The 57,299-nt window shown below is 60.4% G+C and carries 53 protein-coding genes and 1 pseudogene (1 of these 54 running past the window's edge); 32 read left to right on the plus strand and 22 right to left on the minus strand.

The window, feature by feature from the left end; translation table 11 throughout:
- Positions 1-175 precede the first annotated feature (175 nt).
- Positions 176-961, minus strand: a complete 786-nt coding sequence (locus tag ACP7BX_RS29940; protein WP_177077146.1) for a sulfite exporter TauE/SafE family protein — start codon at positions 959-961, stop codon at positions 176-178.
- Between the two features lie 91 nt (positions 962-1,052).
- The gene (locus ACP7BX_RS29945; RefSeq protein WP_314532139.1) at positions 1,053-1,823 is read right to left on the minus strand and encodes a class I SAM-dependent methyltransferase; all 771 of its coding nucleotides are present in this window, start codon (positions 1,821-1,823) and stop codon (positions 1,053-1,055) included.
- A 138-nt stretch (positions 1,824-1,961) separates the two neighbouring features.
- Between ACP7BX_RS29945 and ACP7BX_RS29950 the strand changes: the two genes are divergently transcribed.
- From ACP7BX_RS29950 to ACP7BX_RS29960, 3 genes are read left to right on the plus strand one after another with little or no spacing between them, the layout of a single operon-like run.
- A complete protein-coding gene (locus tag ACP7BX_RS29950; RefSeq protein WP_426130259.1) occupies positions 1,962-2,483 on the plus strand; it encodes a DUF3455 domain-containing protein in 522 nt (173 codons plus the stop codon).
- Positions 2,484-2,534: 51 nt separating this feature from the next.
- A complete protein-coding gene (locus ACP7BX_RS29955) occupies positions 2,535-3,050 on the plus strand; it encodes a sigma-70 family RNA polymerase sigma factor (protein ID WP_314532137.1) in 516 nt (171 codons plus the stop codon).
- Entirely contained in the window at positions 3,047-3,715 is a 669-nt protein-coding gene (locus tag ACP7BX_RS29960) for an anti-sigma factor (RefSeq protein WP_426130257.1), read from the plus strand. The genes ACP7BX_RS29955 and ACP7BX_RS29960 overlap by 4 nt, the downstream gene beginning before the upstream one ends.
- On the opposite strand, the gene ACP7BX_RS29965 is transcribed toward ACP7BX_RS29960, so the two are convergent.
- Both ACP7BX_RS29965 and ACP7BX_RS29970 read right to left on the minus strand, forming a co-directional pair.
- The gene (locus ACP7BX_RS29965) at positions 3,716-5,017 is read right to left on the minus strand and encodes an ATP-binding protein (protein ID WP_426130255.1); all 1,302 of its coding nucleotides are present in this window, start codon (positions 5,015-5,017) and stop codon (positions 3,716-3,718) included.
- Positions 5,018-5,020: 3 nt separating this feature from the next.
- Positions 5,021-5,722, minus strand: a complete 702-nt coding sequence (locus tag ACP7BX_RS29970; RefSeq protein WP_010210801.1) for a response regulator transcription factor — start codon at positions 5,720-5,722, stop codon at positions 5,021-5,023.
- A 171-nt stretch (positions 5,723-5,893) separates the two neighbouring features.
- Here ACP7BX_RS29970 and ACP7BX_RS29975 point away from each other — a divergent pair, with 171 nt between their 5' ends.
- The 10 genes from ACP7BX_RS29975 (at position 5,894) to ACP7BX_RS30020 (ending at position 17,573) form a co-directional block, all read left to right on the plus strand.
- Entirely contained in the window at positions 5,894-7,036 is a 1,143-nt protein-coding gene (locus tag ACP7BX_RS29975) for an efflux RND transporter periplasmic adaptor subunit (protein ID WP_033901517.1), read from the plus strand.
- A gap of 6 nt (positions 7,037-7,042) precedes the next feature.
- Complete coding sequence (locus ACP7BX_RS29980) at positions 7,043-10,141, plus strand: multidrug efflux RND transporter permease subunit (protein WP_426130253.1); 3,099 nt, start codon at positions 7,043-7,045, stop codon at positions 10,139-10,141.
- Between the two features lie 38 nt (positions 10,142-10,179).
- A complete protein-coding gene (locus ACP7BX_RS29985) occupies positions 10,180-10,821 on the plus strand; it encodes a DUF1345 domain-containing protein (protein ID WP_426130251.1) in 642 nt (213 codons plus the stop codon).
- 73 nt (positions 10,822-10,894) lie between these two features.
- The gene (locus ACP7BX_RS29990) at positions 10,895-11,734 is read left to right on the plus strand and encodes an AraC family ligand binding domain-containing protein (RefSeq protein ID WP_426130249.1); all 840 of its coding nucleotides are present in this window, start codon (positions 10,895-10,897) and stop codon (positions 11,732-11,734) included.
- A gap of 53 nt (positions 11,735-11,787) precedes the next feature.
- Positions 11,788-12,375, plus strand: coding sequence for a LysE family translocator (locus ACP7BX_RS29995; protein ID WP_314532125.1), 588 nt, complete (start codon positions 11,788-11,790; stop codon positions 12,373-12,375).
- Between the two features lie 108 nt (positions 12,376-12,483).
- Positions 12,484-13,503, plus strand: a complete 1,020-nt coding sequence (locus ACP7BX_RS30000) for a LacI family DNA-binding transcriptional regulator (protein WP_426130246.1) — start codon at positions 12,484-12,486, stop codon at positions 13,501-13,503.
- A 41-nt stretch (positions 13,504-13,544) separates the two neighbouring features.
- A complete protein-coding gene (locus ACP7BX_RS30005; protein WP_426130244.1) occupies positions 13,545-14,327 on the plus strand; it encodes a sugar phosphate isomerase/epimerase family protein in 783 nt (260 codons plus the stop codon).
- The gene (locus ACP7BX_RS30010; protein WP_426130242.1) at positions 14,320-15,261 is read left to right on the plus strand and encodes a sugar kinase; all 942 of its coding nucleotides are present in this window, start codon (positions 14,320-14,322) and stop codon (positions 15,259-15,261) included. The genes ACP7BX_RS30005 and ACP7BX_RS30010 overlap by 8 nt, the downstream gene beginning before the upstream one ends.
- A 45-nt stretch (positions 15,262-15,306) precedes the next feature.
- Positions 15,307-16,599 carry an MFS transporter gene (locus ACP7BX_RS30015; protein WP_426130240.1) on the plus strand — a complete coding sequence of 431 codons (1,293 nt, stop codon included), beginning with the start codon at positions 15,307-15,309 and terminating at the stop codon, positions 16,597-16,599.
- Positions 16,596-17,573, plus strand: a complete 978-nt coding sequence (locus ACP7BX_RS30020) for a 2-hydroxyacid dehydrogenase (RefSeq protein ID WP_426130238.1) — start codon at positions 16,596-16,598, stop codon at positions 17,571-17,573. Before ACP7BX_RS30015 ends, ACP7BX_RS30020 begins: the two co-directional genes overlap by 4 nt.
- Before the next feature lie 73 nt (positions 17,574-17,646).
- Here ACP7BX_RS30020 and ACP7BX_RS30025 read toward each other — a convergent pair whose 3' ends face one another.
- On the minus strand, positions 17,647-19,272 hold the full coding sequence (locus tag ACP7BX_RS30025) for a methyl-accepting chemotaxis protein (protein WP_426130236.1): 1,626 nt from the start codon (positions 19,270-19,272) through the stop codon (positions 17,647-17,649).
- Between the two features lie 235 nt (positions 19,273-19,507).
- Between ACP7BX_RS30025 and ACP7BX_RS30030 the strand changes: the two genes are divergently transcribed.
- The 3 genes from ACP7BX_RS30030 to ACP7BX_RS30040 are packed head-to-tail and all read left to right on the plus strand — an operon-like array spanning position 19,508 to position 21,966.
- Entirely contained in the window at positions 19,508-20,935 is a 1,428-nt protein-coding gene (locus ACP7BX_RS30030; protein ID WP_426130234.1) for a nucleobase:cation symporter-2 family protein, read from the plus strand.
- Positions 20,936-20,947: 12 nt separating this feature from the next.
- The gene (locus ACP7BX_RS30035) at positions 20,948-21,409 is read left to right on the plus strand and encodes an LEA type 2 family protein (RefSeq protein WP_426130232.1); all 462 of its coding nucleotides are present in this window, start codon (positions 20,948-20,950) and stop codon (positions 21,407-21,409) included.
- Between the two features lie 5 nt (positions 21,410-21,414).
- Positions 21,415-21,966: a GNAT family N-acetyltransferase gene (locus ACP7BX_RS30040; protein ID WP_426130230.1), complete on the plus strand. Its 552-nt coding sequence runs from the start codon at positions 21,415-21,417 to the stop codon at positions 21,964-21,966.
- A gap of 126 nt (positions 21,967-22,092) precedes the next feature.
- On the opposite strand, the gene ACP7BX_RS30045 is transcribed toward ACP7BX_RS30040, so the two are convergent.
- Entirely contained in the window at positions 22,093-23,019 is a 927-nt protein-coding gene (locus ACP7BX_RS30045) for a carbon-nitrogen hydrolase family protein (protein WP_426130228.1), read from the minus strand.
- A gap of 81 nt (positions 23,020-23,100) precedes the next feature.
- Between ACP7BX_RS30045 and ACP7BX_RS30050 the strand changes: the two genes are divergently transcribed.
- Positions 23,101-23,994, plus strand: coding sequence for a LysR substrate-binding domain-containing protein (locus ACP7BX_RS30050; protein WP_426130226.1), 894 nt, complete (start codon positions 23,101-23,103; stop codon positions 23,992-23,994).
- Here the strand turns inward: ACP7BX_RS30050 and ACP7BX_RS30055 are convergent.
- Positions 23,987-24,241, minus strand: coding sequence for a hypothetical protein (locus ACP7BX_RS30055; RefSeq protein WP_426130224.1), 255 nt, complete (start codon positions 24,239-24,241; stop codon positions 23,987-23,989). The two genes, ACP7BX_RS30050 and ACP7BX_RS30055, sit on opposite strands and share 8 nt — an antisense overlap.
- Before the next feature lie 163 nt (positions 24,242-24,404).
- Between ACP7BX_RS30055 and ACP7BX_RS30060 the strand changes: the two genes are divergently transcribed.
- Positions 24,405-24,725, plus strand: coding sequence for a DUF883 family protein (locus ACP7BX_RS30060; RefSeq protein WP_269133925.1), 321 nt, complete (start codon positions 24,405-24,407; stop codon positions 24,723-24,725).
- A 34-nt stretch (positions 24,726-24,759) separates the two neighbouring features.
- On the opposite strand, the gene ACP7BX_RS30065 is transcribed toward ACP7BX_RS30060, so the two are convergent.
- On the minus strand, positions 24,760-25,797 hold the full coding sequence (locus ACP7BX_RS30065) for an Ldh family oxidoreductase (RefSeq protein ID WP_269133924.1): 1,038 nt from the start codon (positions 25,795-25,797) through the stop codon (positions 24,760-24,762).
- 440 nt (positions 25,798-26,237) lie between these two features.
- On the opposite strand from ACP7BX_RS30065, the gene ACP7BX_RS30070 reads away from it, so the two are divergent.
- On the plus strand, positions 26,238-31,175 hold the full coding sequence (locus ACP7BX_RS30070; RefSeq protein ID WP_426161322.1) for a dermonecrotic toxin domain-containing protein: 4,938 nt from the start codon (positions 26,238-26,240) through the stop codon (positions 31,173-31,175).
- A gap of 19 nt (positions 31,176-31,194) precedes the next feature.
- Here ACP7BX_RS30070 and ACP7BX_RS30075 read toward each other — a convergent pair whose 3' ends face one another.
- The gene (locus tag ACP7BX_RS30075; protein ID WP_033900369.1) at positions 31,195-31,464 is read right to left on the minus strand and encodes a PepSY domain-containing protein; all 270 of its coding nucleotides are present in this window, start codon (positions 31,462-31,464) and stop codon (positions 31,195-31,197) included.
- 142 nt (positions 31,465-31,606) lie between these two features.
- On the opposite strand from ACP7BX_RS30075, the gene ACP7BX_RS30080 reads away from it, so the two are divergent.
- The 7 genes from ACP7BX_RS30080 to ACP7BX_RS30110 all read left to right on the plus strand — a co-directional run bounded on the left by ACP7BX_RS30080 (position 31,607) and on the right by ACP7BX_RS30110 (position 37,628).
- Entirely contained in the window at positions 31,607-32,602 is a 996-nt protein-coding gene (locus tag ACP7BX_RS30080) for a FecR family protein (RefSeq protein WP_426130219.1), read from the plus strand.
- Between the two features lie 330 nt (positions 32,603-32,932).
- Entirely contained in the window at positions 32,933-33,391 is a 459-nt protein-coding gene (locus ACP7BX_RS30085) for a hypothetical protein (protein ID WP_426130217.1), read from the plus strand.
- Complete coding sequence (locus ACP7BX_RS30090; protein WP_426130215.1) at positions 33,388-33,939, plus strand: adhesin; 552 nt, start codon at positions 33,388-33,390, stop codon at positions 33,937-33,939. Before ACP7BX_RS30085 ends, ACP7BX_RS30090 begins: the two co-directional genes overlap by 4 nt.
- A 67-nt stretch (positions 33,940-34,006) precedes the next feature.
- Positions 34,007-34,747, plus strand: coding sequence for a hypothetical protein (locus tag ACP7BX_RS30095; protein ID WP_426130213.1), 741 nt, complete (start codon positions 34,007-34,009; stop codon positions 34,745-34,747).
- Between the two features lie 61 nt (positions 34,748-34,808).
- Positions 34,809-35,489 carry a C39 family peptidase gene (locus tag ACP7BX_RS30100; RefSeq protein WP_177114218.1) on the plus strand — a complete coding sequence of 227 codons (681 nt, stop codon included), beginning with the start codon at positions 34,809-34,811 and terminating at the stop codon, positions 35,487-35,489.
- Between the two features lie 38 nt (positions 35,490-35,527).
- The gene (locus tag ACP7BX_RS30105; protein WP_426130211.1) at positions 35,528-36,271 is read left to right on the plus strand and encodes a hypothetical protein; all 744 of its coding nucleotides are present in this window, start codon (positions 35,528-35,530) and stop codon (positions 36,269-36,271) included.
- Between the two features lie 49 nt (positions 36,272-36,320).
- Positions 36,321-37,628 (plus strand): transporter, encoded by a 1,308-nt coding sequence (locus ACP7BX_RS30110; protein WP_061436516.1) that lies wholly within the window; start codon positions 36,321-36,323, stop codon positions 37,626-37,628.
- A gap of 64 nt (positions 37,629-37,692) precedes the next feature.
- Here the strand turns inward: ACP7BX_RS30110 and ACP7BX_RS30115 are convergent, their stop codons facing one another.
- A complete protein-coding gene (locus ACP7BX_RS30115; protein ID WP_016979412.1) occupies positions 37,693-39,018 on the minus strand; it encodes a sigma-54 dependent transcriptional regulator in 1,326 nt (441 codons plus the stop codon).
- Between the two features lie 342 nt (positions 39,019-39,360).
- On the opposite strand from ACP7BX_RS30115, the gene ACP7BX_RS30120 reads away from it, so the two are divergent.
- Positions 39,361-39,621 carry a hypothetical protein gene (locus ACP7BX_RS30120; RefSeq protein WP_033897462.1) on the plus strand — a complete coding sequence of 87 codons (261 nt, stop codon included), beginning with the start codon at positions 39,361-39,363 and terminating at the stop codon, positions 39,619-39,621.
- A gap of 67 nt (positions 39,622-39,688) precedes the next feature.
- On the opposite strand, the gene ACP7BX_RS30125 is transcribed toward ACP7BX_RS30120, so the two are convergent.
- From ACP7BX_RS30125 to gnd, 3 genes are read right to left on the minus strand one after another with little or no spacing between them, the layout of a single operon-like run.
- Positions 39,689-40,513 carry an HAD family hydrolase gene (locus ACP7BX_RS30125; protein WP_314532082.1) on the minus strand — a complete coding sequence of 275 codons (825 nt, stop codon included), beginning with the start codon at positions 40,511-40,513 and terminating at the stop codon, positions 39,689-39,691.
- On the minus strand, positions 40,510-42,033 hold the full coding sequence (gene zwf / locus ACP7BX_RS30130) for a glucose-6-phosphate dehydrogenase (RefSeq protein WP_426130208.1): 1,524 nt from the start codon (positions 42,031-42,033) through the stop codon (positions 40,510-40,512). The genes ACP7BX_RS30125 and zwf overlap by 4 nt, the downstream gene beginning before the upstream one ends.
- Positions 42,030-43,013, minus strand: coding sequence for a phosphogluconate dehydrogenase (NAD(+)-dependent, decarboxylating) (gnd, locus tag ACP7BX_RS30135; protein WP_314532078.1), 984 nt, complete (start codon positions 43,011-43,013; stop codon positions 42,030-42,032). The genes zwf and gnd overlap by 4 nt, the downstream gene beginning before the upstream one ends.
- Positions 43,014-43,282: 269 nt before the next feature.
- Here gnd and ACP7BX_RS30140 point away from each other — a divergent pair, with 269 nt between their 5' ends.
- The 4 genes and pseudogenes from ACP7BX_RS30140 (at position 43,283) to ACP7BX_RS30155 (ending at position 48,076) form a co-directional block, all read left to right on the plus strand.
- Positions 43,283-43,462 carry a DUF6026 family protein gene (locus tag ACP7BX_RS30140; protein WP_269133913.1) on the plus strand — a complete coding sequence of 60 codons (180 nt, stop codon included), beginning with the start codon at positions 43,283-43,285 and terminating at the stop codon, positions 43,460-43,462.
- 160 nt (positions 43,463-43,622) lie between these two features.
- Positions 43,623-45,380: a phosphoethanolamine transferase CptA gene (locus ACP7BX_RS30145; RefSeq protein ID WP_177114228.1), complete on the plus strand. Its 1,758-nt coding sequence runs from the start codon at positions 43,623-43,625 to the stop codon at positions 45,378-45,380.
- A gap of 114 nt (positions 45,381-45,494) precedes the next feature.
- Positions 45,495-47,721 (plus strand): annotated as a pseudogene (locus ACP7BX_RS30150) (TonB-dependent siderophore receptor).
- 151 nt (positions 47,722-47,872) lie between these two features.
- The gene (locus tag ACP7BX_RS30155) at positions 47,873-48,076 is read left to right on the plus strand and encodes a hypothetical protein (protein WP_314532069.1); all 204 of its coding nucleotides are present in this window, start codon (positions 47,873-47,875) and stop codon (positions 48,074-48,076) included.
- Between the two features lie 97 nt (positions 48,077-48,173).
- On the opposite strand, the gene ACP7BX_RS30160 is transcribed toward ACP7BX_RS30155, so the two are convergent.
- The 4 genes from ACP7BX_RS30160 to ACP7BX_RS30175 form a co-directional block, all read right to left on the minus strand.
- Entirely contained in the window at positions 48,174-48,665 is a 492-nt protein-coding gene (locus ACP7BX_RS30160) for a GNAT family N-acetyltransferase (RefSeq protein WP_033897456.1), read from the minus strand.
- Positions 48,666-48,839: 174 nt separating this feature from the next.
- On the minus strand, positions 48,840-49,943 hold the full coding sequence (gene zapE, locus ACP7BX_RS30165) for a cell division protein ZapE (protein WP_426130204.1): 1,104 nt from the start codon (positions 49,941-49,943) through the stop codon (positions 48,840-48,842).
- Positions 49,944-49,958: 15 nt separating this feature from the next.
- Positions 49,959-50,294, minus strand: coding sequence for a nuclear transport factor 2 family protein (locus tag ACP7BX_RS30170; RefSeq protein ID WP_033897454.1), 336 nt, complete (start codon positions 50,292-50,294; stop codon positions 49,959-49,961).
- A 52-nt stretch (positions 50,295-50,346) separates the two neighbouring features.
- Positions 50,347-51,063: a helix-turn-helix transcriptional regulator gene (locus ACP7BX_RS30175; protein ID WP_038845289.1), complete on the minus strand. Its 717-nt coding sequence runs from the start codon at positions 51,061-51,063 to the stop codon at positions 50,347-50,349.
- 160 nt (positions 51,064-51,223) lie between these two features.
- On the opposite strand from ACP7BX_RS30175, the gene ACP7BX_RS30180 reads away from it, so the two are divergent.
- The gene (locus ACP7BX_RS30180; protein ID WP_426130202.1) at positions 51,224-52,270 is read left to right on the plus strand and encodes an aldo/keto reductase; all 1,047 of its coding nucleotides are present in this window, start codon (positions 51,224-51,226) and stop codon (positions 52,268-52,270) included.
- Positions 52,271-52,323: 53 nt separating this feature from the next.
- On the opposite strand, the gene pepN is transcribed toward ACP7BX_RS30180, so the two are convergent.
- The 5 genes in view from pepN to ACP7BX_RS30205 are tightly spaced (at most 53 nt apart) and all read right to left on the minus strand, a layout consistent with a single transcriptional unit that may run on beyond the window.
- Entirely contained in the window at positions 52,324-54,981 is a 2,658-nt protein-coding gene (pepN, locus tag ACP7BX_RS30185) for an aminopeptidase N (RefSeq protein ID WP_426130200.1), read from the minus strand.
- Between the two features lie 13 nt (positions 54,982-54,994).
- Positions 54,995-55,825: a DUF2797 domain-containing protein gene (locus ACP7BX_RS30190; protein ID WP_314532058.1), complete on the minus strand. Its 831-nt coding sequence runs from the start codon at positions 55,823-55,825 to the stop codon at positions 54,995-54,997.
- The gene (locus ACP7BX_RS30195) at positions 55,822-56,082 is read right to left on the minus strand and encodes a YeaC family protein (protein WP_033902243.1); all 261 of its coding nucleotides are present in this window, start codon (positions 56,080-56,082) and stop codon (positions 55,822-55,824) included. Before ACP7BX_RS30195 ends, ACP7BX_RS30190 begins: the two co-directional genes overlap by 4 nt.
- Positions 56,083-56,135: 53 nt before the next feature.
- The gene (locus tag ACP7BX_RS30200) at positions 56,136-57,059 is read right to left on the minus strand and encodes a tetratricopeptide repeat protein (RefSeq protein WP_426130197.1); all 924 of its coding nucleotides are present in this window, start codon (positions 57,057-57,059) and stop codon (positions 56,136-56,138) included.
- Positions 57,059-57,299, minus strand: the end of a protein-coding gene (locus ACP7BX_RS30205; RefSeq protein ID WP_314532053.1) for a hypothetical protein. The gene runs 245 nt beyond the window's last position; 241 of the gene's 486 nt are visible here — the last part of the coding sequence; its start codon lies off the right edge, out of view; its stop codon occupies positions 57,059-57,061. Before ACP7BX_RS30205 ends, ACP7BX_RS30200 begins: the two co-directional genes overlap by 1 nt.

A 57,299-nucleotide genomic window follows, 5' to 3' on the forward strand; every position in this document is an offset into this window, starting at 1 on the left:
TGGCCCATCGCGGCGGCCCACGGATTCAAGCCGGAGTGAGGGCACACCGAGCCTAAGCGAGGTGCCGAGTGTTGGGGCAAGAGCGCTTTGGTTACTTTCGCGCTTTTCGAAAGTGACCCGCCGTAAGGGCGGAACCAATACCCGCCATCACCCAAATAACGGATATGCCCCCAAATCAAAACGCCAACTTATAACCAATGGCCATCAACATAACCGCCAAGCAAGGCCGCAACACGCCATCAGGCAACTTGCCCGTCATATGGCTACCCACATAGATCCCCGGCAACGACCCCATCAACAAAAACCCCAACAAATGCCAATCCATATTCCCCATGCTGGCATGCCCCAACCCCGCCACCAGCGTCAACGGCACGGCATGCGCAATCTCAGTCCCCACCAACCGCCGCGTCGCCAGAAACGGATACAAAATAAACAACGCCACCGTACCCAAGGCCCCAGCACCGATGGACGTCAGCGCCACCATGGTGCCAAGGATCGCCCCAGTCACCACCGTCAACGCATTCAAATTACGCGGACTCATGTGATAGCTATCACCCGCATGCCGCTGGGCAAACGCCAACAGGCTCTTCTTGAACAGAATCGCCAGGGCCGTCAACAGCAACACCACCCCGAGCGCCTGCTTGATCACCGCATTCATCACGCTAGGGTCAGTATGCAAACTGGCCAGAAACCACAAGGTCAACAGCACCGCCGGCACGCTGCCCAGGGTCAGCCAGCCGGTAATGGTCCAATCGATATTCTTGTTCTTGCTGTGTACCAACACCCCACCCGACTTGGTAATGGCGGCATACAACAGGTCAGTGCCCACGGCGGTAGCCGGATTGATACCAAACCACAACAGGATCGGCGTCATCAACGAGCCGCCACCCACACCGGTCATGCCCACGATAAAACCAACGATCAGGCCAGCTACCACAAAACCAAAATTACCCACATCCATTCCAGCTACCTGCGGCCTTATAAATTTCTGGCCGCAGGATAGCGATTTTTCTTATAACGACTTATATCAATATGATCTGACTTTATGCCTTTTAACTCAGTCGATGACAGGCATACGCCTGGGTCTGATACGGAAAGGCAACCGTGTCACGCCCCTTCAATGCCGGATGCGTGTCAATCAACACCTGGAGTTGCGCGGTCACGACCGCCTTGGCCGCATCCGGCAGTGCGGCGATAAAGCTCACAGAGAGGAAGCGGTCCATGATCACTTCTTGAGGGCTGCCCACATGACTGTAGGGAAAACAGGTCATTTCAGGCTCGGAAAAATACTCGCCAGTGAAGGCCTCACGCCAACGTCCCGTATGAAAACGCGGCGTGTCGCCCTCGTACGGGGTAATGATGGCGGTGATGGCAGCGACCCAGTCCACCGACTCATCCCGCACATTCCACACCAGGCCCAGTCGACCCTCGGGCTTGAGCACGCGATGGATTTCCGCCAGCGCGGCCTCGGTGGAAAACCAGTGGAACGCCTGGGCGCACACCACCGCGTCGGCGCTGGCAGTCGGCAGTGGGATGGATTCAGCCGTGCCATTGACCAGGCGCACATCGGGCAGCAGCTTGGTCAACTGCGCGCCCATCGCCGCCACCGGCTCGACGGCAATCAAGGTCGGCGCCAGGGCGCTGAGCAAGCGGGTGAATTTGCCAGTGCCGGCGCCCAGGTCAATCACACTGGCATGCGCGTCAATGTGCAGTGTGTCGGCGAGCCAGCCCGTGAGTTGTCTTGGATAATCCGGCCGGCCTTGGGCGTAGGTGACGGCCTGGGTCGAGAAACCCTGTTGAGCAGACGTGTGAACACCAGTCATTGCCAATCTCTCCTCGGGTAAAGCGGGGGAACAGTGTGCGCCCTCTCACTTTTATTTTCTAATCGCTGCATCCAATCGCGCAGGCCCTGGGTAGTCCTTTCAGAACCCCCGCTGTTTGACTGAAATGGAGAAGTACCCATGAACGCTAAAGCACTGTTCTGCCTCACTGCCCTGCTCGCCGCCGCCCCCGCAGCTTTCGCCCAGACCGGCTTGCCGGACAGCATCAAGGTGCCGGACGGCCATAAGGTGGCGATGGAAACCACTGGCGTCGGCGAAATCACCTACGAGTGCCGCGACAAAGCCAACGCCGCCGGCCAGACCGAGTGGACTTTCGTCGGGCCCAAGGCGGTGTTGAATGACCGCAGCGGCAAGCAAGTCGGCACCTACTTCGGCCCGCCGGCAACCTGGCAGGCCAAGGACGGTTCGAAAGTCACCGGCACCCAACTGGCCGTAGCGCCGTCGGGCGCGGGCAACCTGCCGTATCAGTTGGTCAAGGCCAACCCCGCTGAAGGCAAGGGCGCGATGAGCGGCGTGAGCTACATCCAGCGCGTGGCCCTCAAGGGCGGCGTAGCGCCGAGCAGCGAGTGCACGGCGGCCAACAAAGGCAAGCAGGAAGTGGTGAAGTACCAGGCGGATTACATCTTCTGGGCAGCCAACTGAGTAAAGTCGGCTACGCTGCCCCCCATGCCGATCATTGGGGGGTAGCCATCCGTGTTTGATTACGAAGCCTGTCTGCAGGCCTGCGCCCGTGGCGATCAACGCGCCTTGCGCCAGTTGTATGAGCAGGAAAGCAGCCATTTGCTCGGCGTGGCGATGCGCATCGCCAGGGACAAATCCCTGGCCGAAGACATCGTGCATGATGCGTTTATCAAGATCTGGCGCGGTGCCGGCAGTTTTGACCCCAGTCGCGGCTCGGCCCGTGGCTGGGTGTTTAGCGTGACCCGGCACCTGGCGCTCAATATCGTACGTAACCATTACCGCGAAATCCCGTTGGGCGACGAGCACGAACAAGTCGCTGCAACCGAAACCTTTGAATTCAGCGCACGCTCCGGGCAAGTCCACACCTGCCTGGAGCAACTCGACCCGGCCCGTCGCACGTGCATCCTGCATGCTTATGTCGACGGTTATTCCCACAGCGAAATCGCCCAGAAACTCGACACCCCGCTGGGGACCGTCAAGGCCTGGATCAAACGTAGCCTCGCCGCGCTGCGGGAGTGCATGGCATGAGCAACCCACTGGACGAACTGGCCAGCGAATACGTGCTGGGCACCCTGCCCGGCGAACAACGCGCCGACGTCGAACAACGCCTGAAACACGACGCCGAACTACGCGCCGCAGTGGACGCCTGGGAGCAGCGCCTGTTGCCACTGACCGCCTTAGCGGAACCCGTGCCACCCTCCTCTGAGCTGTGGCGGCGTATCGAACGTAACATCGCCAGTGCCCGCACGCACTGGTGGGACCTGCTGGCCGTATGGCGCGGCCTGGCCGGTGCAGGGCTTTTGACCACGCTGGTGCTGGCCGCGCTGCTGCTGACCCGCCCACCCACTGCCGACCCGACCTTTCTGGTGGTGCTGGTGGCGCCGCAAAGCCAGGCTCCGGGTTGGGTGATCCAGGCGCGCAATGACCAGCAGATTCAGTTGATTCCCTTGGGGGTGATGGAAGTGCCGTCCGACAAGGCCCTGCAGTTCTGGACCAAAGGCGACGGCTGGCAGGGGCCGGTGTCCCTGGGCCTGGTCAAACCGGGGCAGACGCTCTCGGTGCCGTTGGACAAGCTGCCGCCGCTCACCCAGAACCAGCTGTTCGAGCTGACCCTGGAAGACCCGCGCGGCTCGCCGACCGGCAAACCCACTGGGCCGATCCAGGCAATCGGCCGCGCGGTCAAGGTGCTCTGATCAGGCGACGGTGGGCAACCACACGCGAAACCGCGCACCGCCCAGCGGCGAAGCCAACGTCGTCAAGCTGCCGCCCTGGGCTTCCAGGGCGCGTCGGCTGATGGCCAGGCCCAGGCCAAAACCGCCGGTGGCGCGGTCGCGGCTGCGGTCCAGGCGGTAGAACGGCTCGAAGATGCGCTCGCGCTGGTCCACAGGGATGCCGATACCGTCGTCGTCCACCCAGATTTCACAGCCCTCGGCGCACACCTTCACACCGACCTGGATGCGCTTGTCGCAGTAACGCGTGGCATTGCGCAACAGGTTCTGCAAGGCACGGGCAGTCAGACGCGGGTCGAGGCTGAAGCGCTCCACGGCGCAGTCGAGTGCCACATCGATGACGATCTCGGGGTTTTCCAGTTCGTCATCGACACTGCCCAGCACGCTGTCGATGAACTCATCGAGGACCACCTCGACCCGCTCCGGCAACTGCGCCGGGTTTTGCAGGCGGCTGTAGGACAGCAACTCCAGCACCAGCTCATCCAGCTCGCGGATATGCGCGACCAGACTTTGCAGGCGCTCGCGGCTGGCTTCGGGCAGGTCTTCTGACAACGCCAGGGCCAGGCCGAAATCCAGGCGCGTGAGCGGCGTGCGCAGTTCGTGGGACACCGCATTGAGCAGGTCGCGCTGCTGGTTGAGCAGGTGTTCGATGTCGTCGGCCATGGTGTCGAACACCGTGGCCAGGCTGCCGATGTTGGAGCTTGGGGGAATGTGTGTGCGCTCGCTCAGATTGCCCCGGCCCAATTGGGCGGCCGTGCTTTTCAGGCGCTCCAGGTCGCGCCAGTGGGGGCGCAGCCACATCAGCAGGCAGGCCAGCAATGCGGCGACGATCAACACATTGATCGCCCAGTACAGCACGTTCATGTCCAGTGGGTCGGGCGGTATGGTCAGTTTGACCGCGAACTGCTCGTTGATCGGCGAGCTGATTTCGGTCATCCAGCCCCACTCCCCCAGGCGCACGACGGACTTGCCCTGCTCCAGCAGTTGTTCTTCGGCCGGGGTGTAGCTGGCGTCCTGGCGCAGCAGCAATTGCACTTTCAGCGGCGCAAAGTCGCGGCCCAGTTGCTCGGTCACCTGTGACCAGCGCTCCACCGGCGCCCGCAGGTATTGCTTGACGATCAGCTTCTGCTGGCCGCGGGTCTGCTCGATGTTGTAGTTCATGTAGCGGTGTTCGAACAGCTGGATCACCAGCGAGGGGATCAGGTAGATCGCCATGCTGTAGGTGACGATGGTGATCAGGTAAAGCCGCAGCAGTACTCGGAACATGGCTCAGCATTCCCACTCGGAACGACTGAACAGGTAACCCTTGCCCCACACCGTCTTGATTTTGCGCGCTTCGCCGGCGTTGTCGTCGAACTTGCGGCGCAGCTTGGAGATGGCCACGTCCACCGAACGGTCGGTGCCATTGAACTCGATGCCGCGCAGGCGTTGCAGGATCTGGTCGCGGCTCAATACCTCTCCCGCATGCCGCGCCAGCACCACCAACAGGTTATATTCGCCGCTGGACAACTCCACCGGCTGCTCGCGCCAGGTCACGGTGCGCTCCGACAGGTCGATGCACAGGTTGCCCATGATGATCTGATCGTTGGCCACCTGGGGTTCGGACAAACTGCTGCGCCTTAACAAGGTGCGTACCCGCGCCAGCAATACACGCGGCTCGCAGGGCTTGGTCACGTAGTCGTCGGCGCCCATTTCCAGGCCCAACACCTGGTCGTGGCTGTCATCACGGGCGGTGAGCATCAGGATCGGCAGGCCTGCCGAGTCGGCGCGCAACAGGCGGCAGACTTGCAGGCCATCGAGGCCGGGCAACATCAGGTCGAGGATCACCAGGTCCGGCGGGTTCAGGCGCGCGCGTTCACGGACATGGTCGCCACGGCTGAGCACGCTGACGTGGTAGCCATTGCGCTCCAGGTAGCTGGCAATCAGCTCGGAGAGTGCGGCGTCGTCTTCCACCAGGAGGATGTTGGGCATGGTGTTTCCAAATAATGCGGTTTGTTGGTGTGTTGCAGGATTGTGCAAGGATATACGCCCCCGGCGCCCCGCGCGTCGCACCTTACATTTCTTCACAGACGAGCTACACAGCTTCACAGCACCAAGGCGCAGGTGACTTTAGGATGCGCCAGTCAATATTGGGATAAGAGCATGTCGAAGAATCTGTTTGCGCCATTTTGCCTGCTGGCCCTCACCCTGGCCTTGAGCGCGTGTGGCGACTCCGCCGCCGAAGCACCGCAAATGCCCCTGGCCAAAGTGCGCGTCGAAACCCTTGAAGCCAAACCCTTGGCCATCACCAGCGAACTCAGCGGGCGAATTGCCGCGCCGCGTATCGCCGAAGTGCGCGCACGGGTCGCAGGCGTGGTGATGCAACGGGTGTTCAAGGAAGGCCATGACGTGAAACAGGGCGACGTGCTGTTTCGCATCGATCCCGCGCCGTTCAAGGCCGACCTCGACAGCGCCCAGGCCAACCTGAGCAAGGCCGAGGCCGACGCCTTCAAGGCACGCCTGCAGGAGCAGCGCTACAGCCAATTGGTGGAAGGCAATGCCATCAGCGGCCAGGACTACGACAACGCCCGCGCCGCCGTGCGCCAGACCGCCGCCGAAGTCGCCGCCAACAAGGCCGCCGTCGAACGCGCCCGCTTGAACCTGGGCTACGCCACCGTGACCGCGCCGATTTCCGGGCGCATCGGCCGTGCGCTGGTCACCGAAGGTGCGCTGGTCGGCCAGAACGAGGCCACGCCGCTGGCACTCATCCAGCAACTGGACCCGATCCACGCCGACCTCACCCAGTCCACCCGCGAGCTGAATGACCTGCGCCGCGCCTTCCGCGCCGGCAGCTTGAAGCAGGTCGGCCAGGACCAGGCCAAGGCCACGCTGATCGAGGACGACGGCAGCCTCTACCCGTTGCCGGGCAAGTTGCTGTTCGCCGAGATCAGCGTCGACCCCGGCACCGGGCAAATCATCCTGCGCAGCGAGTTCCCCAACCCGGACCTTGACCTGCTACCCGGCAGCTTTGTGCGCGTGCGCCTGGAACAGGCCGTCGACAAACAAGGCATCAGCGTGCCGCAACGCGCCATCACCCGTGACAGCGCCGGTATCCCGATGGTGTTGCTGCTGGACGCCGAGCAGACCGTGAGCCAGCAGCCGGTAGAGCTGGGCGCGGTGATCAATGATCGCTGGATCGTCAGCAGCGGCCTCAAGCCCGGTGACCGCATCATCGTCGAAGGCCTGCAACACGCGCGCCCCGGTGAAAAAGTTGAAGTGGACGACAGCCCGCTCGTAAAGGAATAACCCGCCATGCCGCAGTTCTTTATTGACCGCCCGATCTTCGCCTGGGTGGTCGCCCTGTTTATCCTGCTGGCCGGTCTGTTGGCAATCCCGCAACTGCCGGTGGCGCAGTACCCCAACGTCGCGCCGCCGAAAGTCGAGATCTACGCGGTGTACCCCGGTGCGTCGGCGCAGACCCTGGATGAAAGCGTGGTGAGCCTGATCGAGCAGGAGCTCAACGGCGCCGATCACTTGCTGTATTTCGAGTCCCAGAGCAGCCTCGGCTCGGCCACCATCACCGCCACCTTCCAGCCCGGCACCAACCCGGAAATGGCCCAGGTGGACGTGCAGAACCGCCTCAAAGCGGTGGAGCCGCGCCTGCCCCAGGCGGTGACCCAGCAGGGCTTGCAGGTGGAGAAAGTCTCCGCCGGCTTCCTGCTGCTGGTGACCCTCACCTCCAGCGACGGCAAGCTCAATGACGTGGCGCTGAGTGATTACCTGGCGCGCAACGTGATGAACGAACTCAAGCGTCTCGACGGTGTGGGCAAGGCCCAGCTGTATGGTGCCGAGCGCGCCATGCGCATCTGGATCGACCCGCAGAAACTGATCGGTTTCAACCTGACGCCGGCCGACGTGAACGCCGCGATCAGCGCGCAGAACGCCCAGGTTTCGGCCGGCAGCATCGGTGATCTGCCGGGCACCAACACCCAGGAAATCACCGCCGCGATCCTGGTCAAGGGCCAGCTTTCGACGCCTGCGGAATTTGCCGACATCGTGCTCAAGGCCAACCCGGACGGCTCCACCGTGCGCATCGGCGATGTGGCGCGGGTGGAGGTCGGCAGCCAGGAATATCAGTTCTCCACCCGCCTGAACGGCAAGCCCTCCACGGCTGTCAGCGTGCAGCTGTCGCCGGGCGCCAACGCGCTGAACACCGCGACGCTGGTGCGGGCGAAGATGGACGAGCTGTCGCGCTACTTCCCGGCCAATGTGGAATACAAGATCCCGTACGACACCTCGCCGTTCGTCAAGGTCTCGATCACCAAGGTGGTCTACACCCTGCTCGAAGCGATGGCGCTGGTGTTTGCGGTGATGTTCCTGTTCCTGCAGAACGTGCGCTACACCTTGATCCCGACGCTGGTGGTGCCGATTGCCCTGATGGGCACCTTCGCCACCATGTTGTTGCTGGGCTTCTCGATCAACGTACTGACCATGTTCGGCATGGTGCTGGCCATCGGCATTCTGGTGGACGACGCCATTGTGGTGGTGGAGAACGTCGAGCGCATCATGGCCACCGAAGGACTGTCGCCCAAGGAGGCGACGAAAAAGGCCATGGGCCAGATCACCGGGGCCATCATCGGCATTACCCTGGTGCTGGTCGCGGTGTTCCTGCCGATGGCGTTCATGGCCGGTTCGGTGGGGGTGATCTACCAACAGTTCTCGTTGTCGATGGCGACCTCAATCCTGTTCTCGGCATTCCTCGCCCTGACCTTGACCCCGGCTCTGTGCGCTACCTTGCTCAAGCCGATCGCCAAGGGCGAACACCATGCCAAGGGCGGTTTCTTCGGTTGGTTCAACACGCGCTTTGAACAGCTCACCGACCGCTATGAAGGCTGGGTGGCCTATGCCCTCAAGCGCAGCGGCCGCTACCTGCTGATCTACCTGGTGCTGCTGGTCGGCCTGGGCTGGATGTTCAGCCGTCTGCCCTCCTCCTTCCTGCCGGTGGAAGACCAGGGTTACACCATCACTGACATCCAGCTGCCGCCCGGCGCGAGCAAGAACCGCACGGTGCAGGTGGCCGAGCAGATCGAAGCGCACAACGCCGAGGAACCTGGGGTGGGCGACACCACCATGATCATGGGCTTCAGCTTCTCCGGTTCCGGGCAGAACGCCGCGCTGGCGTTTACCACGCTCAAGGATTGGTCCGAGCGCAGCAGCGATGATTCGGCTTCGTCGATTGCCGACCGCGCCAACATGGCCTTCAGCGAGCTCAAGGATGCAATTGCCTACGCGGTGCTGCCGCCACCGGTGGATGGCCTGGGCACCTCCAGTGGTTTCGAGTTCCGCCTGCAGGACCGCGGTGGCGTCGGCCATGCCGCGCTGATGGCGGCGCGTACCGAATTGCTGGCCGCTGCCGAGAAAAGCCCGATCCTGGCCAACGTGCGTGAAAGCGCCCTGGCCGAAGCCCCGCAAGTGCAACTGGAAGTGGACCGCAAGCAGGCCAACGCGCTGGGCGTATCGTTTGCGGACGTAGGCAATGTGTTGTCCTCGGCCATCGGGTCGGCCTACATCAACGACTTCCCCAACCAGGGCCGCATGCAGCGGGTGGTGGTGCAGGCTGAAGGCGACCAGCGCAGCCAGGTCGCAGACTTGATGAAAATCAACGTGCGCAACAATGCCGGGAAGATGGTGCCGCTGTCGTCGTTTGTCGAAGCCAAATGGACCCAGGGCCCGACCCAACTGACCCGTTACAACGGCTACCCGGCCATCGCGATTTCCGGCGAAGCGGCACCGGGCCACAGTACCGGTGAAGCGATGGACGAGATCCAGCGCCTGGTCAGCCAGTTGCCGGCAGGTCTTGGCCAGGAATGGACCGGTCTGTCGTTGCAGGAACGCTTGTCCGGCTCCCAGGCGCCCTTGCTGCTGGGCTTGTCGCTGCTGATCGTGTTCCTGTGCCTGGCGGCGTTGTACGAAAGCTGGTCGATCCCGACCTCGGTGTTGCTGGTGGTGCCGCTCGGTGTACTCGGCGCGGTCATCGCGGTGAGCTTGCGCGGCATGCCCAACGATGTGTTCTTCAAGGTTGGCCTGATTACCATCATCGGCTTGTCGGCGAAGAACGCGATCCTGATCATCGAGTTCGCCAAGGACCTGTATGACCAGGGCGAAGACCTGGTCACCGCCACCTTGAAAGCCGCACGGTTGCGCCTGCGGCCGATCATCATGACGTCCCTGGCGTTCATCCTTGGCGTGGTGCCGCTGGCGATTGCCACCGGTGCCAGCTCGGCCAGCCAGCAGGCGATTGGTACAGGGGTGATCGGCGGGATGATCACCGCAACGCTGGCGGTGGTGTTTGTGCCGGTGTTCTTCGTAGTGGTCATGAAGCTGGTGCGCAAGCGCCACAAGACCGAGTGATGCTATGGTGCTCACAACCGCCTGCGTTGTGAGCACCTATGTCGTTTCTAGCCCGCACCCACCCCCGCCTCTCCGCCGCCGCCGTGTTAGGGATTGCCGTGGGCATCCTGGTGCCGGCCGACACCCTCGTCAGCAAAATCCTCATCGGCTGGAACGCCGGCGTCTGGACCTACCTGGTGCTGATGCTGTGGCTGACCCGCCGCGCCAAAGCCGAAGACGTCAAACGCATCGCCGAGATCGAAGATGAAAACGCCGGGTTGGTGCTATTCACGGTGTGCATCGCCGCCATTGCCAGTTTGGCGACCATCACCTTCGAACTGGTGGGCAGCAAAGACCTGGCGACCTCGGAACGCCTGCTGCACTACGGTTTCACCGGGCTGACCGTGATCGGTTCTTGGCTGCTGATCGGGGTGATTTTCAGCGTGCACTACGCCCGCCTGTATTACACCTGGGACGGCAAGGAACCGGCGTTGCGCTTTGCCGAGGGCCTGACCACCCCCAATTACTGGGACTTCCTGTACTTTTCCTTCACCATCGGCGTAGCAGTGCAGACCTCCGACGTGGGCGTCGCCACCCGTGGCATGCGCAAAGTGGTGCTGGGGCAATCGTTGATCGGCTTTCTGTTCAACACAGCGATCCTGGGATTCTCGATCAATATCGCCGCCGGGCTGTTCGGTTGACGCTGCACAAACCTTCTAGACGCCCGGCACACGCTGGGCGCTAATGGCCTTACTTAGTCCGCCTCGGTGTTTTATGGCCGCGCACAACTGGATCGACCTGTCCCAGGACGCCGACACCGGCATCGAGACCCTGCGCGCGCACTTTGAAGGCCACGCCTACGACCCTCACTGGCACGACAGCTACCTGATCGGCGTCACCGAACAAGGCGTGCAGCAATTCAACTGCCGCCGCACCCGCCACCACAGCGTGCCGGGCCAGGTGTTCCTGGTGGAACCCGGCGAGCTGCATGACGGCGACGCGCCCACGGCGGACGGTTTCACCTACCACATGCTCTACCTCGATCCGCACTGGTTGGCGCGGGAAGTCAGTGCGGTGTTCGAAGAGGCGCCGCTGGACAGCCAGTTGAGCTTCGCCAGCACCTTGACCAGCGACCCGCGCCTGGCCCTGGCCACCAGCCAAGCCTTCCAGACCCTGCACAGCGGCGAACTGCGCATCGTGCGCCAGCGCGCCATGGACCAGTTGCTGGAGCACCTCACCGGCCTGCTCTACTGGCGCACCCGCTACCGCGACGACCCTCGATTGCCCTTGGTGGCACACAAGGCACGGGAATACCTGCATGCCCACTTGCACATTGATGTGGGCATGGACGAACTGGCGCTCGCGTGTGGCGTCGACCGCTTCCGCCTGACCCGTGCGTTCAAGAGCGCGTTTGGCCTGCCTCCCCACGCCTATCTGGTGCAACTGCGCCTGGCCCGCGCCCGGCACTTGCTGGCCAGGGGCGAACAACCGGCGGACGTCGCGATTGCCCTGGGCTTCGCCGACCAGAGCCACCTGGGGCGTTGGTTCGTACGCGCCTACGGCCTGACACCGGCGGCGTACCGCAAGCGCTGCTCAAATCTTCCAGACAGGTAGCCAGCGCGCTTGTGAAGATGACTCCATCGATTGGTCTACTGGAGTCGCCTGTCATGTTGCCGTTTATGTTGTTCGCCTTTGTAGCCTCTATTACCCCCGGCCCCACTAACATCCTGGTGCTGAGTAACAGCGCACGTCATGGTTTCAAGGCGGCCTTGCCGATCATTCTCGGCGCCTGCGCAGGCGCGGCGGGCCTGGTGTTATTAGTGGGCAGCGGCGTTGGCCAATCGTTGGTGCAGTTGCCCAAGGTGCAAACGGCCATGCAATGGATCGGCGTCGCCTGGTTGAGTTACCTGGCCTGGCAGATCTTCAGCGCACCCGCCCAAGCCATCGACGTGCACGTCAGCGAAAAGCCCCTTGGCCTGATCGGCGCTGCCGGCCTGCAGTTGATCAACCCGAAAACCTGGATGATGGCCCTGGCGGTGGTCAGCGTATTTGCCGGCAACGGCGCTGAGCGCCAGAGCCACGTGGTACAGCTGTCCCTGGTATTTTTCCTGATATCACTGCCCTGCCTGGGCACGTGGGCGCTGCTGGGCGTAGGGTCGGCACGGCTGCTTCGTTCGGCCAGGGCGATGCAGCGCTTCAACCGGGGCATGGCACTGTTGCTGCTGGTGGCGACCTGGCTGAGTGTGGTGATTTGACGCACCGGCCATCTGACTTTGTCCTACAACCGCTTGACGACTTTCCTCATTTGATGGTTTCCTGAAACCGGTTTCAGTCATTCCAATAAAAACAGAAGGTCGATGACCGTGAACAACTTTTCTGCCGCCCAGCGCAGCCGCGTGACCATGCTTGATGTGGCCGAGCGCGCCGGTGTGTCCAAGGCCAGCGTGTCGCGTTTTATCGGCGACGACCGCGCCCTGCTCTCCGATGCCATTGCCTTGCGCATCGAGCAAGCCATCGAACAACTCGGCTACCGCCCCAACCAGATGGCCCGTGGTCTCAAACGTGGCCGCACGCGCCTGATCGGCATGCTGGTGGCCGATATCCGCAACCCCTATTCCATTGCCGTGATGCACGGTGTCGAAACCGCCTGCCGCCAGCACGGCTACAGCCTGGTGGTGTGCAACACCGACCGCGATGACGAGCAAGAGCGCCAGCACCTGGCGGCCCTGCGTTCGTACAACATCGAAGGGTTGATCGTGAACACCCTTGGCCATCACCTCGACCAACTGCTGGAACTGCAACGGGAAATGCCCCTGGTGCTGGTGGACCGCAAGGTCGAGCCACTGCACAGCGACCTGGTCGGCCTGGACAACCCAGCGGCTGTGCGCATGGCGGTGGAACATCTGGAGCAACAGGGTTATCGCGATGTGCTGCTAGTGAGCGAAGCCACCGATGGCACCAGTTCGCGCTTGGAGCGCCTGGACAGCTTCAAGGCTGAGATTGCCAACCGCCCGGCATTGACCGGTGCCGTGCTGGAGCTGGATGACGCGCTGCAACACCACCTGCAAACCTTTCTCGCAAAACCTGGCCCCAAGGCGCTGTTCTGTGCCAACGGCGTCGCAGCGCTGGCCTGCACCCGTGCGCTGAAGAATCTGGGCAGCAACCTGTTCGATGACGTAGGCCTGATCGCCCTGGATGACCTGGATTGGTATCCATTGGTGGGCACCGGCATCACCGCCCTCGCCCAACCCACCGACGCCATTGGCGCCTCGGCGTTCGACTGCCTGCTCAAGCGCTTGCGCGGCGACACCGAGCCGACACGTACCCTGGATTTCTTGCCCCAACTGATTATCCGAGGCTCAACACACCTCCCACAGCTTTGATTTTCGCTTAAAAATGAAACCGGTTTCAGAGGTAAACAACAATGCATAAATACCCCGTCTCCATCAGCCTTTCCAGCTACGGCGCCGACCTGGTACGCCAGCAGGGCCAATTGAGTTTTGTCGAGGTCCTCGCCGCCGCCGGCGCACAGCGCATCGAATGGCGCGAAGAACTTTTAACGGGCGAACAGCCCACCGAACTGGCCCAGGCCGCGGCGCAACAAGACCTGGAATCGGTGTTCTCATCGCCCCTGGAACTGTGGGTCGCCGGCCGAGCCCAAGCGAATGCCGAACTCGCGGCCACCCTGGATCGGGCGCAGGCGTTCGGTTCACGCTGGCTGAAAGTCTCCCTCGGGTACTTCACCGACACCAACGACCTGGAAAGCCTGCACGCCCTGCTCAACCGCCACTCGGTTCAGCTGTTGGTCGAGAACGACCAGACCCTGCACGGCGGCCGCATCGAACCCATGCAGCGTTTCTTCACCGAAGTCGAACGCCTGGGCCTGCCGGTCAAGATGACCTTCGACATCGGCAACTGGCAGTGGCAGGACCAATCCGCTCTCACCGCCGCACGCCTGCTGGGCCGGCATGTCGATTACCTGCACTGCAAGGCCGTGGCCCGGCGCGCCGACGGCAAGCTGGTCGCCCTGCCGCCTGGCGCCACCGACCTGCATCTGTGGGAACAACTGCTCAAGCACATGACTCCAGGTATTAGCCGGGCCGTGGAATTTCCGTTGCAAGGCGATGACCTGGTCGCAATCACTGCACAGCAAGTCGCCGCCCTCGCCCTGCTGGGCCAACCCCGTGCGGAGCATGCTCATGTCTGAGATCGATATCCTGTCGTTTGGTGAAACCATGGCGATGTTTGTCGCCGAGCAAACGGGCGACTTGGCCCAGGTGGCTCAGTTCCATAAACGCATCGCGGGCGCCGACAGTAATGTCGCCATCGGCCTGTCGCGCCTGGGCTTCAACGTGGCGTGGTTGAGTCGGGTGGGCAGCGATTCCCTCGGGCGTTTTGTGGTCGACACGCTGACCCAGCAAGGCCTGGATTGCCGGCATGTGGCGGTCGATCCGCTGCACCCCACCGGTTTTCAATTCAAGTCCCGCGAAGAAGCCGGTGATGATCCCCAGGTGGAGTACTTCCGCAAGGGCTCGGCGGCCAGTCACTTGTCCATCGCGGCCATCAGTCCTGCGTTGCTGCAGGCCCGCCATCTGCATGCCACCGGGATTCCGCCCGCCTTGTCCGAGGCGACACGCGAGTTGTCCGTCGAGCTGATGACGCAGATGCGCAAGGCCGGGCGCAGCGTGTCGTTCGACCCCAACCTGCGCCCGTCGTTATGGGCCAACCAACAAACAATGATCCGCGAAATCAACGCCCTCGCAGGGCTCGCCGATTGGGTTCTGCCGGGCCTGGGCGAAGGCCGTCTGCTCACCGGTTTCGATGACCCGGCCGATATTGCCGCGTTCTATCTGGACCAGGGCGCCGAAGCCGTGGCCATCAAGCTCGGCCCGGACGGCGCCTACTACCGCACCCACATGGACCAGGGCTTTGTCGCCGCCGTGCGCGTGGACAAAGTCGTGGACACGGTCGGAGCCGGTGACGGTTTTGCCGTGGGCATGATCAGCGCCCTGCTGGAAAACCTCAGCTTTCCCGAGGCGGTACAGCGCGGCAACTGGATCGGCAGCCGCGCCGTGCAAAGCCGTGGCGACATGGAAGGCTTGCCCGCCCGCTCAGAGTTACCCATTCGATCCGTTGCCTAACCCACTACCTGTTGCCACAACTACAACAAGCTCAGGAGCAACCCCATGGACACCGTGAAACTCGCCACCCGCCGTTGGTGGTACATCATGCCCATCGTTTTTATCACCTACAGCCTGGCGTACCTGGACCGCGCCAACTACGGCTTCGCCGCCGCCTCCGGGATGGCCGAAGACCTGATGATCACCCCCGGCATGTCGTCCTTGCTGGGCGCGCTGTTTTTCCTTGGTTACTTTTTCTTCCAGGTACCGGGGGCGATCTACGCGCAAAAGCGCAGCGTCAAGAAGCTGATCTTCGTCAGCCTGATCCTGTGGGGCGGCCTCGCCACCCTGACCGGCGTGGTGTCCAACGCCTACATGCTGATCGTGATCCGCTTCATGCTCGGCGTGGTCGAGGCCGCCGTGATGCCGGCGATGCTGGTGTACCTGTGCCACTGGTTCACCCGTGCCGAACGCTCGCGCGCCAATACCTTCCTGATCCTCGGCAACCCGGTGACCATGCTGTGGATGTCGGTGGTGTCGGGCTACCTGGTGCAGCATTTCAGCTGGCGTTGGATGTTTATCATCGAAGGCCTGCCGGCGGTGCTGTGGGCGTTTATCTGGTGGAAGCTGGCCGATGAGCGTCCAAAAGATGCCAAGTGGCTGAGCGATACCGAGAAACAGGACCTCGAAACCGCGCTGGCCGCCGAGCAAGTCGGGATCAAGGCGGTAAAGAACTACGCTGAAGCCTTCCGCTCACCCAAGGTGATCATCCTGGCCCTGCAGTTCTTTTGCTGGAGCATCGGCGTGTACGGCTTTGTGCTGTGGCTGCCGTCGATCCTCAAGCAAGGCTTGCAGATGGACATGGTCGAGGCCGGCTGGCTGTCGGCGCTGCCCTACCTGGCGGCGGTGATTGGCATGCTGGTGGTGTCCTGGGGCTCGGACAAGCTGCAAAAGCGCAAACGTTTCGTGTGGCCACCGTTGCTGATTGCCTCGATTGCTTTCTATGCGTCCTACATGCTCGGTGCCGAACACTTCTGGTGGTCCTACACCTTGCTGGTGATCGCCGGGGCCTGCATGTATGCGCCCTACGGTCCGTTTTTTGCGATTGTCCCGGAGATCCTGCCGGCCAACGTCGCCGGGGGTGCCATGGCGCTGATCAACAGCATGGGCGCCCTGGGTTCATTCGGCGGCTCGTACCTGGTGGGCTACCTCAATAGCAGCACCGGTTCGCCCGGCGCCTCGTACTTGCTGATGAGCGGCGCGTTGCTGCTGTCGGTGGTGCTGACGATTTTTCTCAAGCCCGGCGCAAGTGATCGCACGCCGGTGCCCCACCTGGATTTGAAGGTAAAGACCGCATGAAAAAGTCTGTCGTGTTGTACAAGAAACTCTCCGCGCCACTGATGGCCCGCCTGCATGAACAGGCCGAGGTCACGCTGATCGAAGCGCTGGATGACACTGGCCTGGCCAAACTGCGCGACGCCCTGCCCGACGCTCACGGCCTGCTGGGCGCCAGCCTGCGCTTGGACGCCAAGCTCCTCGACCTGGCGCCGCAGTTGCAAGCCGTGGCCAGCGTGTCGGTCGGCGTCGACAACTACGACATCGACTACCTGACCGCGCGCGGCATCCTGCTCAGCAACACCCCCGACGTGCTCACCGAAACCACCGCCGACACCGGTTTTGCGCTGATCCTGGCCACCGCCCGGCGTGTGGTCGAACTGGCCGACATGGTGCGCGCCGGCCAGTGGCACAAAAACATCGGCCCGGCGCATTTCGGCAGCGACGTGCATGGCAAGACCCTGGGCATCATCGGTATGGGCCGCATCGGCGAGGCCTTGGCCCAGCGTGGGCATTTTGGTTTTGGTATGCCGGTGATCTACCACAGCCATTCGCCCAAGCCGGCGGTGGAGGCGCGTTTCGGCGCGCAGTACCGCAGTTTGAATGACTTGCTGCAACAGGCCGACTTTGTTTGCCTGACCCTGCCACTGACGGCCGAGACGGAAAAGCTGATCGGCGCCGAACAGTTCGCGCTGATGGGCCCGGAGACGATCTTCATCAACATTTCGCGGGGCAAAGTGGTGGATGAAGCAGCGCTGGTGGAGGCGCTGCAACAGCGCACCATTCGGGCGGCGGGGTTGGATGTGTTTGAGCGTGAGCCGCTGAATCACGACTCGCCATTGTTGCGTTTGAACAATGTGGTGGCGACGCCGCATATCGGCTCGGCCACCCACGAGACGCGGGAGGCCATGGCCAAATGCGCGGTGGATAATCTGTTGCAGGCGTTGGCCGGGGAAAGGCCAAAGAACCTTGTGAATGCAGCAGCGTGGAAACACTGATCCTACTGTAGTGAGCGAGCTTGCCTCGCGCGGGGCAAGCCCGCTCACTACAAAGAGCAGGTTCCTGACGCATTCAGATCACAAACCGCGCCACCATCCCATTCAAATCCACCGCCAGGCGCGACAGTTCATGACTGGCCGCGCTGGTCTGGTTGGCCCCCGCCGCCGACTGGGTCGCCAGGTCGCGGATGTTGACCAGGTTGCGGTCCACTTCGCGGGAGACCTGGGCCTGTTCTTCCGACGCACTGGCGATCACCAGGTTGCGTTCGTTGATCAGGCTGATGGATTGGGTGATCTGCTCCAGGGCCACACCGGCGGCGCGGGCCATTTCCAGGGTGTCCTGGGTGCGCTGGTTGCTCTGCTGCATCGATTGCACGGCTTCACCGGTGCCGTTCTGGATGCCGGCGACCATTTTCTCGATCTCCTGGGTCGACTGCGCGGTGCGATGGGCCAGTGCGCGCACTTCGTCGGCCACCACCGCAAAACCTCGCCCGGCTTCACCGGCACGCGCCGCCTCGATGGCGGCGTTGAGCGCCAGCAGGTTGGTCTGCTCGGCAATCGCGCGGATCACATCCAGCACTTTGCCGATATCGCGGCCTTGGGTGGCCAGGCCTTCGATCATCGCGGCGGTGTTTTGTACGTCCTGGGTCATGGTCTGGATCGCACCGACGGTTTCCACCACGCGGTCACGGCCTTCACGGGCGGCCTGGTTGGACTGGGTCGAGGCCTCAGAGGTGGAGACCGCATTGCGCGCCACTTCTTCCACCGCCGCCGTCATCTCGTTGACCGCAGTGGCGGCCTGGTCGATTTCGTTGTTCTGTTGTTGCAGGCCTTTGGAGGCCTCTTCGGTGACCGCGCTCAACTCTTCCGCCGCTGAAGCCAGCTGCGTCGCAGAGCCGGCAATGTGCTGGATGGTCTGGCGCAGGTTGGCCTGCATCGCGGCCAGGGCGCCGAGCAGGCGGGCGGGTTCGTCCTTGCCGTCGTCTTCGATGGTTTTGCTCAGGTTACCGCTGGCGATGGTTTGCGCGACGTCCACGGCTTTGCGCAGCGGCGTGACGATGCTGCGCGTCAACAACCAGGCCAACAGCACGGTCAGCAGCGCGGCAGCGACAGAGACCGCAATCACGCCCGTGATGGCGCCGTCGTAACTTTGCCCGGCTTCAGCGTCGGCGGTCTTGGCATCCGCCGCGTTGATGGCGATGAGCTTATTCAACTGCTCACCCATCTGGTCAGTGCCGTCCTTGATGCGCGTGTTGATCAAGGCACGCATGTCATCGAGGTTGCCCTGCCTGGACAGTGCCAGCATGTCGGCCTGGGCCTTGAAGTAGTTATCCAGGGTGACCACAAACGTCTTGTAAAGCGCAGTCTCCTCCGGGCCGGCAGGCAGCGCAGCGTACGTGGCCTGTGCCGTCTTGACCTTGTCGGCGAGCACGCCCATGCGCGTCTCGGCTTCTTGCAGGCTGGCAGGCTCACGGTTGATCAACACACGGAACGACAGGATACGCAGGCGCAGTACGTTTTCCGTGATAACGCCCAGCGACGTCACGCTGGGCACCTGGTTGGCACTCATGTCCACCGAAGACTGCCGGATCTGCGTCATGCGGTTGACCGCAAACACCCCCAATAGAATCACTAACAATGCAATGAACGCGAAACCGAGAAACGCTCGTGGGGCAATATTCAGTTGACGGAGGGACATAGGGGGAGCTCTCAGAAGTAGTGTTTGCGAGCGTCCCTGCCGCGAAACGATCAGTCGGCGTCAACGCGCCGTTCTGACCTTTGGTCACCACTGTTATCGTTGGTATGTGGGCCTATCCTCGATATCGGCAGGGCCTGGGGTTTCCCACAGGTCCTCCATAAATATTTTTTTACACTTCTGACGACCGGCAGTTTCTGGCATCCTGCGCCTCCATTTTCTGACCCGAGCCCGTATTTTGTCTGACGCTCAAGCCCCCCGCCCGCGCTATAAATCCGACCTGATCTACGGCCTGGAAGACCGCCCCCACTTCACCGCCGCGATTTTTGCCGCGCTGCAGCATGTGCTGGCGAGTTTTGTCGGGATCATCACGCCCACGCTGATCGTCGGCGGCGTGCTGGGCCTGGAAAGCGAAGTGCCGTATCTGGTGAGCATGGCGCTGTTTGTGTCGGGGCTCGGCACCTTTGTGCAGGCGCGCAAGTTCGGCCCGATCGGGTCAGGGCTGCTGTGCCTGCAGGGCACCAGCTTTTCCTTTATCAGCGTGATTCTCAGTGCGGGTTTCATGGTCAAGGCGCGTGGTGGCGGCACCGATGAGATTCTCTCGACGATCTTTGGTATCTGCTTTTTCGCCGCGTTTATCGAGGTGGTGCTGAGCCAGTTCATCGGCAAGCTGCGCATGCTGATCACCCCGGTGGTCACCGGCACCATCATTACCCTGATGGGCTTGTCACTGATCAAGGTCGCGGTCACCGACATGGCCGGCGGCTATGGCGCTCAGGACCTCGGCGCGGCCGCCAACATGGGCCTGGCGGCCTTGGTGCTGCTGACCATCGTCGTCCTCAACCGCTTCAGCAACCCGTTCCTGCGCCTGGGCTCCATCGTCATCGGCCTGTCCCTTGGCTTCGTGGTGGCTTGGCTGATGGGTCGCGTGGACATGGCCGCATTGCCCCAGGTGCCCTTGATCAGTGTGCCGGTGCCGTTCAAATACGGGTTTTCGTTCGACTGGGTGGCGTTTATCCCGGTGGCGGTGATCTTCCTGATTTCGCCGTTGGAAGCGGCCGGTGACTTGACCGCCAACTCGATGATTTCCCAGCAGCCGGTCAAGGGCCCGCTGTATATCAAGCGCATCAAGTCGGGCCTCTTGGCCGACGGTCTCAACTCGGCAATGGCGGCCACTTTCAACAGCCTGCCGATGGTGACCTTTGCCCAGAACAACGGCGTGATCCAGTTGACCGGCGTGGCCAGCCGCTACGTGGCGTACTTCATCGCCGGCCTGCTGGTGCTGCTGGGGCTGTTCCCGATGATCGGCGCGGTGTTGCAACTGATGCCCAAACCGGTACTGGGCGGCGCGACCCTGATCATGTTCGGCACCGTGGCCGTGGCGGGTATCAAGATCCTTACCGAAGCCGGACTGCACCGCCGCAACGTGCTGATCGTGGCGATCTCCCTGGGCATGGGCCTGGGCGTCGTCGCCGTGCCGGAAGTACTGCGCGACCTGCCCAAGGCGTTGCACAACATCTTCGAGTCGCCGATCACTGTGGGGGCTTTCTGTGCAATCCTGCTGAACATTTTCCTGCCGGAAGAGTTCATAGAGCTGGAAGAAGATGAATTTGATCCGGAGTCCTCGACCCTCAAAGTGATGCAGGACCCGGACGTCACGAAATAAGGGACACTTTTTATGCGCAAGCTCATGGTTCTATCGTTACTGCTGCTGACCCTGAGCGCCTGCGCGCTGTTCCCCAACCGCGACCCGGTAAACATCAACGTGGTGGGCATCGAGCCCCTGCAAAGCCAGGACCTGGAAGTGCGCTTCGCCGTGAAACTGCGGGTGCAGAATCCCAATGAAACGGCGATCGACTACAACGGCGTGGCCCTGGACCTGGAGGTCAATGGCCGCCCGTTGGCGTCGGGAGTGAGTGATCAGGCCGGGAGCATCCCGCGCTTTTCCGAGACTGTCCTGATGGTTCCCGTCAGCGTTTCGGCATTTTCCGTGTTGCGTCAGACCCTGGGCCTGAGCCAGACCCAGAGTTTGAACAACCTGCCCTACGTGTTGCGCGGCAAATTGGCGGGTGGGCTGTTTGGCACGATGCGCTTTGTCGACCGTGGCACACTGGACCTGCCGAAAACCGCCACCTGGTAAACGCCATGCAACCCACCTTGTTCACCGAACGCCTGATCCTGCGCCCACTGACCCTGGATGACGCCGAGGGCATCCAGCAGCAGTTCCCCCATTGGGATGTGGTGCGTTACCTCAACGCCCTGGTACCCTGGCCCTACCCGGCAGACGGCGCCCTTGACTACTTGCAACACGTCGCTCTGCCGGCCATGGCGCGAGGCGAGGAATGGCACTGGTCGATCCGCCTGAAACGCGCGCCCGAGCAGTTGATCGGTAATGTCAGCTTGATGGATGAACTGGATAACAACCGCGGGTTCTGGCTTGGCCCGCAGTGGCAGGGGCAAGGCTTGATGCGCGAGGCCAGTGCGGCGGTGACTGACTATTGGTTTGGCGTGCTGGAGCGGCGGGTGTTGCGGGTGCCCAAGGCGGCGCCCAATCTGGGGTCGCGGAGGATTTCCGAGCGTGAGGGGATGCGGTTGATCAGGACGGATGAAGGCGAGTTTGTTGAAGGCACCTTCCCACGGGACATTTGGGAAATGACACGTGCAGAGTGGCTGAAATCCAAATCTCCCAGCCGATGAAAACCAATGTGGGAGCTGGCTTGCCTGCGATAGCAGTGTGTCAGCTTGCACATCCGAGGCTGATGCTCCGCTATCGCAGCGATGCGGCGGCCCGACAAGCCAGCTCCCACATTTTTAATCCCTGCTTCAGTCAGTGATGAAGCGGACTCCGGGCTTTTCGCGTTCGTCTACGACCAATTCAAATACATCCGGCCGGGCGTAGTGCCCCACCACGTCATAGTCATACCGCGCCCGCACCAACTCGTCGGTATCGATCTGCGCGGTCAACAACCCCGCCTCGCCCAGCAACGGCCCGGCCAATACATCGCCCATCGGCCCGATAATCACACTGCCACCGGCAATCAACGGCCTTTGCGCCGGCCAATTAGCCACTTCCACGCCCAGCGCCTCGGGCGACGCCTGCACCTGGCACGCACTCACCACAAAGCAACGTCCTTCATGGGCCACATGGCGCATGCTCACCTGCCACATTTCGCGCTCGTCCACCGTCGGCGCGCACCACACCTCGACGCCCTTGGCGTACATCGCGGTGCGCAGCAACGGCATCATGTTTTCCCAGCACACGGCGCCGCCGACACGCCCCACAGCCGTATCGATCACCGGCAGGGTTGAACCGTCGCCCTTGCCCCAGATCAGCCGTTCGGTGCCGGTGGGCATCAATTTGCGGTGCTTGGTCACCAGCCCGCCCGCCGGCTCGAAATAAAGGACCGTGCAATACAGCGTGCTACCGCTGCGCTCGATCACACCCAGAACCAGGCTGGCGCCGGTGCGCGCCGACAACCCGGCCAGCGCCTGCGTTTCGGGGCCTGGCACATCGATAGCATTGGCAAAATAGCGGGCAAAGGCTTCACGCCCTTCCGGCAGGCGATAACCCAGCTGCGTGCCGAACCCTTCGCCCTTGGGATAGCCACCGAGCAACGCCTCCGGCATGACCACCAATTGCGCACCGCTACGGGCAATTTCGTCTTCATAACCCAGTATTTGCGCCAGGGTTTCAGCCTTGCCGCCAGACAAGGAACCGATTTGCAACGCGGCCACAGTGGAAACAGGCATCAGGATTACTCCAAAGTCAGGGGTTGCCCATTCTCCCGCCAGCCTCGATCATGAATAAAGCCCACTTCAGTGCTGAATGATATGAGCCAAATCAATATCGCCCAGGTCGATCTCAACCTGCTGAAAACCTTCGAAGCTTTACATGACGAGTCCAGCGCCAGCCGGGCCGCCTTGCGCCTGGGCGTGACGCAATCGGCCATCAGCGCGGGGTTGCGGCGCTTGCGCGAGGTGTATGGCGATCAATTGTTCGTGCGCACCGGGCGCGGCCTGGCGCCGACCTTGCGGGCCAACCAATTGAAACCGCTGATCAGTGAGGCACTGGATCGCTGTCGGCAGAGCCTGGCCATGGTCGACCCGAACAATCAGCACTATCAGGGGCGCTCCGTAGTGCTGGGGCTGTCGGATGATTTCGAAATTGCCTACGGTCGCCGGCTGATCGAGGCCATCGCTCAACGTGCGCCGAAACTGCGGGTGATCTTCCGTCAGACCCACAGCCAGATCGTCGCAGGCGCCCTGCTCGACCGCACCCTGGACCTGGCGATCACCGCCGGAGGTTTTGCCCACGGCCGACTGAGCCGCCATGTGCTGGGAGCAGGCGATTATCGCTGCCTGGTGGACTCGGACCAGGCCAGCATCAGCCTGGCCGAGTTCGTCACACGCGAGCATGTGCTGGTGTCGTCCGGTGGGTTTATCGGGATTACCGACGAAGGTTTGGCGGCGCAAGGGTTGAGCCGCCAGGTCTGCGCCTCCACCAGCCACTTCGCCGCGCTGCCCTTTCTGCTCAAGGGCAGCCAGGCCGTGGCGACCATTCCCGGGCATGCGGCCTTGGCTATCGCCGAAATGACGGGCCTGCGGGTACTGCCCTGCCCGCTGGCGCTACCGCGCTACCCGGTGGAGCTGGGCTGGCGCACCCAGGCGCAATTGGACCCACTGTTGCTCAAGGTGCGTGAAGCGATTGTGGCGAGTTTTATTTAGCGGCGACCATCAACTTGTTGACTTCACTGCGCACCATGTTGGAAAACTCCGGCGGCGACATGCCGTCGAGTTCTGCACGTACCCATTCAGCCCATTTGCCCTTGCGCTTGGCGCGCTCGCCGAACAAGCGTGCCGCTTCGCCCTTGGCCTTGCCCAGGTTGGTTTGCCACAGGTCGTAGAGGCGGGACTTTTCATCTTCCAGCTCGGCGCGTTCGGCGAGGGTTTTGTTGGCCAGATTGAAGCTCATGTTGAATTACCTGCTGCACAAATAGGCGACATCTTACACTGTAGGTCGAAAATTCCTGATTCGGATTTTGCGCAAAAGCGCCGGCCGGCAAAAAAACTGCAACTTTTGCCGAGGCCCGACACTCCATTGTTCACTGTCACATTCACCTGCAAGGAGTCACACAATGGCCCGCAAATCTGCCGCCCAAGCCGTCGAAGATCAAATCAAGGATCAAGCGTTCAGTGAACTGACGGCGTTGATCGAAGAATCGGACAAATTGCTCAAAAGCAGCGCCTCCCTGGTGGGCGAAGAAGGCGAAACCCTGCGCGAACAGGTCGCTATCAAACTCAAGCAAGCCCTGGACTCGGTCTCCAGCGTACGCGAACGCAGCAAGCCGGTGGTGGATGCCACCGAAACCTATATCGGTGGCCACCCTTGGCAGACCGTGGCGATTTCCGCTGGTTTTGGCCTGGTGGTCGGCCTGTTGCTGGGTCGTCGCAACTGAGTACAAAAGGCTGCGCCCAGTGCGCAGCCCTTTTTTAGGCGTTTGCCAGGTCGCGCAAGTGCTGTAATTCGTCAGCGTTCACCACTATCCCTTCCTGCTCGGCCCTCGCCCTGGCGCGATGCCGACGATCCCCCGGTAACCGCCGCAACCCCGCCGCATGCATCTGCCGCACCAGCTCCTGGCTGCGCTCGGCAAACACCTGACCGCTGGTTTTGCTGGGGTCGATGACGATCAGCAGTTGGCCAGTCCAAGGCGTACGCGCCCCCGGATGATCGGCCCAATTGAACTCAAACGAGAAGTTGCCTCCCGTCAGTGCCGCTGCCAGTAATTCGACCATCATCGACAACGCCGAGCCCTTGTGCCCGCCAAATGGCAACAGCGCGCCACCCTCGAGAATGGCCTTGGGGTCTTGCGTCGGCTGGCCCAAGCCATCCACGCCCATGCCCGGCGGAAGACGCTCGCCCTTGCGTGCGGCAATCTGCACGTCGCCATGGGCGATGGCACTGGTGGCCAGGTCGAACACAATGGGCAAGCCGTCGGCGCGGGGTGCGGCGAAGGCAATCGGGTTAGTGCCAAACAACGGACGGTCGGCGCCATGGGGCACCACGCAGGTCATGCTGTTGACCACGCTCAACGCCACCAACCCTTGTTCAGCGAAGGGCTCGACGTCTGGCCACAAGGCCGCAAAGTGATGGGAGTTGTGGATCGCCAACAGCGCAATACCGGCGCTACGGGCTTTTTCCACCAACAATGGTCGGGCAGCTTCCAGCGCCGGCTGGGCAAAGCCATTACCGGCATCCACCCGCAGGAACCCTGACGCAACATCCGTGACCTGGGGGACGGCGCAGCCATTGACCCAGCCACTGGCCAGCGTGCTGATATAGCCAGGAATACGGAAAATGCCGTGGCTGTGGGCGCCGTCACGCTCGGCGCTGGCGCAGTTATTGGCAAGGATGGCCGCCACCTCCGGCGAGGTGCCATGGCGCACGAACACTTGTTGCAGCAAGGCTACCAGCGTACTGAAGCCTATAGAGACACTGGAACCTTCACTGACCTTGGACGGCGTAGACATCTGAAGCTCCGAATTATGATTGGAAGGGGCGACAAGACGAGAAACTAAGCCTGTGATTAAACAACGCGGCCTCGGCATGCTGTCAATCGACTTTGCCGGACCGCTCGTTTTTGCACCAGCTATCTACCGCAACCACAGCCTCGCCGCCGCTTAACGTGATGCTCATTTCCGCGCCAGCCCCCGGTGCAAGCAGAGAGCAGCCCATGACACACGTAAGCCCCCCCTATTTTTTCGATGAGTACCTAGGCTCGACTACAAGAACGCAGCCCACCGACCGAGAGCGTTTACTCGGCTTGACCCTCAAGGATGTCAACTGGCTGGGAACCCTCTTTGTCCCCAGCGATAGTGCGCACCAGGACCGCGACACGCCAATGATCGTGGAAACGCTTCTATTGCAAAGACCCCGCAAGCCCGACATTGCACTGGCCGGAGCGCTCATGATGAGCGCAAGCCCTGAGGGCAAAAAAACCGTGCTGTACACCCCTTACGCCGGAATCGAGGTTTTCGACCAGCGTGACGGTTGCCTGGCAGAGATCACGCGACGCTTGAGAAATCCGTTGTTATGCATTGATTTAAAACATTTTTTATCAATCGAGCAACGCAATGAACTTACCCATGACACCCCCTTTACCCTCACCACTGCCACGATCAAATACGCTGTATTCGAAGCCCAGGAACAAGCCATCAGGGCCAATCAGGCCATGGATCTACAGCGCGTGCTAAAAGAGTTACGCACCCTCCCTAAGCTACCCGAAATGCTCGGCGTAGCGCTTGGCTCCATGGGTATGACGATCCCCGGTATTCGCGGCCTCAATCTTGAAGACACTCGGGTCAACAGCTTCATGCCATCAACGCCGGACAACGATAACGGCGTGCCCCGCTGGATAGGCTCGGCCAGCCTTTTTGAAACCTTTCTTGAGTATTACGCCAAGAACGCATGGCCCGCAGATCGTACACGCACTTTCGTCACCCCCAAGCATGACACCAGCGGTTTTACCGCAGCCCAGCGTAAAAAAGACCTGGCTAACTGGGAGAAGTTGGTTCAGCTAGGCGCCAGTCTCCTGTCTAAATTACTCGGCGCGCAGCTCAATACCTGGTGGAACACACCCATCGATAAAGGTCCTTCGGGTGCGCAACAATCGCGCATGGAGCTGTTCACTCAGGTAATGAGCGACAAACTACGCGCACAAATGCTGTTTATGCGCCAGGCTGGAAGTCACGCGCTGTCCTCGGAGGAGGCTCACCGTCTGCTCGCCGTGTTTCTTCCAGACCAGGCGGCACGAAGCGCTTGGGACAAAAGCTTGCGCTTCGAAAAGATCAGGTTTTACGCGCCCTACCAGCATTATGTGGAGCTCGCCGCCACCCTACTGGTCACTGACAAACATGCCTACCTGTACAGCCAGTCACAGGGCTTGCAAGTGTTCAAGGACGTTGTCGATCTGAACGACACCCTGCTGAGCATGCTCAAGGCCGCCGGGCATAAGGACGAGTTGTCGAACTTCCTGTCCATGGAGGAGCGCAGCGCGTATCTCACCATGCGCGATGCGCAGGTCCGTGGGCAAGCGGTGGAAGGCGGTATATTTGAAGACATGGTCAAGGGGATTTACGACAAGCTCTTGAGCAACCTGGAGCACGCACTCACGGTGTTTCGCCGCAGCAATGGCACCGTGGATTTGACCGCATTGCTCGACAGCTCGCTGGATATACGCCCTATGCTGGACAGTCGCCTGCTGGACCTCGACGCCCAAGGGCGCTGGAGCCTGCATCCGATCAGCAGTGACAATGGCCGGCCTTCGACCGTGCAGGCCGAGCGCGCCAAACTGCAACTGCAGGCCCTGCAAGCCCAGGAAAAAACCTTGCTCAAGCATCGGGCCAAGCACCCGACCCTGCGCAGCCTGGCCACGAAGGCTCTGAATGACGAGATGAAAAAACGTTATTTGGGCCTGGATGCCAGCGACGTGTATGTCAATACCTATGCTACCGAAGCGCAGGACAGGGAGGAGCGCCTGCCGGAGTCATCGGTGAATATGGTCGAGCACTTTATCCAACGCCTCGCCAACACCGCCGGACTAATAGGCAGTACGCCACGCATCGGTTTCTACAGCGCCCGTCGCGAAGGCGCGGCATTGAGCTGGAACGCCCTTAACAGCCGCATCTTCAATGACATCATCACGCAAATCACATCCAAGTTCCTGGGACACAATGTCCGAACGCTGCCCCGCCGTTTCCTCAAAACCCACGCTGACGAGATGGTCAAAGGCTTGATGCTCGGGTTGCGTAGCGAGGCAGACCTTCGGTTGCTCAACCACACCCTGAGCCCGGCCCACTATGCGATCCTTGATACAGTATTACGCGCCGACAGCATGACCCGCGACAACCGCCATGGACTGCAAGGGTTCTTGCCGGACGCGTTTGAAGTGACGGTGACCATCAATGACCACGACACCCCTAAGGCCCTGGCTAACTGCTTCGTGTTGACGGAACGCGGCGGCCTTGACCCGCAGCTCTCGGGCAAGGTGGTCTTGTGGACGCCTCAATACGGCCATGAACCCTTCGACTCGCTGACCGCCCTGCGCGCGACACTTACACAGCGCCTGAAGCAATCCACCCGGCGCGCTGGGTTGTTGCATAACCTGCCTATCAGCCTTCGCCCTCCCCATCAGCGCTACCAACTGGGGCCCCTGCGCCGTATCGACAGTCATTTGCTGCTCAATCGCCAGTACAGCAACCTGGACAACCACCTGGACGCTATCGATAACTGGCTCGCCATGCCGCTGGGACCGACGCAATTGCAGGACCGCCTGGACGAAGAAATGGGCCAGACGGCACCGTCAAACATCGGCAGGGCCAAGGCGATCGCCAATGCCATCATTCAACAGCAAAGCCTGCCTGCGTGGCTGGGCATGGCCTCGGCCGCAGACCAACTGCTGCATGCCGAGTTGCTTGAGCAATACCGCGTCAGCGCCCCTGACAACCAGGATTACCTGCACGGCCTGCCGACCTTGCGCGAACATGTCGCTGAGGCCTTGAAACCCCTGCTCAAGGCCCATTTCCCGAACGACGTGCTAGACCCGGAAAACATCCTGATCCCCGCACGGGTGGTGCTCAATGGGCATACCCAAAGCCTGACCGACTTCGCCTTACGCCACTTGCCTGACCTGCTGCCTGCCAACCTCACCCCCAGCGCACGCGGCACCACCCCATTACCGAAGTCACTGGACGGCAGTGCGATTGTCAATATTGTGCGCCAGTTGGACATTGGCAAAATCTTCCGCAACCTGCTCACCACCCACCTCACCGCCGACACCGACGATGCCCGAAAACGTCGCGATCTGTTCTGCAGTCAACTGCCCTGGCAAGTGCTGCGCCACGCCCACGAAGAGAAACTTGACGGGCGCCTGAGCGCGTCGGCCTGGGGCTTTATCCAGCAGATTTTCGATATGCCGGACGCCGTGGCGCGGGATGCCGTCAGCGGCGCAACCGCAATGATCCGCCCCCTGGAACTGATCGCCAAGCCAGGAGCGACCCCCGCAAAGGCACTCGGCGTGCACGTGATAGGCCCTGCGGCTAACGCCACCGGCCCGTTGGTGCTTTACGCACCGTATGCGCCATTCAACATACTGAAGGAGTATGGCAGCGAGGAAAAACTGCTGGCGGACATCTACACCCCAGGCCCGCTGCAGGAGTGGATCCTCCAACAACTGGGCGGACCGCAGCAGGCGACGTACCGCGATCTGTTCAAACAATCGGCGGGCGAGGAACAAAAAAAAGAAAAACCGAAAGAAGTCACGCTGGCTTCGAATCCAACTCGGGGCAATATCCTGCTGCATATGTTCCAGGACAATGCCGACCAACTACTGAAAATGCTCGCCTGCCAGTTCGAACGTAACGGCAAGGAACAGTGGAGTGCCGTCACCAACCTGTTGCGTAAAGGCCTTCCCATGGCACAGCAATTTGTTGCAGGCAAACTTAAATACCCGATGGTGATATGGAAAAGCTTCAAGCTGTTCTGGGCTTCAGCCAACGCTTTGCAAGATCAGCATTTTGGCGAAGGCTTGCGCACGTTTATCCAGGGCGTGGCGACGCTGGCATCGTTGCGCCACCCTTTAGACGAGCTGCTGCCATCCGCCAGCACGCCTGCAGACCCCGACACAGCAAAGGGCCCTGAACCCGCCACCACCATTGCAACCCTGGACGTCACGGACCCCCTGCGCACGTGGATGCGACGTTTTGAAAACGTGGCGGTGGCACTCAAAGACTTGCGTTTGGATTCAAGCAGCCATGTGTATACCCAACCCGTCGCCCATCGCAGCTATGTGCCAGTGGCGGGCCGGGTCTACCCGGTTGCACGCAGTGGTGAATACTGGCGCGTAAGCCTTCCAACGGAGTTGGGGCCTTTTGTCGAGCGTAACGCCCAAGGCCAATGGGTGTTGGATCTGTCCAAGGGTCACCCACGCTTTGGCCCGGCGTGGTCGCGCATGAAGACCCGGAGAGCCGAGCGCGACTCCATCAATATTGAAGCAGTAGGCATGCCAGCCATTCGTGGCCTGAGCTTTGACAAAGGGCTTGCCATTGACCGGGCGCTCACCGCTGCGCTGTATTACACCAACACCTGCCAACGCAACTTGACATTGTTTGCCCTGCAACGCGATCCCAACTCGAGGGTCGGCCGTTTTCTGACCGAGATGTTTGGCGTGTTCAACTTCAACCCGACGCAAGTCACAAAAATACAAGATCGAATCAAAGAGATCATGGACGGGTTGCTCCAGCCAGACCTGATAAAAATGGACTCAAGCCGATTCGTCTACGGAAAAGCGCGCTCAAGCAGAGATGGCGCAGTCGCATTCACGCTTGACGACGACGCAGAGAAAAAAATCTATTTGATGGAACCTTTTTTCAAGACGGGTACGTTGGTCTACCAGCCATACATTGATGTACCGTTTGACCTTGAAGATCACGCACGAGCAGCCACTCTGATTCATGAGATCAGCCACATTGTTTCGCGCACGGAAGACATTGCCTACTTGAATTCCATGCTCCCGTTCGCGGACCTGATCAATCGCACGACTGCCCAAGGCAAGAGCTTTTACACAAGCCAACATACCCTGCAGACCACCGCACTCTCGGTACTCACACCTGCAACCATGCTGTTCAAGATCAAGAACGAACTCACTGGCGCGTGGGAGGATTTAGGCCAAACCCAAGAGGCCGAAACTCGTAACAAGATACTGCGCCTCACCGGCGCCAGCACGTTGAACGAGGCCAGGCAAACGTTCATGAGCAATGCCGACCGTCGACTGGACATCATCCTGGCCAATGCCGACTCAGTGACCTTTTTGATTACCCATCTGGGCCGGCAGTTGGATCCGGGGGCCTGAACAGGCCCCCGAGGGGGTATCAGTCTTTCTGGTCGCGCAGGATGTTGCCCGACGCACCATCGATACGCGCTTCATACACCGTGCCGTCGGACTTGCGCCCTTTGACTTCCCAATAGCCGTTGTCATCAGCCTCGGCGGCATACACCTCGACATAACCGGCCTTGGTCTTGGCGACTTCAATCGCCTTCTCGATGGTGATCCAGCCCGCCCCCGGTTTATCGGCCAGGGCGGCACCGGCACTGAGCAGTGCGGAAGTTGCACACAGGGCGATTAAGGTTTTCTTCAGCATTTTCGTTCTCCATTGTGGGAATGTCCTGAATCTTTTAGGTATTTCCAAACGAGAATAAGTTCCAATTGATGTGCAATCGCCATGATGGCTGTTCTCGCCACCTACCCCAGGAGGTTAGAATGTGCGAAATCAGGATGAGTTAATGAGCGAAAAGTCCCTTTCAGAAGCCGAATATGACGCCATCACCGACGCCGCCGCGCATTGGTGCATGCGCCTGCACGCGGGTGATTGCACGACGAGTGAGCGTCAGGCTTTTGAACAGTGGCACGACTCCCACCCACTGCATGCCTTTGAATACGCGGCGATGCTGGAGATCTGGGACGTTGCCGACCACCTCCCCCGCCACGAACCCACGCCGGTGGTGGTGCCGCTCAAACCCCGCAGTCGCGTGCGCACCTACGCCGTGGCGGCGGCGATCTGCCTGGTCGCCCTGCCCCTGGCAGCCTTTACAGGTTGGGAAGCCGGTTGGCTGCCCAGTTCCTACGAGCGCTTCGAGGCTGCCAATGGTTTGCGCCAGGTCACCCTGGGTGATGGCAGCCAGGTGGAACTCAACCTGGGCACCGAGTTGGTCTACAGCAACTACAAGGATCAGCGTCGGGTCACGCTGAAAAAGGGCGAAGCGTTTTTCAAAGTCAGCCATGACAGTGCCCATCCCTTTATTGTGCACGCTGGCGCAGGCCAGGTTCGGGTGACGGGTACCCAGTTCAACGTCTGGAAATACGAAGACCAGGTACGGGTGATGCTGCTGGAAGGCTCGGTGCAGATTGCCAGCGACCAGGTCCACGGCAGCGTGCCGCTGACGCCCGGCATGCAGGCCAGTTACCAACAGGGTGATGCCACGCCCCGCGTGCGGACGATCAGCCCTGATGACACCGCCCTGGCCTGGCGCCAGGGCAAACTGATCCTCGACAACCTGGCGTTGGCCGACGCGTTGCCGCTGATCAACCGCTACCTCACCAAACCGGTGATGCTGGCCGACGCGAACACCGGGGCGATCCGCATCGGTGGCATCTACAACATCAGTGAGGTCAACCACCTCATTGCCTCCCTGCCCAAGGTTTTGCCGGTCTATCTGACCCAGAACCAGGACGGCAACCCCGTACTCAACGCCATCCCGCGTAAAACGCCGAAAAGCTGAGCCTCTGCCCCACAGTTGTGGGCTTTGTCATGCCTGAAGTGTCCGTTTTTTTAACACGCCCTTGCCCTGAAGCGCCCACCGTGAGCGCGTTCATCGTTTTGTCACGCACGGTGTTAAGGCGGTGATACAGCCGGGTGAAGCGTTTGCGCAGTGGCTGGGTAGCAGCAAATGAAGGGCGCACTGTTTCACTCCTGAAACAGCGCTGCCATCACTTTGCCCATCAATATCTTCAACCCCTTGAATAATCACACAAAATAAAAAGCGGCACGGCTTCTGCTCTATCCCTTACAGCGCTGTTTAGGGTCAGCGCGAAGAATAAGGAATGCCGCCGTGAATACACTCACTCAAGGTTCGATGAACGTACTGCTGATCAGCTGTGTACTCAGCGCCAGCATCGTGGTTCCGAGCCATGCGGGTGACGGCGTGATCGTCACCGGGCGCGACGTACAGGGACATATGTACGGTCGGTCTTCGTTTGGTCCTGATCCTTACCCCCAGACTGCCAATGCCAATCCAAGCCGAGACATCCTCGGCGCCCTATCGGGCGAACTGAGCGACCGTGACTTCGGCGCCGTCAGCAGCGGCTTGAGCATCACCCGCGCCATCCAGCCCAACGGCAACCTCTCCGGCTTGAGTGCCACCCAAAACGGCATGTCCACATTGGGTGCCGGTGCAGCCGCCAGCCGCTCCGGGGGCAGTGGCAGCATGGGGGGGCAGATCAGCGATTCGATCCAGCGTGGCCTGGCACCCCTGAATAACATCGGCAGCATGATGGGGGGCAAACAATGAACCGCTCCCTGTTCCTTCTCGCCCTTCTCACCAGCGCTTCGGCCATGGCCGACAACACCGCCGTGATCAATAACAGCGGTAAAGACTACCGCGGCAACCTGATGATCAACCAGGCCGCAGGCAACCAGCAGCAAACCGCCAACAACCGCGCCGTCGCGCTGGGTGGCCAGGCGACCACCAGCAATATCCAGAGAATGGACGGCAAGGTCGACCCTTCCCTGAACGCCAAGGCGGCGATCGAGGGCACTTCTTTCAGCAATGGCAACGGCATATTGGGCATCAACCAGTCCGCCGGGGCCAATAACCAATTAGTCAATGCGGTGCGGATCAGCGTCAACCCTGGCCCGCAAAGCATCGACGACAGCGTCCTGTTGCAACAGAACACGACGACGCTGGCAACCGACTCAGGGCTCACCCCCACCACTGGCAGCCGCCAGGTCGTGACAAGCGACCAGGCCTTCACCGGCAGCCGAGGAGTGATTCAGGTGAACCAGAGTGCTGGGGTGGGGAACCGAGTGGCTAACACCCTGGGCATCACTATCAAGTAACGGCTTGGTAGCACGAGTTAGACCGTACCAACACTTAACCAACTAATTAGAAGCAAGGAGAAACACCATGAAACCTCAAATGGCTCTGAAACCAATGGTTTTCGCTCTCGCCGCACTCATGGCTGCTGCTGCTCAAGCAGGTGGCTGGCACCCTGCGCCTCAACCTACCGGCGTGGTTGCCTCGGTGGTTACCGATGTACAAAACAGCATCGGCAACAAATATGACGACACCAAAACTGAAAACAACGCCTCGGCCGATGGTTCGGTCACCTACAACAGCGGTAACACCGGCGTCAACATTCAAGCCGGCAGTGGTAACCAAGCCGACAACTCTGGCGCCATCTCCAGCGCCAAAGGCGACTTTGCTACCGTATTCGCCGTCGTTGATGTGAACCAGAACAGCGGCCTGAACAACTTCGTCAACAAAGGCACGCAAAACAACGCTTCCCTGGATAACTCCGTTAACCGTAACTCCGGCAACGTGGGTTACAACGGCCAGGCCGGTCAAGGCAACCAAGGCAAAAACAACCTGGCAATCACCACGGCTGATGGCAAAAACATCGCAGCGGCGGCCAACACCGAGCAGAACTCGCTCGCCAACAACTACCTCAATACCGCTGCCACCGGGTACGGCCATCATGGCGGCAAACCTCAATACGTTTCGAACAACGCCAGTGCCGACAACTCGATCAACAACAACTCCGGCAACATCGGTGTGAACCTGCAATCCGGTGCCGGCAACCAAGCCAGCAACAGCCTCTCTGTAGGCCAAGGTTGCAGCGTCTGCAGCAGCGGCGTGCGCTTCTGATCCAACGGGGCCTTGGCAACAAGGCCCTTTTTTATTCCAGTGTCCATCAGGTCATTCGATCATGCGCCTCGCGACCCTCACCCTCTTGATGCTGCTCACCGGCCCGACCTGGGCAGGCACCATGGCGATCTCCGCCATGCCTGGCGGTGCAGTCATCTACAAGAAGGTCGAGAGTATCCGTGAACGCAAGTTCGCCAACCTGGTGGAACAGAAAACCGATTTCAGCTGCGGTGCTGCGGCACTCGCCACCATCCTGCGCCAGGGCTATTGGCTCGACGTAGACGAAGACCACATCATCAAAGGCATGCTGGTCAACGCAGACCAGGACCTGGTACGTACCCAGGGTTTTTCCATGCTGGACATGAAGCGCTACCTCGAAAGCATCGGCATGCGTGCCCGGGGCTACAAGATCGGGCCAGATACCCTGGTGACCGTGAAGATCCCTGTAGTGGTACTGCTGGAGATTCGTGGCTACAAGCACTTCGTGGTGTTGCAGCGCGCGGACAAGGACTGGGTGTATATCGGCGACCCGGTGCTGGGCCACAAGCGCTATTCACACGATGACTTCGTCAAAGGTTGGAATGGCATTGTATTCGCCGTGCTGGGTGAAGGTTACGACAAGGCCAACGCCTTGCTCGACCCGCCCACGCCACTGACCGCCAAGAACCAGTTGAATGAGTTCAGGCCCGTAGGCGATGCCGAGCTGATGGACTTCGGTTTCATCCAGAGCGACTTCTTCTAAGAAGCGCAATAAGGGGCAGGACGCTCCAGGAGCAGAAGATGAACACTTCCCGTTGGCTGACGGTCTTGTGTCTGGCAGCCTCAATGCCCGCTTATGCTTCGTCGGGGTTCAAGCCGATCGAACTCAAGGACTCGGAAATGGCCGAGCTGCGCGGTCGTTATGTGATGCCAGGGCGGATTATCAGCTTCGGTATTGTCATGAGCAGCACCTGGACCAATGCCGTGGGCGACACCATTACTGGCAAGGCCAGCATGCAAGTCGATTCCTCCACCATCACGCCACAATTCTACGTACAGACCACGGGCTCTTCCGGTACCGGCACCAATCCAAATACGGGCACCGGTAACGTCAGCGGCGGCGCCGGCCTGGGCACCGGCACAGGCGTGACCCAAAGCGTGCGCGCAGCCGGTGACGGCAACACCGCGTACAACAATGTCGGGATCAACGTCACCGAGAACGGCTTCGCCCCGTCCAACATCGTGCAATCCGGCCAGGTACTGGTCGCCGGCGGCACCGTCACCGGTGACAGCGCAGCAGGTCGCGTGAGTGTGTCGGCCAACAATGGCGGCTTGCAGATGGCGATCCAGGGCAACCACAACCAAGGCAGTAGCCTCCAGCAGATTGGCGGTGGCCAAGTGCTGCAAGGCACCGTGTTGACCGGCGATAGAAACTTCGTCTCCAACATGACCCAGCTCAATGTGGTGATGAACAACGGCCTGAACAACCCGGCGCTGAACTGCAACCTGGATCAACTCAAAGGCCTACGCACTCTCGGTTATTGAACTACGCTGACCCTCGACACTTACGCATTAGAAAAGGACGGCTTATTTCATGCATCGATCGTTATCGCTACGTGCGGTGGTCTGTTTAAGTACGCTCTTGCCCGCATCCCTGTTGTATGCCGCGCCAGACGCCGATATCGAGACCCTCAAACAGGAACTTCTGGAACTCAAGCAGCGGTACGAAGTGCAGCAAAAAGCCTTGGCGGTATTGGAACAACGGGTTCGCCAAGTCGAGGACCAACCGGCGACGCCCGCGCCCAAACGCTTGGCCAAATCCCCGGCAGACTTCCAGAAAGCCAGTGGCGGCGCGACCGTGGCAGGCACAGGCGCTGCGGCCGCATCCGGCGGGGCCGGTGGCGGTGGCAGTTCTTATGGGCAGTCGCTCAAGGACGACTCGGCACCCGCGCAAAGCGTGAGCAACCTCTACAACGAAGCCAGCGGTTTCTTCGGCAACGGCAAGTTCAGCTTTGAAACCGGTATTACCTACGCGCGCTACGATGCACGCCAGCTCACGCTCAACGGTTTCCTGGCACTGGACTCGATCTTCCTCGGTAATATCAACTTGGACAGGATCAAGGCGGATAACTGGACGCTGGACCTGACCGGTCGCTACAACCTCGATAACCGCTGGCAGTTCGATGTAAACGTGCCGGTGGTGTACCGCGAATCGACCTATCAGTCCGGCGGTGCGGGCAACAATGCCAATGCCACCTCGGAAGAGTCGGTGAGCCGCGACCCGACCATCGGCGACGTCAACTTCGGTGTGGCGTACAAATTCCTGGATGAAACCCCCACCCTGCCGGATGCGGTGGTGTCACTACGCGTCAAGGCGCCTACCGGTAAGGAACCGTTCGGCATCAAGTTGGTACGCTCAACCGCCAACGACAACTTGTATGTACCGGAAAACCTGCCGACCGGTAACGGTGTCTGGTCGATCACGCCGGGAATCTCGCTGGTCAAGACGTTCGACCCGGCCGTGCTGTTTGGTTCGTTCTCCTACACCCACAACTTCGAAGAGTCGTTCGATGACATCAGCAGTGACGTCAACCAGAAAGTCGGCGGCAAGGTCAGCCTGGGCGACAGCTTCCAACTGGGCGTCGGTGTTGCCTTCGCACTCAACGAGAAGATGAGTATGTCGTTCTCGGTGTCCGACCTGATCCAGCGTAAAAGCAAGCTCAAGCCCAATGGCGGGGATTGGCAGTCGGTGGTGTCCAGCGATGCCAACGCCGGTTACTTCAACGTGGGCATGACGATTGCGGCATCGGATAACCTGACGATCGTGCCGAACCTGGCTATCGGGATGACGGATGATGCGCCGGACTTTACGTTTAGCCTGAAATTCCCCTACTACTTCTAACCCTCACACAAGGAAAAGCCCCGCAACGATAAGGGTCGTTGCGGGGCTTTTCGGTTTACCCGCCCTAGCGGATCTGGTGTTTGTGCAGCAACCGGTAGAACGTGGGTCGGGAAACCCCCAGTACACGGGCTGCCACACTCAGGTTGTCGCTGTGCCGGTTGAGCACGTCGCACAGCGCCTGGCGTTCGGCGCGGTGCTTATAGTCTTCCAGTGTAGCCATCGGCGGCGAAATTGCCTGTTGGCCGTGTAATCCCAGATCAACGGCTTCTATCTGGCGCCCTTCGGCCAGTACCAGGCCGCGACGGACGCGGTTGGCCAGCTCGCGGACGTTGCCCGGCCAAGCGTGCTCGCCCATGGCAACCAGCGCATCATCACTGAAACTACGCGGGCGGCGGCCGGTTTCCTGACTGTAAAAGCGGGAAAAGTGGTTGGCCAGCATCGCCACGTCGCCATGCCGATCACGCAAAGGCGCGGTGACAACTTGCAGGACATTGAGGCGGTAATACAAATCTTCGCGGAAGGTGCCCTTCTCCACGGCGGCTTCCAGGTCGACGTGAGTCGCGGCCAATACCCGCACATCCACGGGAATCGGCTGGCTGCCGCCGACGCGCTCAATCTGTTTTTCCTGCAGAAACCGCAGCAGGTTGGCCTGCAACTCCATCGGTAGATCGCCGATTTCATCGAGAAACAGTGTGCCGCCGTTGGCCGCTTCGATACGCCCGACCTTGCGCTGATGGGCGCCGGTAAACGCGCCCTTCTCATGACCGAACAATTCGGATTGGATCAAATGTTCAGGAATCGCCCCGCAGTTGATCGCCACAAATGGCTTGGCGTGGCGCTGGGACTGGCGATGCAGGGTCTTGGCCACCAGCTCTTTACCGGTGCCGCTGTCGCCACGGATCAGCACCGGAGATTCGGTGGGTGCAAGCTTGGACAATAACTTGCGCAGTTCGCGGATCGGTCGACTGTCACCCAGCAACTCATGCTCAGGTTCGTCGACCGGCATATGGCCCTTGCCGCGCAGACGTGCCATGCCAAAGGCGCGCCCTAGCGTAACCTGCACGCGGGCAACGTCGAAAGGCAAGGTATGGAAATCGAAAAACCACTCACAGACGAAGTCACCCACGTTCTGCAGGCGCAATACGTCTTGACTGAGTACGGCGATCCACTCGGTGCCGCTGCGGCCGATCAACTCTTTGACCGCTTCCGGACGCTCCAGGTGATAGGGCTGCAGGCGCAGCAGGCCGACATCGCAGGACCGGTCGCCCACGGCCTCCAGGGTACAGCTGTCCACTTCCCACCCGGCGGTGCGCAAACCGGGCAATAGCCCATGGCAGTCGTCACAGGGGTCGACCACGAGCAAGCGACGCTGCACAGGTGTAACAACCATGACTATTCCTTGGCGTCAAAATTGTTAAAGTTATTTAGAAACAACGGTTTGTAACGCCTGGCGCTAACACTAGCAAGGTCTTGACGCGTACCTTGTACCGTTTCGCTATAAGTCCCGGCAAAAACCTACTTCCGCGTATCCTGGCAAAAACTCCAGGCCACACCGAAACTTTCATTCAGCTTTCAAAACAGCCGCTTACATGACGTTAATCACTAAAAGTTGAAAATAGTTGCTCTAACATGTGACCCGTACCCCGCCATCGTGCATCAGTACAAGTAACCCGCCGCACGGTCAGCCCAACCGCCGGCACTCACTTGAATGGGCAATGAGAGAGAACCCCACATGAACGCCCCGCTCCGCATCAACGAAGCTCTTTTGATCGCAGACCGTGCCTTCCAGCCCTTTCAGTGCGTGGCCTGGCATGACGGCAATGGCGCCCTGAGCCTGAGCGTCATCGACCGCACCAACAACCGTATCGGCAGCAAACAACTGTCTTCGAGCGCTTATACCGACCCGGCACAACTGGAAGACCTGCTGTTGCAGGCCCGCGCCGAACTCGATAAAAGTGGCTACCAGTTGCAATCCTGGGCAATGCCGAAGTAATCCAACACGGCAACTTGCGCTTATCGGTTTAGACAGGCGCAAGTTGCCGTGTTAGTACGCGTAACGCTTATTGAGCGGCCAGAATAAACCGCTCGATTGCTTCTGCCGCGCCGTCATCGACATTACTACCGGTGACTACGTTGGCTTGGCGCTTGACGGTTTCTTCCGCCTGGCCCATGGCAATTGACAACCCGGCGACATGAAACATGGCCGGGTCGTTGCCGCCGTCACCGATAGCCGCTGTTTGCTCCATGGGAACGCCAAGGTACGCCGCCAAGGTTTTCAAGGCTTCGCCCTTGTTGGCCAGCATCGCCGTCACATCCAGGTACACCGGCTGTGAACGCGACACCTGAGCCAGCCCCTGCACCTTGGGCTGCAACTGCGCCTCCAGTTCCACCAGCAATTGCGTGTTGTTGCTGGCCGCGACGATTTTATCCACTCGGTCCAGGTAAGGCTCAAAACTCTCTACCACAATCGGCCCGTAGCCCAGGCCATCGGCCTCGCGCTGCACCATCGGCCCTGGCGGGTCGCGGCGCAGCCAGTCGCCATCGGCAAACACCCAGACTTCCACGTCCGGCTCAGCCGAGAACAGCGCCAGGGTCACCAGCGCCGCCTCCGCCGGCAGATGGTGGGCAACCAGGATGCTGCCATCCGGGTTGATCAGCGTGCCGCCGTTAAAACCGGCCACGGGCACATCGATACCAAAGGTTTCGATCAGATGCAGCATGGCCTTGGGCGGGCGCCCGCTGGCCAGGCTGAAAAACACTCCGCTGTCACGCAAGGCCCGCACCGCATCGGCGGTGCGTTGGCTGAGACGGTGATCGGGATGCAGCAAGGTGCCGTCCACGTCACTCAGGATAAAACGGATGGGATGGATCGCGGCATCACTCATCCGAGGCTATGCCAGGTGCGACCATCACGGGCCAGCAGTGCATCGGCGGCGGCCGGGCCATCTTCACCGGCCTTGTAGGCCTGGATCCCGTCGTCTTCCTTCCATGCATCGAGGAATGGCTGCACCGCACGCCAGCCGTTCTCGATGTTGTCCGCGCGCTGGAACAAGGTCTGGTCGCCGGTCATGCAGTCGTAGATCAGGGTTTCGTACCCCGTCGACGGCTGCATCTCGAAGAAGTCCTTGTAGGCAAAACCCAGCTGGATATTGGCCATGTCCAGGGTCGGCCCAGGCTTTTTCGCCAGCAGGTCGAACCACATGCCTTCATTGGGCTGGATCTGGATTTTCAGGTAGGTGGGCTTGAGTTCATCCACCTCGGTATCACGGAACTGCGCGTACGGCGCAGGCTTGAAGCAGATGACGATCTCAGTGTCACGCACACTCATGCGTTTGCCGGTGCGCAGGTAGAACGGCACGCCGACCCAACGCCAGTTGTCGATCATCACCTTGAGGGCGACGAACGTCTCGGTGCTGCTGTCCGGGGCAACGTTGGCTTCTTCGCGGTAACCCGGCAGTTGTTTGCCGCCAATCTCTCCGGCGGTGTACTGACCGCGTACCGAGTTGGCCCGTGCATCTTCCAAGGACCAAGGACGTACCGCACCGATCACCTTGGCCTTTTCACCGCGCACGGCGTCGGCGCCAAAGGCTGCGGGCGGTTCCATGGCCACCATCGCCAGCAACTGGAACAGATGGTTGGGCACCATGTCGCGCAGGGTGCCGGTCTTCTCGAAGAAGTTGCCACGGGTTTCAACGCCGACAGTTTCGGCAGCGGTGATTTGCACGTGGTCAATGTAATGGTTGTTCCAGAACGCTTCGAACAGCACGTTGGAGAAACGGCTGATCAGGATGTTCTGCACCGTTTCCTTGCCCAGGTAATGGTCGATGCGATAGATCTGCTTCTCGCTCATCACCTTGAGCAGGCTGGCGTTCAGTGCTTCGGCGGTGGCCAGGTCGGAGCCGAAGGGCTTCTCGATCACCACGCGACGGAAGCTGTCGTCAGTTTCCGTCAGCAGGCCGGTACTGCCCAGGCGCTGCACCACGTCACTGAAGAAGCGCGGTGCGGTGGCCAGGTAGAACACCGCGTTGCCCGTGCCGCTGTCAGCGATCTTCTTGCCGATGTCGGCGTAGGTGCTGTCGTCGAGGAAATCACCCTCGACGTAGCTGATGCCCTTGGCCAGTTGCGCCCACAGCTCAGGGTCCAGGGCGTTTTCGCCATTACCCCTGACCTTGCTCGCCGCTTCGGTGCGAATGAAGTCTTCGAGTTTCTTGGCGAAATCGGCGTCGCTGATGGCGTTGTGATCAACGCCAACGATGCGCAGGCCATCGCCCAGCAGCCCATCGCGGCTGAGGTTGTACAGCGCCGGCATGAGCAGGCGCTTGACAAGATCACCATGGGCACCAAACAGAAACAGTGTGGTGGGCGGAGCAGGTTCGGCCTTGGGTTTCTTGCCGTTGGCGGTCATTTTTTGGAAGTCTCCACGTGGCCGCCAAAGCCGAAGCGCATGGCAGACAGCATTTTGTCACCGTAAGTGCTCTGCTGACGCGAACGGAAACGTGCGAACAACGAAGTGGACAGCACCGGCACCGGCACGGCTTGTTCCATGGCGGCTTCGATGGTCCAGCGGCCTTCGCCACTGTCGGCCACGGAGCCGGAGTAACCGTCGAGTTTCGGGTCGGTGGCCAGGGCGTCGGCGGTCAGGTCCAGCAACCAGGACGAAACCACGCTGCCACGGCGCCAGACTTCAGCGATATCGGCCACGTTCAGGTCGAAGCGCTGGTCTTCGGGCAGGTTTTCCGAGTTCTTGGTCTTGAGGATGTCAAAACCTTCGGCAAACGCCTGCATCATCCCGTACTCGATGCCGTTGTGGATCATCTTGACGAAGTGCCCGGAACCCGCTGGGCCGGCGTGGATGTAGCCTTGCTCGGCGCGCGAGTCAGCGCTGTCTGAGCGATCCTTGGTGCGCGGGATATTACCCAGGCCTGGGGCGAGGCTCTTGAAGATCGGATCGAGGCGCTGCACGGTCTCGGCGTCGCCACCGATCATCATGCAGTAGCCACGTTCCAGACCCCAGACGCCGCCGGACGTGCCGACGTCAACATAGTGCAGGCCTTTTTCGGCCAGCGCCTTGGCGCGGCGGACGTCGTCCTTATAGTTGGTGTTGCCACCGTCGATGATGGCGTCACCGTCTTCCAGCAGCGTGCTCAATTCATTGATGGTGTCTTCGGTGGGTGCGCCGGCAGGCAGCATCACCCAAACGGTGCGAGGCTTTTGCAGCCCGGCCACCAGTGCCTTGAGGTCGGCAACGCCGGTGGCGCCCTCTTCGCTCAGGCCTTTTACAAAGGCTTCGTTACGGTCGTAAACAACGGTGGTATGCCCATTGAGCATCAGGCGCCGTGCAATATTCCCGCCCATGCGGCCTAGTCCGATAATCCCCAGTTGCATGTGCTGATGCTCCTAACTACTAAAAAAATGTGTGCATAGTTTATAGCGCAATGAGGCCAATGAGGGTTAGTCAGGCGGATATCGATGTAGTTTCATAGAAAAAAGCTGCCACCATTTCACCATCACGACACAAAAAGTCACACGACCATCAAAAATAAAAAAGTTCCATTGCCCGGAAAAAGAATTCAGAATTGCCCTGACTGCTGCCGAGAACCTCGACTCAAGCGTTCTGGCACACCGCGACACACCGGCTATTTGCGAGGTAAGCAATGAGCACTGCACAGATGAATCGTCCGCCACAGACCCTCTACGTCACCATTCGACGCGACGAGTTGCGCCAGTTGAAAGACGAACGCGAACAGTTGCAGCAAGAAGTCTTGCGCCTGCGCTCGCACATCATCCAAGCCCAGTTGGACCAGCCTTCCGGCGCCCAGCCACTGCTGTGCTAAGCCCTGTCATCGCTTTGTAAGATTACGCCTACGAAAATCTCACAAAGTTTTCACACGCCTCTCCCGATACTCCCGCCCGAAGGGCCACCCCATGCAAGGGTGGCCTCTGTTGCGCGCAGCCCTGCGTGTCGACTGAAAAATTATCGGGTTGGAGCGCTGGATGGCGATGTTCGAACGCAGCACGAAGTCTGCGAAAGGCTTTGATTGGGCCGGCCTTGGCTGGCTATTCGTGTTTTTCTGGTACTTCTCGGGTATTACCCAACTGCTGATTCAGCTCAGTGGCACCTCCGGCTTCAGTGGTTTCCGCCAGGCCTTCTTCATGAGTGCGATCTGGCTGGCGCCACTGCTGATATTCCCCCGCCGCACGCGTTTGCTGGCCGCCTTGATCGGCGTAGTACTGTGGGCCTGTTCCATGGCCAGCCTGGGTTATTTCTTCATCTACCAGCAGGAATTTTCCCAAAGCGTCATCTTCATCATGTTCGAGTCGAACATCTCTGAAGCCGGCGAATACGCAACCCAGTATTTCGCCTGGTGGATCGTACTGGCGTTCATTGCCCACACCGCCGTGGCTATTTTCCTATGGACACGCGTGCGGCCGGTTTATCTGCCACGCGGCCAGGCACTGATAGCGGCGACGGCAATCCTGGTGGGCATCGTCGGTTACCCGTTGGTCAAGCAGATTGCCCGCAGCGACACCCTCGACGATGCCATCGACCGCTTTGAATCACGCATCGAACCCGCCGTGCCGTGGCAGATGATCGTCGCCTACCGCCGCTACACCGAGCAGTTGGACAACATGCAAGGCATGCTCGACAGCGCGAGCCAGATTCCGCCCTTGACCAACCTGAAAGACACCATGGCCGGCCAGCCGTCCACGTTGGTGCTGGTCATCGGTGAGTCGACCAACCGTCAGCGCATGAGCCTCTACGGCTACCCGCGCAACACCACGCCGGAATTGGACAAACTGCGCGACCAACTGGCGGTGTTCGACAACGTCATCACGCCGCGCCCCTACACCATCGAGGCGTTGCAACAGGTACTGACCTTCGCCGACGAAGAAAACCCGGACCTGTACCTCAAGACGCCGTCGATTGTCAGCGTGATGAAACAGGCGGGCTACAAGACCTACTGGATCACCAACCAGCAAACCATGACCAAGCGCAACACCATGCTCACGACCTTTTCCGAACAGGCCGATGAACAGGTGTACCTCAACAACAACCGCAACCAGAACGCCCGCCAATACGACGGCGATGTGCTGGCACCGTTTTCCAAGGCGTTGGCGGATCCTGCGGAGCGTAAATTCATTGTGGTCCACTTGCTGGGCACCCACATGAGCTATCAGTACCGCTACCCGCCGACCTTCGACAAATTCACCGACCGCCAGGGCGTACCGGCAGGCGTGACCGACGATCAACTGCCTACCTACAACAGCTACGACAATGCGGTGCTGTACAACGACTTTGTGGTCTCGAGCCTGATCAAGGACTACGCCAAGACCGACCCCAATGGCTTCCTGCTGTACCTGTCGGACCACGGCGAAGACGTGTTCGACTCGGCGGGCCACGCGACCCTGGGGCGTAACGAAGCCAAGCCGACGGCGCCGATGTACACCATTCCCTTCATGGCGTATGCCTCGCCAAAATGGCGGGAAACCCACGACTGGAGCTTCGCCGGTGATTTACAGCGGCCCTACAGCAGTTCGCAGTTGATTCACACCTGGGCGGACCTTGCCGGGCTGAGCTTCAAAGAGCTGGACCGCACGAAAAGCCTGGTGAGCGACAGCTTCACGGCCCGCCCACAAATGATCGGCAACCCCTACCTGCGTCAGCAGAAACCACTGATCGACTTCAGCCTGATCAAGCCGAAAAAGGTCAATCCAACCGACGTTGTGCTTCAGGAAAAACCGGCGCTGTAACAGAAAGATAACAATCATTCTCGTTTAAGCCTAAAGTTCCTCCCCTCCTTTCGTCTTTGAACCATGGCCTTTTCCGACCGGAAAGGCCGCAAAGACGACAAGGAGTCTTCCGCGATGTTCGCGCCTCTCACCCGTTCCATGACCCTCACCCTCGGCCTCTTCAGTGTGGCCACCAGCCCTGCTCTGTTGGCTGAAACCGACCCCGAAAACAAAGCCCTGGAGCTGGGCGCCACCCGCATCACTGCCGAAGGCCTGGGCGCCACCACCGAACACACCGGAGCCTACACCACCGGCTCCATGAGTACCGCCACCCGCCTCAACCTGTCCGTCAAGGAAACCCCGCAATCGATCTCGGTGATCACGCGCCAGCAGATGGATGATTTCAATCTCAATACCTTGACCGAGGTGTTGCGCCAGACCACAGGGGTCAACGTCCAGCACAATGACTCGGACCGTGTGTCCTATTCATCGCGCGGCTATGGCATCAGCAACTTCCAGATTGACGGGATGCTCAACACGTTTGGCTACATGAAGTCCGACTCCGACACCATTATTTATGACCACATCGAAGTGGTACGGGGCGCCACGGGCTTGACCACCGGCGCCGGAGACCCTTCCGCCACAGTCAATATGGTGCGCAAACGCCCGACAGCCCAATGGCAGGCCCAAACCGGGGTCAAGGCCGGCAGCTATGACAACTACTACAGCTACGTAGACGTGGGCGGTCCGCTGGCATTTGACGGCAAGCTGCGCGGGCGGACGGTACTGGCCTACCGCGACGCCCAATCGTTCCGCGACAACTACGGGCTACAACGGGCGGTCGGCTACGGCATCCTTGAAGGCGACCTCTCAGACGATACGGTCTTGGCCGTAGGCTTTGATTACCAGAACAAGCAGGTCCAAGGCACCTCCTGGGGCACCGTCCCCTACTGGAACAGCCAGGGTGGCAAGGCCGGGCTGTCCCGCTCCACCAATATGGCGGCGCACTGGAGTTCCTGGCCACTCACGGACAAGACCACCTTCGCCACCCTCGATCATCGGCTCGGCGGTGACTGGCATTTGAAAGCCGCCTATACCCATCGCCAAAGCGACACGGATGGCAAGGTGTACTACGGCGGCGCGGGTTTCCCCAATGACGACCGCAGCGGCATGACCGCCTGGGCCAGCCACATGCGCGGCACCTCGAGAATGGAAGCGGTCGACCTCAACCTCGCCGGCAGCTACGCCCTGTTGGGCCGCGAACATGCACTGATGATGGGGTATGGCGAGGCGACACAACGCGACGTGTCCCCGGTGATGCGCAGCAACATTCCTGACGGCTACTACACGATCGAAGACTGGAAATACATGGGCGGGATCGGCAAGTTCGGCGACACCGTCACCGACCTCAAGGGCGAGCACAGCAGCAAGCAACAGAAAGCCGGCTACCTGGCTACGCGCCTGAGCCTGACTGACCGCCTGCATGCGGTACTCGGAAGCCGCTATGGCAGCTGGGAACTGGAAAGCGCGGCACCCCGAATACGATGACAATGATCAGCTACTCAGGGCCAACAAGACCCGCCAGACCCACAACGATATGTGGACGCCCTATGCCGGCTTGCTCTACGACATCACGCCGGAGTACACCGTTTACGCGAGCTACACCGACATTTTCAAGCCGCAGAGCCTCAAGGACGTCAGCAACAAATACCTGGAGCCGGTGGTGGGCAGCAACTATGAGGTCGGTCTCAAGGGGAGTCTGTTGAATGAGCGCCTGAACGTCGCGGCCGCGTATTTCTGGAGCAAACAGGACAACGTTGCCGAACGGGATTATTCGGTGCCACCCAACCCAACCACCGGTGAGGAGTACTACAAGTCCGGCGGCAAAGGTAACAAGGTCAACGGCTTTGAACTGGAGGTTGCCGGCGAAGTAATGCCGGACTGGAACCTGACGGCAGGCTACACCTACACCCACTCGGTGAATGGCACGGACAAACGCAACAACACCGGCCAGCCGCTCAACCTGGTGAAGGTTTCCAGCGCCTACCGGTTGCCAGGAGCATGGCGCAACCTGACGGTGGGCGGCGCGGTCAACTGGCAGAGCGATATCTACGAATTCAGCAACCGGCCTACAGGGCAACGCATCGGTAACAGGCTGGTGACCGAACGCGCGAAAATCACGCAACAGGCCTACACCGTGGTCAACCTGATGTCGCGCTACCAGTTTGACGAACAGGTTTCTGCGTCGATCAACGTCAATAATCTATTTGATAAAAAATATTACGAACGCGTCGGCTTTTATAACGGCGTTTATTGGGGCGACCCGCGTACTGTAACGCTTGCACTGGATTGGAAGCTTTAAAACATACTCCGCGCGCACTCCAACCTTAACGAAATCGTTAAGGTTGGAGGCTATCCAGTTAAGCTTCGCTTAATCGACCCTGCACATAATCGGCCCCACGAGTCTGATCTAAGAGAACAGACACCGATCACACTTTATGGGACTACCGACGATGAAACTCTCAACTCTGATGCTTGCTGGCTTGATGACCCTGACCTCCGCTGCCGCCTTCGCCGAGGGCGGCGCAGAGCGCTCCAAAGAGTTTTATGCCAACTTCAAGTTCATGCAAGACAAGGCGCACGGCACAGCGGAACAAACAGCCTCCAGTGATGTAAAGCAGCCAAACGCGAATGATACAGCGCAACCAAAAAGTTAAGGAAACGTTAACACCTTTGTCATTCCGCTCCGTTGACAAGGGTTAATTTGGCGCCACTCAGTGGCGCCTTTTTTTATTTCTGGTTAAATCCAATAATTTATAAAGGCTTATTCCAAAACAACATCGCACCATAAGCCGGATCAAACTTGGCACCATCAAACCCGAACTTGCGATAAGCCGACTTCGCCACTTCATTACCCTCTAGGACTTCCAGGGTGATCTTGCAGCAGCCGCGTTGACGGGCGATTTCCTCGACCTTTTGCAGCATTTTCTGACTCAAGCCCAAGCCACGAAATTGATCCATCACCACCACGTCGTGCACGTTGACCAATGGGCGGCAGGCGAAGGTCGAGAACCCTTCAAAACAATTCACCAGCCCGGCCGGCTCTCCGTTCACAAATGCCAATACGCTGAACGCGTGCGCACGCTTGGCCAATTCTGCCGGCAACTGCGCCAGCAAATCCGGGTCCAGGCTGTGCCCTCCCCCCATGGGGTCTTCGGCGTAATGGTTGAGCACCAAAGCGATGGCTTCGGCATGCACGGCATTGGTGTAGCTGGCTTGCAGCACCAGGATGTCAGGGGTGTCCATTTCCTTCCTCGATAACGGCAACAAGGGATTCGGCTCCCTTTGAGAGGCATGATTGTAAGCGTGGAAGCGCCGTTAACTGAAGGAGATAAACTACAAATAGGCGTTTGAAAACGCCAAGGTTATCGCCCTAAAAAGGTCGGCAGTGCCCGCTCCACGGGTTTCTTCGCACAGGCCTCAGGCAAAACGCTGCAATTGCATTTCTTGCAGGCGGCTCAAGGTGCGGCGGAAGGGAAACTCCAGGTAACCCTCGGTATAGAGCTGTTCGAGCGGCACCTGCGCCTCAATGTACAGCGGCACTTTACGGTCGTAGCACTCGTCCACCAAGGCGATAAACCGCCGTACGCTGTCGTCGTGCACCGACAGCTCGGGCAATTCGCGATCACCTGCGACCACTCGCTGCGCACCATCTTCGGTACCACGGGCGATCCGGCCAGGTCGTTTTTGCGCGCTAAGGTTAGGCACTTCGCCCAGCAGGATCGCCTTGAAACGATCGCAGATCAGCATGAAATCCATGGCGGCCAAGGGTTGCTCGCACAGATCGGCATAACGGCACCACAGCACAGTGTCGCTCGATTGCACCGCAACGATGGAGCGATGCCCCACAGCAACCGGCCCGCTGCGGGTCGGCTGGCCTTCGGCCAATTGCTTGAACACGCCGGCCAGCGCCTCGGGCTGATTGACCCAATAGCGTTGAAGGCCCACCCCCGGATGCAACCGGTGATCCTCTCCCCCATCCACTGCGACCACCTGCAGGTGCTGTTGTATGGCCGCAATTCCCGGCAAGAACCGCTCGCGGTTAAAACCATCGACATACAGCTGGTCGGGCGGTTGGTTGGAGGTGCAGACCATCACCACGCCTTCCTCGAACATCACCTGAAACAGGCGCCCCAAGATAATCGCGTCCCCGATGTCATTGACGAACAGTTCGTCAAAGCACAGCACCCGCACCTCACGGCTCAATTCCCGAGCAAGCGCCTGCAAAGGATCCTGCGTACCGGTCAGCTGAAACAGGCGTTGATGCACCCAGCCCATGAAGTGGTGAAAATGCTGGCGCCGTGCGGGCACCCGTAGGCTTTGGTAGAACTGATCCATCAGCCAGGTCTTGCCACGGCCCACCGGCCCCCACAGGTAAACGCCTGTGATCGGCGTACGGCCTTGATGCAAGGCCTCATGGCAGGTTTGCAGCGCATCCACCGCGCGGCGCTGGGCGTCGTCAGCCACGAAGCCCTGTTGAGCGATGGCGTGTTGGTAGGCCGCAAGGGGCGAGTCGAAAGTCATGCCCGCCAGTATGACCTACAGGGAAATATCCAGTCGCGAAATCTTGCCCTGTTCGTTCAAGCGAAAGGTGTAGCGCAGCTCCAAGGGGCTGCCGGGAAAATTGCCGGACACCACGTTGCTAACCAATACTTTGCCCGTACGGTGTTGCACCTTGAGCACTTCGACCCTTGGCTGGTAACGGCGCGCGGTGTCTTCCATCCAGCGCGCGATGGCAGCAGTGCCAACTTGATGCTGCCCCTCGTCGAACACGTTGGCGTCGTCGGCAAAACAGCGGGCGACCGCCGAAGTGTCACGGGCATTGGCGGCTTCGAGGTAGGCCACAATGGCCGGTGCCAACTCAGGAATAGACATGGCACAGCTCCTTTCTTGATGATTTGTGAAGCCATGCTAAGCCAGGGTTGTGTCAGTTTTTGTCAGGAGTAAACGGCCCGGACTCATTCTGTTCCATCAGCTTGCGCCAGCCGCGCAGCCAGTCACTGCGCCGCCCCGGATAACGCTCGCCATGGGCTTGCGCGCTCGCCACGCGGTCGGTACGAAAGGTGCGATACGCGCCACGCAACTCACACCAGGCTACGATCACCCGCACTTCATTCAAGAAACCCAGGGCCAGGGGCCAGATCAGGCGCTGGCTCTGGGTCTGACTGGCGTCCGCGTAATCGATATGCAGCTTGGCCTGGTTGCGGATGGCCTCGCGAAATACATTCAGCGGCACGCGGTTTTCCGGGTAACCGAACCCAGGCGGGCCGGGCAACACCGTCGGGTTGCGCAAGGCTTCCTGGGCGGCGGGGTCGAGCACATCGGCGATTTTTGCCAAGGCGTTGGCGGCGGCACGGCTGAGTACCTCATCGCCACGCTGGTCCACGTAGCGCAAGCCCAGCACGATAGCCTCGGTTTCCTCGGCGTTCAGCATCAAGGGCGGCAGAAACAACCCGCTGCGCAACACATAACCCACCCCCGCCTCGCCGAAAATCGGCGCTCCCAGCGCCGTTAATTCCGCGATATCACGGTAAAGCGTGCGCTCGGACACCTCCAGCTGCGCCGCCAACACGGCAGCCGTCACCGGGCGTTTCTTACCACGCAAAGCCTGGAGCAAAGTCAGTAGACGAGTGGTACGCGACACGGAAAGCCCCGCCAAAAAACAAAAGTGCCGCAGCTTAGCAGAGCCCCCTGTCAGAAAACGTCAGCAGTGAAAAAGGCCCTTGACCGAATAGATTATAGCGATCATATTAAATACATGTTGCTAGACATGTATGAAACATCACTGCCTCAGGAGTCCTTGTATGCGCAATAAAGTCTTTGGCCGCCGCAGCGGTCTGCAGGTATCTGAACTGGCCTTGGGCACCGGTAATTTCGGTACAGGCTGGGGCCATGGCGCCGAGCGCGATGAAGCCAAACAGATTTTCGACGGCTACTTGGAAGCCGGCGGCAACTTCCTCGATACCGCCAACGGCTACCAGTTTGGCCAGGCTGAAAAACTGCTGGGTGAATTTATCGCCACCGAGCGCGACAACCTGGTAGTGGCCACCAAGTACACCCTGCGCACCCAGCCGTCGGATGAAGGCACGATCAAGCTCGGCAACAACCGCAAGAACCTGGTTCGCTCGGTGGAAGAAAGCCTCAAGCGCCTGAACACCGACCGCATCGACCTGCTCTGGGCGCACATGAGCGACAACGTCACGCCCATGGAAGAGATCCTGCGTGGCCTCGATGACCTCGTCCGTGCCGGCAAGATCCACTACGCCGGCCTTTCCAACTTCCCGGCCTGGCGCATTGCCCGCGCCGACCTGCTGGCCGAAGTGCGCAACTTCGCGCCGATCATCGGCATTCAGGTGGAATACAGCCTGGTCGAGCGCACTGCCGACCGCGAACTGCTGCCGATGGCCGAAGCGCTGGGCCTGGCTGCCACACTGTGGTCGCCCCTCGGCGGTGGCTTCCTGACCGGCAAGTACCGCAACACCCAGGACGACAACCGCGCCAACAAACTCGGGATCCTGGTGCATGCCGAACACAGTGCCCGTGAAACCGCTGTGTTGGATAACCTGCTGGCAGTCGCCGCCGAAGTGGACGCCTCGCCAACCCACGTTGCCATCGCCTGGCTGCGAGAAAAGGCGCGCCGCTCCACCACCGCACTGATCCCGATCCTGGGTTCACGCACTCGCGCCCAACTGGACAGCACCTTGGGCGCGCTGACTGTGCAACTGTCAGCCGAGCAAGTCACCCGTCTCGACAACGCCAGCGCTATACCTCTAGGTGTACCGCACGGCATCATCGCCGAGCGTTTCCCCATCGATCATGGCCTGGACACTCCTCGCCCACCCGTTATCTGAGGCGAAAAAAAACGGCCTGTCGAACAGGCCGTTTTTTTATTCAGCGATCCCGCTTAAGCCAGGCTCTTGCTGACCACCTCAAACACATCGCTCGACAGCTCACCTGAAGCCCGAATGCGCTCCAGCTCCGCCTTCATCAGCGCCTGGCGCGCGCTGTCGTATTTGCGCCAGCGGGTCAACGGCGCCAACTGGCGCGACGCGATCTGCGGGTTGAAGCCATTCAACTCGATCACCAGGTCTGCCAGGAAGCGATAGCCTGAACCGTCCGCCGCGTTGAAGTTGATCAGGTTCTGCCCGGCAAACGCGCCAATCAATGCACGCACCTTGTTCGGGTTCTTCAGCGTGAACGCGGGATGCTCCATCAACGCCTTCACGCGCTCCAACCCTCCCGGCAAGGTGCTTCCGGCTTGTACGCTGAACCACTGGTCCATGACCAGCGGGTTGTCCTTGAAATTTTCGGCAAACACTGCCAGGGCCTGGGCCTTCTCGGCTTCGAACGGCGAGTTCACCAGCACCGCCAGCGCGGTCAGGCGCTCGGTCATGTTGTCGGCGGTGTCGAACTGTTCGAGAGTCGCCCCCAACACTTCCGGTTTGCCACTGAGCATCAGGTACGACAACGCAATGTTCTGCAAGGCGCGACGGGCAAAGTGCTCGGCCGCGGCCACATACGGCGTTTGCTTGGACAGCTCGCGATTGGCCTGGTAGCGCAACCACAGTGCTTCGTGCAGATTCTCCGACAGTTGTTTGCGAGCAAACTCACGGGCGGTGTGGATCGCATCCACATCCGCAACCTCGCTGATTTCCGTAAGATAGGCTTCACCCGGCAACGACAGCATCTCCGCCACCATGGCCTGGTCCAGACTTTCGTCGCTCAACACACTGCGCAGCGCGGTGATCAAACGCTGATCCATGTGCAACGCCTGGCCCTGCTGATGCTGAGCGATCAGTTCCTGCAATACCTGCACCGACAACTGCTGGCCGGCATCCCAGCGGTTGAAGCCGTCGCTGTCATGCTGCATCAGGAACATCAGTTGATCGCGGTTGTACGGGAAGCTCAGCTTCACCGGCGCCGAGAAACCGCGCAGCAGCGAAGGCAATGGCTGCTCAGGGATATCAACGAAGGTGAAGGTCTGTTCGGCCTCGGTCACCGAAATCACGCGGGATGTCGCGCCAGCCACCGCTTCCCCGGCCAGGCGCAGGGCGATACCGGCGCCCTTCCCGTCCAGCAAGCCCAGTTCTACCGGGATCACGAACGGCAGTTTTTCCACTTTGTCCGGGGTTTCCGGGCAGCTCTGGCGGAAGGTCAGGCTGTAGGTTTTTGCCGTGGCGTCGTAGGACTCGCTCACCGCCAATCGCGGCGTACCGGCCTGGCTGTACCAGCGCTTGAACTGGGTCAGGTCGGCGCCGTTGGCGTCTTCCATGGCCTTGATGAAATCATCACAGGTCACGGCCTGACCGTCATGGCGTTCGAAGTACAGGTCGCTGCCTTTGCGGAAGCCTTCGGCACCGAGCAACGTGTGAATCATGCCCACGACTTCCGAGCCCTTTTCGTACACGGTCAGGGTGTAGAAGTTGGAGATTTCGATAAAGCTGTCCGGACGCACCGCGTGGGCCATCGGGCCGGCATCTTCGGCGAACTGGTGGGTACGCAGGTACGCCACGTCCTGGATGCGCTTGACGGTCGCCGAGTTCATGTCGGCGGAGAACTGCGAGTCACGGTAAACGGTGAAGCCTTCCTTGAGCGACAGCTGGAACCAGTCGCGGCAGGTCACGCGGTTACCCGACCAGTTGTGGAAGTATTCGTGGGCAACGATCGCCTCGACCCGCTGGTGCGCGGCGTCGGTAGCGGTTTCGGCGCGGGCCAGCACGGCACTGGAGTTGAAGATGTTCAGGCCCTTGTTTTCCATGGCGCCCATGTTGAAGTCGTTTACCGCCACGATCATGAAGATGTCGAGGTCGTACTCGCGACCGTAGGTTTCTTCGTCCCAGCGCATGGATTTTTTCAGGCTGGTCATGGCGTGCTGGCACTTGTCGATGTTTTCCGGCTCGACGTAGATGCGCAGTGCCACTTCACGATCCGTCATGGTGGTGAAGGTATCTTCGACACACCACAAATCACCGGCCACCAGGGCAAACAGGTACGCCGGCTTCTTGAACGGGTCTTCCCAGGTCGCCCAGTGGCGGCCATCTTCACCGGGGCCACTGGCAATCGGGTTGCCGTTGGACAGCAGGATCGGGTAGCGATGCTGCTCGGCGATCACCGTGGTGGTGAAGGTGCTCATCACGTCCGGACGGTCGAGGTAATAGGTGATCTTGCGGAAGCCTTCAGCTTCGCACTGGGTGCAGAACATGCTGCCGGACTTGTACAGGCCTTCCAGGGCGGTGTTGGTTTCCGGGTGGATTTTTACCGTGGTATCCAGAGTAAAGGTCGCACTCTTCGGCTGTACCGTCAGGTGGCTGTCGGTCAGTTGGTAGTCATCTGCCGTCAATTCCTGATCAGCCAGGTTGACACTCAACAGCTCAAGCTGCTGGCCGTCCAGCACCAATGGCGGCAAACCGGCGCCGCGCTCAGGGTTGCGGCGCATCACCAGTTGCGCGTGGACCAGGCTGTGGTCCTCGAACAACTCGAAGGTCAGGTGCGTCTCTTCGATCAGGTAGTCCGGCGCCTGATAGTCCTTCAGGTAGATCATCTTCGGTTGTTCGGTGCGCATGGGTGCCATCCTTCTACTGATGCACGGCGAGCTGGTAGGCCGTGTACTTACGAATGTTGATAACGCCGGTGTCGAAGATCAGGTATTGGCCCTTGATCCCCAGCAGCGTGCCTTCGGCAATCGGGTTCTTGTCCAGGTTGAAGCTGACGATCTTGGCCGGATACTGCTCGACCGGGTAGCGGATTTCGATCGGCTCGATGTCGGTTACCGCTTGGATAGCCTGCAGGCCAAAGCGTTCCTGCAAACCGAGCAAGCCTTCGGCGCAGGAGGCGAACAGCTCATCGCGCGCCTGCTTGAGGTCGACGGCTTGGGCGTCGCCTTTGAGCAGCGCACGCCAGTTGGTTTTATCGGCTACCTGGCTGCGGAACAGGTCTTCGACAAAACCGGACTGCTGGCGAGTCGCCACGCGCATGATCGGCAGCGCCTGGCTCGCACCCTGGTCCAGCCAGCGTGTCGGCAACTGGGTGGCGCGGGTGATGCCGACCTTGATCCCTGACGAATTCGCCAGGTACACCACGTGGTCGGTCATGCAGAATTTTTCGCCCCAGCCCGGATCGCGGCAGGTGCCGGCGTCGTAATGGCAACGTTCGGGGCTCATGATGCACAGGTCACACTGGGCCAGCTTGGTCATGCACGGGTAGCAGTAACCCTGGCTGAAGCTGGTCTTGGTCTTGCGGCCGCAATGGCTGCAATGGATGGCACCCAGGTATTCCAGGCGTACGTGGGTACCGATCAACGGGTTGACCGGCACTTCGACATCGCCCAGGCGAAACGCGTATTGAACGGTCGGCTCACCGAGTTGCGCCGACATTTTGCTGACTGCACCGCGACCAATTTCAATCAATGGATCGCATCCGACTTGAACAGGATATTCGGCACCGGAGCCGACTTGGACGCACATTCCTGCGGGCCCATGTAGCCGGTGCGCTGCTCTTCCGGCAGGTTCTGGATTTCCCAGGCGATCATGGCCTGCAACGACAGCTCGCGCTGTTCGGCGGAGAGCTTGCGGCCATCGGACCACTTGCCGATTTCCACGGCGAGCTTGAGGCTCTCGTAGATGTCCGGGGTGATGTTTTCGATCATTTCAGCAAAAGACGACATGTGAACAACCTCTGAGGTTCAGCGAGTACATGGGTGACGGGGCCTCTGGCCCGTCAGAATTCCTTGGAGAGCTTGACCTGCACAAGCTCCTTGTCCAGCAGGCGCCGGAATATCTGCGGCGCCGTGAAGGTGTAGGCGGCAAACGCCAGCCACAACCAATTGACCATTTCGGCCACTTGCGGGTAGCCCTGGTCGGTCAACGTGATCACCACGACACGGTAGACCACAAACATGCACAGCAGCAGAATGATGGCGCGGGTCGCGCTGCGCTCGTTCATCCAGCTGTTGAAGCGCCACCAGGTGCCGAGGAACACGTTGCTGCGGGCCTTGACGGCCGTGAGCAGGTGCAGCGCCGCAACGTTGGTGGCGTTTTGTTGCAGGGCCCAGATCGCGTGATCGCGAGCACCGTTGATGTCCCCTTTACGCAGCAACAGATGGCCGAGCACCACCACGGCCGCCGCATTCGCAGGGTCGGCTTGCAACGCCTGGCGCGCGAATTGATATGCCTGGTCCCACTGGCTGCTATCGCGGTGAAATTGCGCCATGGCGACCAGGTTCGCCGGATCGTCCGGCCCCAATTCCAGGGCTTTCTGCAACGGCTCGCGGCTCTGCGCCAGGCGGCCGGTAAGTTGGTACAACTCGGCCTGGCAACGGTAGTACGCCGGGTTCAGCGGCTCCATGTCCAACAACTGGGTCACGTGTTCCTGGGCCAACGTGAACTTGCGCAGGGCAATCGCTACCTGCGCGGCGGCATAGTGGGACAGCGGCAGTTGCGCATCGGCGGCCAGGGCCAGTTGCACTTCGCGCTTGGCGGCGTGCACGCGACGCATGTTCATCAAGCAGATCGCCAGCAAGGCGTGGGCCTCGGCGGAATCCGGGTCGCTGGCCAGCAGTTGGCGCAGGGCATCGATTGCGCCGTCGTTGTGGTCGGCCTGCAGGCGCTGGTAGGCCAGTTGCAGCAGATAGTCGGTATTCATCAGCTCACCACCAGGTACCACAAGGTGTACGGCAGCCACTTGACGACCATGCCTTTAAGCACGAAGCCGCCAATCAACGCCAAGGGAAAACCAAAGCGGCTCAACTCGCCGCCGTAGTACTGGTAAATTTCGATGGTCGCGCTTTGCTGCATATACAACAGGTAGCCCAGGGTCAGTTTCCACACCACCAGCACCAGCAAGGCGTACTGGATCTGCGCTTGAGTCTGCAGATATCCCGCA

Origin of the sequence: Pseudomonas sp. DWP3-1-3b3 (assembly GCF_049896305.1) — a bacterium.
Taxonomy (GTDB): domain Bacteria; phylum Pseudomonadota; class Gammaproteobacteria; order Pseudomonadales; family Pseudomonadaceae; genus Aquipseudomonas; species Aquipseudomonas azotoformans_A.

Coding starts and splice junctions, on each gene's coding strand:
- ACP7BX_RS30065 (WP_269133924.1), bottom strand. CDS start 25,797: ATGTCTACGCCGTCCAAGGTCAGTGAAGGTTCCAGTGTCTCTATAGGC.
- ACP7BX_RS30080 (WP_426130219.1), top strand. CDS start 31,607: ATGAGCGAAAAGTCCCTTTCAGAAGCCGAATATGACGCCATCACCGAC.
- ACP7BX_RS29960 (WP_426130257.1), top strand. CDS start 3,047: ATGAGCAACCCACTGGACGAACTGGCCAGCGAATACGTGCTGGGCACC.
- ACP7BX_RS30025 (WP_426130236.1), bottom strand. CDS start 19,272: ATGTCCCTCCGTCAACTGAATATTGCCCCACGAGCGTTTCTCGGTTTC.
- ACP7BX_RS30110 (WP_061436516.1), top strand. CDS start 36,321: ATGCATCGATCGTTATCGCTACGTGCGGTGGTCTGTTTAAGTACGCTC.
- ACP7BX_RS30140 (WP_269133913.1), top strand. CDS start 43,283: ATGAGCACTGCACAGATGAATCGTCCGCCACAGACCCTCTACGTCACC.
- ACP7BX_RS29965 (WP_426130255.1), bottom strand. CDS start 5,017: ATGTTCCGAGTACTGCTGCGGCTTTACCTGATCACCATCGTCACCTAC.
- ACP7BX_RS30090 (WP_426130215.1), top strand. CDS start 33,388: ATGAACCGCTCCCTGTTCCTTCTCGCCCTTCTCACCAGCGCTTCGGCC.
- ACP7BX_RS30005 (WP_426130244.1), top strand. CDS start 13,545: ATGCATAAATACCCCGTCTCCATCAGCCTTTCCAGCTACGGCGCCGAC.
- ACP7BX_RS30095 (WP_426130213.1), top strand. CDS start 34,007: ATGAAACCTCAAATGGCTCTGAAACCAATGGTTTTCGCTCTCGCCGCA.
- gnd (WP_314532078.1), bottom strand. CDS start 43,013: ATGCAACTGGGGATTATCGGACTAGGCCGCATGGGCGGGAATATTGCA.
- ACP7BX_RS30170 (WP_033897454.1), bottom strand. CDS start 50,294: ATGTCTATTCCTGAGTTGGCACCGGCCATTGTGGCCTACCTCGAAGCC.
- ACP7BX_RS30070 (WP_426161322.1), top strand. CDS start 26,238: ATGAGCGCAAGCCCTGAGGGCAAAAAAACCGTGCTGTACACCCCTTAC.
- ACP7BX_RS29995 (WP_314532125.1), top strand. CDS start 11,788: ATGTTGCCGTTTATGTTGTTCGCCTTTGTAGCCTCTATTACCCCCGGC.
- ACP7BX_RS29945 (WP_314532139.1), bottom strand. CDS start 1,823: ATGACTGGTGTTCACACGTCTGCTCAACAGGGTTTCTCGACCCAGGCC.
- zapE (WP_426130204.1), bottom strand. CDS start 49,943: ATGACTTTCGACTCGCCCCTTGCGGCCTACCAACACGCCATCGCTCAA.
- ACP7BX_RS30180 (WP_426130202.1), top strand. CDS start 51,224: ATGCGCAATAAAGTCTTTGGCCGCCGCAGCGGTCTGCAGGTATCTGAA.
- ACP7BX_RS29985 (WP_426130251.1), top strand. CDS start 10,180: ATGTCGTTTCTAGCCCGCACCCACCCCCGCCTCTCCGCCGCCGCCGTG.
- ACP7BX_RS30105 (WP_426130211.1), top strand. CDS start 35,528: ATGAACACTTCCCGTTGGCTGACGGTCTTGTGTCTGGCAGCCTCAATG.
- ACP7BX_RS29990 (WP_426130249.1), top strand. CDS start 10,895: ATGGCCGCGCACAACTGGATCGACCTGTCCCAGGACGCCGACACCGGC.
- ACP7BX_RS30040 (WP_426130230.1), top strand. CDS start 21,415: ATGCAACCCACCTTGTTCACCGAACGCCTGATCCTGCGCCCACTGACC.
- ACP7BX_RS30100 (WP_177114218.1), top strand. CDS start 34,809: ATGCGCCTCGCGACCCTCACCCTCTTGATGCTGCTCACCGGCCCGACC.
- ACP7BX_RS30200 (WP_426130197.1), bottom strand. CDS start 57,059: ATGAATACCGACTATCTGCTGCAACTGGCCTACCAGCGCCTGCAGGCC.
- ACP7BX_RS30120 (WP_033897462.1), top strand. CDS start 39,361: ATGAACGCCCCGCTCCGCATCAACGAAGCTCTTTTGATCGCAGACCGT.
- ACP7BX_RS29970 (WP_010210801.1), bottom strand. CDS start 5,722: ATGCCCAACATCCTCCTGGTGGAAGACGACGCCGCACTCTCCGAGCTG.
- ACP7BX_RS30050 (WP_426130226.1), top strand. CDS start 23,101: ATGAGCCAAATCAATATCGCCCAGGTCGATCTCAACCTGCTGAAAACC.
- ACP7BX_RS30055 (WP_426130224.1), bottom strand. CDS start 24,241: ATGAGCTTCAATCTGGCCAACAAAACCCTCGCCGAACGCGCCGAGCTG.
- ACP7BX_RS30020 (WP_426130238.1), top strand. CDS start 16,596: ATGAAAAAGTCTGTCGTGTTGTACAAGAAACTCTCCGCGCCACTGATG.
- zwf (WP_426130208.1), bottom strand. CDS start 42,033: ATGACCGCCAACGGCAAGAAACCCAAGGCCGAACCTGCTCCGCCCACC.
- ACP7BX_RS30195 (WP_033902243.1), bottom strand. CDS start 56,082: ATGTCGTCTTTTGCTGAAATGATCGAAAACATCACCCCGGACATCTAC.
- ACP7BX_RS30060 (WP_269133925.1), top strand. CDS start 24,405: ATGGCCCGCAAATCTGCCGCCCAAGCCGTCGAAGATCAAATCAAGGAT.
- ACP7BX_RS30125 (WP_314532082.1), bottom strand. CDS start 40,513: ATGAGTGATGCCGCGATCCATCCCATCCGTTTTATCCTGAGTGACGTG.
- ACP7BX_RS29980 (WP_426130253.1), top strand. CDS start 7,043: ATGCCGCAGTTCTTTATTGACCGCCCGATCTTCGCCTGGGTGGTCGCC.
- ACP7BX_RS30115 (WP_016979412.1), bottom strand. CDS start 39,018: ATGGTTGTTACACCTGTGCAGCGTCGCTTGCTCGTGGTCGACCCCTGT.
- ACP7BX_RS30045 (WP_426130228.1), bottom strand. CDS start 23,019: ATGCCTGTTTCCACTGTGGCCGCGTTGCAAATCGGTTCCTTGTCTGGC.
- ACP7BX_RS29950 (WP_426130259.1), top strand. CDS start 1,962: ATGAACGCTAAAGCACTGTTCTGCCTCACTGCCCTGCTCGCCGCCGCC.
- ACP7BX_RS30075 (WP_033900369.1), bottom strand. CDS start 31,464: ATGCTGAAGAAAACCTTAATCGCCCTGTGTGCAACTTCCGCACTGCTC.
- ACP7BX_RS30015 (WP_426130240.1), top strand. CDS start 15,307: ATGGACACCGTGAAACTCGCCACCCGCCGTTGGTGGTACATCATGCCC.
- ACP7BX_RS30010 (WP_426130242.1), top strand. CDS start 14,320: ATGTCTGAGATCGATATCCTGTCGTTTGGTGAAACCATGGCGATGTTT.
- ACP7BX_RS30155 (WP_314532069.1), top strand. CDS start 47,873: ATGAAACTCTCAACTCTGATGCTTGCTGGCTTGATGACCCTGACCTCC.
- ACP7BX_RS30145 (WP_177114228.1), top strand. CDS start 43,623: ATGGCGATGTTCGAACGCAGCACGAAGTCTGCGAAAGGCTTTGATTGG.
- ACP7BX_RS30160 (WP_033897456.1), bottom strand. CDS start 48,665: ATGGACACCCCTGACATCCTGGTGCTGCAAGCCAGCTACACCAATGCC.
- ACP7BX_RS30035 (WP_426130232.1), top strand. CDS start 20,948: ATGCGCAAGCTCATGGTTCTATCGTTACTGCTGCTGACCCTGAGCGCC.
- pepN (WP_426130200.1), bottom strand. CDS start 54,981: ATGCGCACCGAACAACCGAAGATGATCTACCTGAAGGACTATCAGGCG.
- ACP7BX_RS29940 (WP_177077146.1), bottom strand. CDS start 961: ATGGATGTGGGTAATTTTGGTTTTGTGGTAGCTGGCCTGATCGTTGGT.
- ACP7BX_RS29975 (WP_033901517.1), top strand. CDS start 5,894: ATGTCGAAGAATCTGTTTGCGCCATTTTGCCTGCTGGCCCTCACCCTG.